The sequence below is a fragment of the Tropicimonas isoalkanivorans genome, assembly GCF_900112335.1.
In the GTDB taxonomy this organism is placed as follows: domain Bacteria; phylum Pseudomonadota; class Alphaproteobacteria; order Rhodobacterales; family Rhodobacteraceae; genus Tropicimonas; species Tropicimonas isoalkanivorans.
In genome coordinates this window covers 57,672-110,925 of sequence record NZ_FOLG01000014.1, presented here as the reverse complement: position 1 = coordinate 110,925, position 53,254 = coordinate 57,672, and the positions used below count along the sequence as shown (strand labels likewise).

Below are 53,254 nucleotides of genomic sequence, written 5' to 3'. Positions count from 1 at the left end.
CGGCACGGGGCGCGTTGGGGGGCAGACAGCCCCCCTGCGCCTTTTCCCGTTCAGCGCGACGGCACGGGCTCTTCGCCGCGATAATCGTAGAAGCCCCGCCCCGCCTTGCGGCCCAGCCACCCGGCTTCAACATACTTCGTCAGCAGCGGGCAAGGCCGGTATTTCGTATCGGCCAGTCCGTCGTGCAACACGTTCATGATGGCCAGACAGGTATCGAGCCCAATGAAATCAGCCAATTCCAAGGGCCCCATCGGGTGTCCGGCCCCCAGCTTCATCGCGGTGTCGATCGAACGTACGTTCCCAACACCTTCATACAGCGTGTAAACCGCCTCGTTGATCATCGGCAGCAGGATCCGGTTGACGATGAACGCCGGGAAATCTTCCGCGCTCGCCGCCGTCTTGCCGAGATTTTCCACCACCTTCAGCATGGTCTGATAGGTCGCGTCGTCGGTCGCGATGCCTCGGATCAGTTCAACCAGCGGCATCACCGGAGCGGGGTTCATGAAGTGCAGCCCCATGAACCGTTCCGGCCGGTCGGTACGGCTCGCCAGACGCGTGATCGAGATCGAGGATGTGTTTGAGGTCAGGATCGTTTCGGCCTTCAGATGCGGCTGCAGATCCTCGAAGATCGCGGACTTGATCGTTTCCCGCTCGGAGGCCGATTCCACGATCAGGTCGGACGATCCCAATTCCTCGAGGCTCAGCGTCGTGCTGATGCGCGCCAGCGCCGCGTCGCGGTCGGCCGCCGAAATCTTCTCACGGGACACCTGCCGTTCCATGTTCTTTCGGATGGTCTTCAGTCCGCGGTCGAGGGCGTCCTGGCTGATGTCGTTGATCGTCACGTCATAGCCAGCCAGAGCGAAGACATGGGCGATGCCATTGCCCATCTGACCCGCCCCGACGATGCCTACGTTTTTTATGTCCATCTGTCCCACCCTCCACGGATGCTGCATCGGTAAATCCCGCCGATCATATTTTGCACCTGCGGATTGATCCAGCACACGAACCCGATGCCGGTACGTGCAAATCGTCTCAATATGTTCATTTAGCCAATTCGAAAGGGACCAGCGCGAGTCTCGCCTCCGGGTGAATCAGATTCGAGGTGGCGGTAATGGCTTTTGAAAATCCGGGCGATGGCGCCCTGAACTACGATCCGTGTCGCTACGGGGCGTCGAAGCTCCTCTTCCGCGGGCCACGGAGGCGGCTGGAGGGCCGATTCGCCGTCTTTTTCGGAAGCTCAGAGACCTACGGAAAATACATCGAACGGCCGTTTCCGGAATTGGTGGGGGACCGGATGGGTATGCGCACCGTGAACATGGGGTGCGTGAATGCCGGTATCGACGCCTACCAGCACGACGCCTTCTTGCAGGATGTGGCCGGAAAGGCGCAGGTCGCGGTAATCCAGGTCATGGGAGCGGCGAACCTGTCGAACCGGTTCTACTCCGTTCATCCGCGCCGGAACGACAGATTCATCAAGCCCTCGGCGCTTATGCGAACCCTGTATCGTGACCTCGATTTCTCGGAGATTACTTTCACGCAGCATCTCCTGAGATCGTTGGAGGAGCATTGCCCACGCAGTTATGCGCTCGTCGTGGACGAGTTGAAAGCCGCCTGGGTCGCGCGCATGCGCTCTTGGCTCGGCAGCCTCGACTGCCACACGGTATTACTATGGCTGGCCGACCATGCTCCCGGGGAGGGCGACGGCTCATCCGATCCCAGGTTCATCGATCGCAAGATGCTGGCCGAGATCACGCCCCTGGTGGATCGCCTGGTGGAGGTGGTCTACCCGGTTCCGGCCGAAGCGGAACCGTCGGACGGATTGGTCTTTTCCGAATTGGAGGCGCCGGCAGCCGTCAGCACGCCTGGCGTTAGCGTCCACGAGGCCGTTGCTGAGGCCCTCGTACCAGCTTTGCAGAGAATAATCGCTTGAGGCGTAATACGAAATCGGAGCCCGCCAACGCGGCAGGCTCCGAAAGCCATGACTCGCCGTCAGACCTTTTCAGTCAGCTCCGGCACGGCCTGGAACAGGTCCGCGACCAGGCCGTAGTCCGCGACCTGGAAGATCGGGGCATCTTCGTCCTTGTTGATCGCGACGATCACCTTGGAATCCTTCATCCCGGCGAGGTGCTGGATCGCGCCTGAAATGCCGATCGCGATGTAAAGCTCGGGCGCCACGACCTTGCCCGTCTGCCCGACTTGCCAGTCGTTGGGTGCGTATCCGGAATCGACCGCCGCACGCGACGCACCCACCGCCGCACCGAGCTTGTCTGCCAACGCCTCGATGAGCTTGAAGTCCTCTTCGGAGCCGACGCCCCGCCCGCCGGAGACGACAACACCGGCCGAGGTCAGTTCCGGCCTGTCGCTGGCAGCGACCTTGTCTTCCACCCATTCGGCGAGCGCAGGCCCGTCCGGAGCGGCAACGGTTTCAACGGGTGCAGACCCACCGTCGCCGGCGGCGTCGAAGGTCGAGGTGCGGATCGTCAGAACCTTTTTGGCATCCTTCGACTTCACCGTCTGAACCGCGTTGCCCGCATAGATTGGCCGCTCGAAGGTGTCGGCGTCCACGATGCCGGACACATCGGAGATCACCATCACGTCGAGCAGCGCCGCCACGCGCGGCATCACGTTCTTGGCGTCAGTAGTCGCCGGGGCGACGATGTGGTCGTACCCGTCGGCGAGCGAAACGATCAGCGCAGCCGTGGCCTCGGCCAGCCGGTGATCCAGGGACGGGTCCTCCGCCACCAGGACCTTCGACACGCCATCGAGCTTGGCCGCGGCCTCGCCCGCCGCCGCAGCGTGGGCACCGGCGCACAGCGCGGTCACTTCACCCAGTTGCGCCGCCGCGGTCACGGCCTTGGCGGTGGCATCCACCGCCAGTTCGCCCTTGTTCACTTCGGCCAGAAGAAGAACCGTCATCAGAGAACCCCCGCCTCGTCCTTGAGTTTCGCCACGAGCTCATCGACCGAGCCCACCATCACCCCGGCCTTGCGTTCCGCCGGCTCGCTCGTCTTCACGACCTCAAGCCGCGGCGACACGTCGACGCCGTAGTCCGCCGGAGACTTCGCATCCAGCGGTTTCTTCTTTGCTTTCATGATGTTGGGAAGCGATGCGTAGCGCGGCTCGTTCAGCCGAAGATCAGCAGTCACGATCGCCGGAAGCTTCACCTTGATGGTCTGCAGGCCACCGTCGACCTCGCGGGTGACGACGGCGTTCTCGCCTTCTACGGCGACTTCGGAGGCGAAGGTTGCCTGCGACCAGCCAAGCAGCGCCGCCAGCATCTGGCCCGTGGCGTTCATATCGTTGTCGATCGCCTGCTTGCCACAAATGACGAGGCCCGGCTCTTCCTCCTCCACGATTGCCTTGAGGATCTTGGCAACCGCCAGCGGCTCTATATCGGCGTGGACGTCTTCGGACGCCTCCACCAGGATCGCCCTGTCGGCCCCCATGGCGAGCGCGGTACGCAGCGTTTCGGTCGCCTGCTTTACCCCGATGGAGACGGCAACGATCTCGGTGGCCACGCCTTTTTCCTTCAGGCGGATTGCTTCCTCGACGGCAATCTCATCGAAGGGGTTCATCGACATCTTTACGTTGGCAAGATCGACGCCGCTCCCGTCCGCCTTCACGCGAACCTTCACATTGTAGTCGATCACGCGCTTGACTGGTACGAGGACCTTCATTCACGTGTCTCCCTGCTGGCCAGCCTCCTCGACCGGCGGTTACATTTCGTATCTGTCGGAACACTTCCTACCGGAGCGATTTACGCTGCAACAGCAAAAAGCGACCTCCGCGCGCCCGTCGGCGACGCGATTTTGTCGCGGCCAAGAAAGATTGTTTCAGAAATAACCCTGTTGCCGCACGGAAACACCCCGCCCGTTAGACGCGTCAAGATCATTGCAGACGCGCCCCGAGGCCGTCAGAGCGGTAACATTCATTAACGCATTTTTAACCCCATGGGGCTACCAGATGCCGAATTGTGCAGACGAAAGACCTGCAGTGATGTTTCCGCACGATGAAATTTCCGAACTCCACGCAGCCCTCACACGGGCGAAGGCGATGGGATTCGAGAAAACGGCGGAGGCTATGATGACCGTTCTGACGGACATGCTCGCAACGAACGGCGAGTCCGACACGACACAGCCGCTCCTCCCCGCCGGCGACCTGGAGAATGGAGTATGAGCGACCGCGAGGTTCACGTCGACATCGGCCAAAGCCTGTGCCGTGTGTGCGGGACCGCGCGCTTCCGCGGCAACCGACGGACGATGCAACTGGCGCAAACGGCGCTCCGGGCGGCATTCGCCGAGATCGGCGGCTTGCCGCAGGAGACCAGTTGCCCGCACGGCGGACCGGACGAACCCGGCTGCCCAATGTTGACGGGATACAGCGGCCGCGATTAACGGTTCGCGCCGGGGACCCAGAGCACATCCGCCGTCCCGTTGTCGTTGGCGGCCCGCGCGGCCACGAAGAACCAGTCCGACAAACGGTTGAGATATTTCACGACAGTGTCATTGACTGCCTCGGCCTCCGCCAGCGCGACCGTGAGCCGTTCCGCTCTGCGAGACACCGTGCGGCAGTGGTGGAGATGGGCCGCAAGAGCGGTGCCGCCCGGCAGGATGAAGCTGCGCAACGGCGAAAGATCGGCGTTCATCGCGTCGATCTCCCGCTCGAGACGCTCCACTTGCGCGGCGACCATACGGAGCGGGGGATAGTCCGCATCGGCGTCCTTTTCCGCATCCGGGCGACACAGGTCAGCCCCAAGGTCGAAAAGATCGTTCTGAATCGCCGAAAGCTGCGTATCGGCGTCGCCCTCTGCATGGAGCCGCGCCAGCCCGATGACCGAATTACACTCGTCCACGGTGCCATAGGCTTCGACCCGCAACGCGTGTTTCGGCACCCGTGCGCCATCGCCGAGGGCTGTCGTTCCGGCGTCTCCTGTGCGTGTATAGATCTTGTTGAGAACGACCATGGTCAGCCTCCCCGGCGTAGATAAACATAAAGCAGGACCACGAGGATCGCGACGAACTGCGCGTAGATCCGGTAGCGCATGATCCGGTTGGCGTGTTTCCGATTGAAATCGCCCCCCTTTGCAAAGCCACCGATGCCGGTCAGCAGAATGAACAGCACGACCAGGACGGCGACGGCGACAAGGATGAACAGCGGATCGGAAATCATTTGGTCCCCCTGGGCTTGCGCAGGACATAGCCCGTGACGCCCAGAATGCGAAGCCCCTTCACCCCCGCCGGATGATGGCGTCCAGCGCCCGGGTCGGCAGGACCCGCCTGAGCGCGCCCATGATGTGCGTCGGCGCGGTCACGTAGTACCGGGGGCGAGGGTTGCGGCTTTCGAGAGCGTGAATCAGTTTTTTCGAGATGGCAGAGGGCGGTAGCTCGAATGGATCGCGTCCGCGGCTTTTATAGAGACGCTTGAGGAGGCTGCTTTCGTACTGCGCGGCCCTGGGCGATGCGCGCCAATCGATCCAGCGCTCGAAGTGCGGAATGGAATTCACACGTATTTTCGACGTCACCGGCCCCGGCTCGATGAGCACCACCTTGATCGGCGTATCCGCCATTTCGAGCCGCAGCACATCGGTCAGTCCTTCGATGGCGAACTTCGTCGACACGTATGCCCCACGCCATTTCATCGGCACCAGACCCAAGACCGAGGAACACTGCACGATCCGCCCTTGCCCTTGCGCCCGCATGATCGGGATCACGTGGCGGATCAGGTCGTGCCAGCCGAAGACGTTGGTTTCGAAGATCGCTCTAAGCCCATCCGTTGGAAGATCTTCCAGTGCTCCGGGAAGGGCGAATGCGCCATTGTTGTAGAGTGCGTCGAGCGTCCCGCCTGTCCGCGCAGTCGCTTCAGCGACTGCCGCTGCAATCGACGCAGCGTCCGCGTAGTCCAAGGAGAAACTTTCCAGACCCTCATCGCATAAGCGCGCACAGTCACTTTCTGACCTGCATGTCGCGAATACGCGCCACCCACGTAACTTGAGGTCGTGCGCCGCCCGGTAGCCAATGCCCGACGAGCAGCCGGTGATGAGGATGGAACGTACCATGAGGGGGCCTGCGTCTGCTGCCCCCTCTTGGCGTGTCTTCAATCTGCGTGCAAGACGTCAGCCGTCGCTCAAGCTGCGGGCAAGGTATCGGCGGGACATGTAGCCCATCTGGTCGCCATCGTTCATGCGAACGCGCGCCCAGTCCGGACCTTCATAGGCGACCAATTCGACCAGATCGCCCTGTTGCACCGCACCCATGACGCGATATGCCGTCGACGGTCCGGACCGAACGTTGACCCGATTGCCCGTCACGTAGAGCATCGTGGACCCGCTCTGGTTCGCTTGCGCATTGCCTTGCACGGTTCCGAAACCCGGATCGGACAGGCCCGCCAGAACAGGCTCGCCGATCGGTTCGTCAACCTGCGGCGCAACACCGGCGCCGGCTGATGCCTCGATCAATACGTCGCCATTCGTCAGGCTTTCACCTTCCGCAACCTGCAGAACCGCCGGCGTCGCGTCGCTCTCTATTGCAGGAACTTCTGACGCGTGCTCCAGCATTGCCGCGGCCGGCTCGCTCAAAGACTGCGGCCGCTCTACAGCAGCTAGACTGGATGGCGCCGCGTCCGCACGCGTCACGACCACACCACTGTTTTGGCCATCAGGCGAAGGGGGGGCCATAATCATGGCCACGAAAAGAATAAAAAGCGTACCGGCCACATAACGTCCCAGCATCAAAATACCTCCGAAAAATACAGCATCGGGAATCACTCCTGACGTCGACAACATACCATGCAACGCGTTGCACTGGCTCGATCAGTTCGCTTTCAGAACCGCTTGTTCGTTCCAACGCGCTTGGCTACACAACGTTCCATGAGCGATGAAGATAACCGCCCGGACCCTCCGTCACTGGAAACATCCGAGCCCCTGAGCCGGGCGATCGGCGAGCGGTATCTGACATATGCGCTGTCCACGATCATGCACCGCGCGCTGCCGGATGCGCGGGACGGGTTGAAACCCGTCCATCGGCGCATCCTTTATGCCATGCGCGAGCTGCGGCTCACCGCGACCGGCGCCTTCCGCAAATCGGCGAAGATCTCGGGCGACGTGATGGGCAACTACCACCCGCACGGGGATGCCGCCATCTACGATGCCATGGCGCGGCTCGCCCAGGATTTCGTGATCCGCTATCCGCTGGTCGACGGCCAAGGCAACTTCGGCAACATCGACGGCGACAATCCCGCCGCCTCCCGCTACACCGAGGCGCGACTGACGGCTGCGGCCGAGGCCCTGATGGAGGGGCTGGCCGAGAACGCAGTCGATTTCCGCGAAAACTACGACGGCACCCTGACCGAGCCCGAAGTCCTGCCGGCCGCCTTCCCCAACCTGCTGGCGAACGGGTCCAGCGGCATCGCGGTGGGTATGGCCACGAATATTCCGCCGCATAACCTCGACGAACTGGTGAAGGCCTGCCTGCACCTGATCGACACACCCGATGCGCGCGACGACACCTTGCTGAACTTTATTCCCGGCCCTGACTTCCCCACTGGCGGCGTTATCGTGGAGCCGCGGGACAGCATCGCCGAGGCCTACCGCACGGGCCGGGGCGCGTTCCGCCTGCGCTGCCGGTGGGAGATCGAGGAGATCGGTCGCGGCCAGTGGCAGATCGTTGTGACCGAGATCCCCTACCAGGTTCAGAAGTCGAAGCTGATCGAAAAACTTGCGGAGCTGATCCAGACCAAGAAGGTCCCGATTCTGGCCGACGTGCGCGACGAGAGCGCCGAGGACATCCGGATTGTGCTGGAGCCGCGCTCCCGCAATGTCGATGCCGATGTCCTGATGAACATGCTGTTCCGCAATTCCGAATTGGAAACACGCTTTTCCCTGAACATGAACGTTCTGATCGACGGCCGCACACCGAAGGTCTGTTCGCTCAAGGAAGTGCTGCGGGCCTTCCTCGACCACCGGCGCGAGGTGCTGATCCGGCGCTCGCAACACCGGATGGAGAAGATCGACCACCGGCTCGAAGTGTTGGAAGGCTTCATCATCGCCTTCCTCAACCTCGACCGCGTGATCGAGATCATCCGTTACGACGAGGCGCCAAAGGATGCGCTGATGCGCGAACGTTGGGGGCAGGAATTCCCGCGCGCCCTCTCCGAGGCCGACTACGTGCCCCCGGCCCCCCTGCGAAAGGGCGAGGACGGATCGCTGAGCGACGTACAGGCCGAGGCAATCCTCAACATGCGTCTGCGCAGCCTGCGCAAGCTTGAGGAGATGGAACTCGTCGCCGAGCAGGAAGCGCTGATGGCTGAGCGCGCCGCGCTGCAGGACCTGTTGGAAGACACCGGCCTGCAATGGGCGCGGATCGGCGAGGAGCTGAAAGAGATCCGCGCGAAATTCGGCAAGAAAGCGCCCGGAGGCGCGCGCCGCACCGGCTTCGCAGAGGCCGGCGTCGTGGCGGAGGTGCCGTTGGAGGCCATGATCGACCGGGAGCCGATCACCGTTGTCTGCTCGCGCATGGGCTGGATTCGCGCGATGCGCGGCCACATCGGGCTGGACTCGGATCTTAAATTCAAGGACGGCGACGAAGGCCGCTTCCTCTTCCATGCGGAAACGACCGACCGTCTGCTGATCTTCGGCACCAACGGACGCTTCTACACGCTCTCCGCCTCCGCACTGCCCGGCGGTCGCGGCATGGGCGAGCCCGTCCGGCTGATGGTGGATCTCCCGAACGAAGCCGAAATCGTGGCGCTGATGATCCATCGAACCGGACAGAAGCTCTTGGTCGCGTCGTCCGCCGGTGACGGCTTTGTCGTGCCCGCCGACGAGGTGCTCGCCCAGACGCGCGCCGGCAAACAGGTCCTGAACGTCAAGGGCGAGGTTTCGGCAACGGTCTGCAAGCCCGTGGCGGGGGACCATGTCGCGGTGATTTCCAAGAACCGCAAATTCCTGATCTTCCCGCTCGCCGACCTGCCCGAGATGACCCGGGGCAAGGGCGTCCGCATCCAGAAATACAACCATACCCGCGGCCGGCAGGGCACGCTGGAACTGGACGGTGGTCTTTCCGACATCACGACCTTCGACATCGGCGAAGGGTTGAAGTGGACCATGCCGAACGGCCAGACCCGGCACGAGAAGGATCTTACTCCCTACATCGGCAAGCGCGCCTCCGTTGGCCGCCAGCCGCCCTACGGGTTCCCGCGGGACAACAGGTTCACCTGACGCCTCCCGATCAGGCGTTGCTGTCCCGGCGTCTTGTGTCCCCAAATATCCCCGCCGGAGGCAAAAAAGTCCGGCCGGCGGCCTGCCTCAGCTCCCCGGCTCCTGGGCTTTTTTCGCGGCGGCCTTCGCAGTCCCGGCCCGAAGCTCCGCCAGGCGTTTCTTGAACATGATCTTGCGCCGGTTCTGATAGGCGGTGATCAGCGGCAGCGTCACGTAATAGGCGATCAGGCCCGCGATGAGGCCCGGCACGATGCCCCCGACGAGGAACGGTAAAAATACCTCGTGATAGAAGATGCCTAGCCGATGCCAGTTGGCGACATCGTCGGTGAAGATCGCCCGGAAGTTCGACCAGAGGTCGGCGAACGCCCCCGAAAACTTGGTCATGAGGCTGAAGTTCATATGTTCGTGAAACGCGCCATCCTCGATGCTCTTGCGCATCTGGTCGTGAATAGGCGCGTTCGGCTCAAGGCCCAGAATCCAGTACCCCAGTTTCAACGCGATCGCTGCGATGAATGGAAAGGTGATCGGGTTGCCGAAGAAGGTCGCCAGTAGAGCCGCAAGGAAGTTTCCCCCGATCACTTTCGCGACGAGGAACGCGGTGACGAAATGCAGACCGTAGAATGGCGTGAACGACACGAACACGCCGGCGAAAATGCCGCGTGCGATACGATGGGGCTTGTCCGGCAGGCGACGGATCCGGTGTTTGACATAGATCGCCGCCCGTCCCCAACCGCCTCGCGGCCAGACACTTTCGGCCGCGATCCGCAGCCAACTCCGTTTCTCCCGCCTCTTGAAGACCACGCCTCAAGAACTCCTGCTGTTGCTATTGCGCGGCGCGCATTTCTTCCGAGCGATCCGCATTTCGCACCCGTGCCACCTCCGCAACGTCGTTGTCGGCCTCCAATGCCGTCATAACCATATGAAGGTGTTCCACGTCGCGCAGATCCACGTCGATTTCGAGGCGATAGAAGTCCGGCTTCCTGTCCACGAAGTGCAGGTCGGAGATATTGGCCTTCTGCTCTCCGATCAATGTGCAAATGCGTCCCAGCACACCTGCGTCATTGCTGATGGTCATCTCCAGGGTGACCGTGTAGGCCGCCGGGTGCAGCCCCGAATGCCAGTGCAGATCCACCCAGCGATCGGGCTGGTTTTCCACCTCGATCAGGCTCGGACAGTCGATCGCATGAACGACGACCCCCTGCCCGCGGTAGGTGATGCCGACAATGCGCTCCCCCGGAACCGGCTGGCAGCACTTGCCCCGGGTTGGCGTTTGGTCCGGGGCGAGGCCGAGGACGGCCCGTTCCCGCGAGACCACCTCGCCCTTGCGCGCGGCAAGTTCGGGATAAAGCGTGCTGACCACATCGCGGGCGGACATCTCCGCGCTGCCCAGCCGCGCCAGCAGTTCCTCCCCGTCCTCCAGACCCATCTGCTTTGCGGCCGTCCGCAACGCCTTGTCGGTCGCCTTCTTGCCGACATGTTCAAAGGCGACCCGCGCGAGTTCCGAACCGAGCTTGATGTAGCGCTCGCGGTTCTCCTCTCGCAGGCTACGGCGGATGGCGGACTTTGCGCGCCCCGTCACGACGATATCGAGCCAGGTCGCCTGCGGTCGCTGCCCCTCGGCGGTGATGATTTCCACCGACTGGCCGTTCTTCAGCCGCGTCCAGAGCGGCACGCGCACGCCGTCGATCTTCGCGCCGACGCAGCTGTCTCCGATCCGGGTGTGAATATTGTAGGCATAGTCGAGCGGTGTGGCGCCCTTGGGCAGCTTGATCACATCGCCCTTGGGCGTGAAGCAGAACACCTGGTCGGAATACATCTCGAGCTTCATGTGCTCGAGGAAATCGGTGTTCGTGCTCTCGTCGAACCGCTCCGACAGGGTGCTGATCCATTTCGCGGGATCGACCGCGAACGGGTTCTCGGCTCGCACGCCGTCCCGGTAGGACCAATGCGCGGCCACGCCGGACTCGGCGACCTCGTGCATCTGGCGGGTGCGGATCTGCACCTCCACCTGCTTGCCGTCCCGCCCCGAAACGGTGGTGTGGATCGAGCGGTAGCCGTTCGACTTCGGCTGCGAAATGTAGTCCTTGAACCGCCCGGGCACGGCCTTCCAGCGCTGGTGGATGGCACCGAGCACCATATAGCAGTCGATCTCGTGTTCGGTGATGACGCGGAACCCGTAGATGTCGGACAGCCGGGAGAACCCTTGCTCTTTTTCCTGCATCTTGCGCCAGATCGAATAGGGCTTCTTGGCCCGGCCGAAGACTTCCGCCTCGATCCCCACGCGGTCCAGCTCCAACCGGATGTCGTGAGTGATCTTGTGGATCACGTCGCCCGTCTCCCGCTGGAGCATGATGAAGCGGCGGATGATGGAGGAGCGCCCCTCGGGGTTCAGAACCCGGAACGACAGGTCCTCCAGTTCCTCGCGCATCCACTGCATGCCCATCCGGCCGGCCAGGGGCGCGTAGATGTCCATCGTCTCGCGGGACTTCTTGATCTGCTTGTCGGGCCGTTGGTACTTGATCGTCCGCATGTTGTGCAGGCGGTCGGCCAGCTTCACCAGGATCACGCGCAGATCCTTCGACATCGCCATGAACAGTTTGCGGAAATTCTCCGCCTGCTTGGTCTCGGTCGACGTCAGTTGCAGGTTGGTCAGCTTGGTGACGCCGTCCACCAGTTCGGCCACCTCGGTGCCGAAACGGCGCTCCACGTCGAGATAGCTCGCGCGGGTATCCTCAACGGTGTCGTGGAGAAGAGCGGTGATGATGGTCGCGTCGTCGAGGCGCTGCTCGGTCAGCAAGGCGGCGACGGCGACGGGATGCGTGAAATACGGCTCGCCGGAGTGACGCATCTGTCCGGCGTGCATATCGGCCCCGAAGGCATAGGCCTCGCGGATCTTGTCGATATTGCTGCGCGGGTTGTAGGCGGTGACCAGCGCGAGGAGATCCTCGACATCAATCATTTCGCGCCGGTCTCAATGTCTCGAACCCGCTCCCGAGCGTCAGCGCTGCTCCTGAGCTTCCATCAGGGCGCGCAGCAGCTTCTCTTCGTCCATGCCGTCGTCGATGGGTTTATCCGGCACTTCGGCGCCCATGAGCAGGGCCATCGAGTCCTCTTCGGGCTCGTCCACCTCGATCTGGGTCTGGTTGGCCTCGATCATCCGCTCACGAAGATCGCCCGCCTGCTGGGTTTCTTCGGCGATCTCACGCAGGGCAACGACTGGGTTCTTGTCGTTGTCGCGGTCGATCGTGAGCTGGCTGCCAGCCGAAATCTCGCGGGCACGATGCGCGGCAAGCATCACCAGTTCGAAACGGTTGGGAACCTTGTCAACGCAATCTTCGACCGTCACGCGGGCCATGGGCTACTCCAGTCCAGCAAATGTGGGAACGCAGTATCTAGCGCCCCTTGGCAGGAAGCGCAAGGGATTCGGCAGAATCGATGGGTACGATCCCTGATATCTCCTTAGCGGGCAGAGCTTCGCACATCTGCGTGACGGATTGTCCGAGGACGGGGTGCACCCAGTCGGGCGCGATCTCTGCCAACGGCACCAGGACGAAGGCCCGCTCGTGCATCCGGGGATGGGGCAGAAGCAGTTCATCGGGCATCTCCCTCTGTTGCGCGTCGAACGGCAGCGCATACCAATGCCGCCAGGTCTCCTTATCGGGCATCACGACGCCTCTGGCATCCAACAGGTCCAGATCCAAGGTCCGGGCGCCCCACCGCCGCTCTCGCCGGCGGCCGAAACGCGCCTCGACCTCGTGCAACCGAGCGAGGAGCTCTGTCGGGGGCAATTGCGTCCGAACTGCCAGCGCTGCATTCACGTAATCGGGGCCGGCTCCGGCGGGAACACAGGGCGTGGCGTACAGTCGACTCGCCGCTTCCACGCTCAACTCGGCGTTGATCAACGCCTCAATCCCGGCAAGCACTAATTCTTTTGGTTCAAGTTCGGCTGTTGCGACATTCGAACCTACCGAAATGAGGCTCTTTGTATCGCATTTGTAACGTGATATCTCTTGCGGCACAGCGAGATTTCCTTATTTTTCCCTTGCTGTTCGGCTCGACCCACTCACCCACTCACATATTGGGCCGGGCAGATATATCGAAAGGAAATTTGATGTTCTACAGGGACGAGCGGCTTGCGCTCTTCATCGACGGCTCCAACTTATACGCCGCCGCCAAATCTCTTGGGTTCGACATCGACTACAAGTTGCTTCGTCAAGAGTTCATGCGCCGCGGCAAGCTGCTTCGGGCCTTCTACTATACCGCACTGCTGGAGAACGACGACTACTCGCCGATCCGTCCCCTGGTCGACTGGCTGCATTACAATGGCTTCACCATGGTGACCAAGCCCGCGAAGGAGTACATCGACAGCCAAGGCCGTAGAAAAGTTAAAGGCAACATGGACATAGAGCTGACTGTCGATGCCATGGAGCTGGCCCCCCACGTGGACCACATCGTGCTGTTCTCCGGCGACGGCGATTTCCGCCCGCTGGTGGAGAGCCTGCAACGATCCGGCGTTCGCGTGTCGGTTGTCTCGACGATCCGCAGCCAGCCGCCGATGATCGCTGACGAGCTGCGCCGCCAAGCCGACAACTTCATCGAACTCGATGATCTGAAGGACGTGATCGGTCGCCCGCCGCGCGAGGCCCGCCACACCGAACCCGTGCATACGGAAGAATTCGCCCGCGACTAAGGCGAACTCGTGATTTCGAAACTGCGCTAATTTCATGGCTCGGCCCATTACGGACCGGGCCATTGTTAATTTGGCTCCCCCCTGGAAGGTACAGCCGCTGGAACGCCAGCGGGCGCGAAATCTATGACACCTGCGTGAGCCGGCACCCCGACCACCGGTTTCGCGTCTGGACGGGCCGCGCCATGCGGCTTAGGTCTTGGGCTGGAGGCCGCGACATGACCAAACCTGCCCTGAAGCTCTTTCTTGCCGCCCCCCGCGGCTTTTGCGCTGGCGTGGACCGTGCGATCAAGATCGTCGAGATGGCGTTGGAGAAATGGGGCGCGCCCGTCTACGTGCGCCACGAGATCGTGCACAACCGATACGTCGTGGATGGTCTCAGGGCGAAAGGCGCTGTGTTCGTCGAGGAACTGGACGAATGCCCAACCGACCGCCCGGTCATTTTCTCCGCCCACGGTGTGCCGCGCGCCGTCCCGGCGGAGGCGGAACGGCGCAACATGATCTATGTCGATGCGACCTGTCCGCTCGTCAGCAAGGTTCACATCGAAGCCGAGCGTCACGCCGAAGAAGGTCTCCAGATCATCATGATCGGCCACGCCGGCCACCCGGAAACCATCGGCACCATGGGGCAATTGCCGGAGGGCGACGTCTTGCTGGTGGAAACCGCGGACGATGTGGGCTCCCTTGAGGTGCGAGATCCAGACAAGCTGGCCTACGTCACCCAGACCACCCTTTCGATCGACGACACCGCCGATGTGGTCGCCGCCCTGCGGGGGCGGTTCCCCACCATCGTCGGGCCACACAAGGAAGACATCTGCTACGCGACCACAAACCGGCAGGAAGCGGTCAAGGCGATGGCTCCCAAGGTCGATGCGATCCTCGTCATAGGTGCGCCGAACTCGTCCAACTCCCGCCGTCTGGTCGAAGTCGGCGCGCGCTCGGGGTGCGACTATGCCCAGCTCGTGCAACGCGCCTCGGACATCGACTGGCGCGCGTTGGACGGGATCTCAGCCCTCGGCATCACGGCGGGGGCGTCCGCGCCTGACGTTCTGGTGCGCGAGGTGATCGAAGCGTTCGAGGCCCGCTACGACGTGACGCTTGAACAAGTGGAAACCGCCGTGGAACGCGTGGAGTTCAAGGTGCCCCGGGTTCTGCGCGAGGTGCCCGCATGATCTCGCTCCAGTTTCTCCTGACGGCCCTCGTGGTGGTGATCGCGCCCGGGACCGGGGTCGTCTACACGCTCGCGACCGGACTGGGACAGGGACGCCGCGCCGCCGTTTGGGCCGCGCTCGGATGCACGATCGGCATCGTGCCCCACCTGGCGGCCGCCGTTCTGGGGCTGGCCGCGGTCCTGCATACCTCCGCGGTGCTGTTTCAGGCTGTGAAGTTCGCCGGGGTTGCCTATCTGCTCTGGCTGGCGTGGCAGGCGCTGAAGTCCGACGGCGCGCTGGCCATCTCTGCCGCCCCGCACCGGCTTGCCCCCTGGCCCATCGCGCGCCGGGCCGCCCTGATCAACATCCTCAATCCCAAGCTCTCGATCTTTTTCCTCGCCCTGCTGCCGCCGTTCCTGTCTGGCACCCCCGCGACAGCCACCTCCGAGATGCTGCTGCTCGGCGCGGTCTTCATGGTCCTGACCTTCGCGGTCTTCGTGCTCTATGGTACGTTCGCAGCATTGGCGCGCGACGCGATCCTGTCGAGCGAGCGGGCAATGCGCTGGCTCAACCGGTCCTTTGCCGCGATCTTTGCCGCCCTCGGCGCGCGCCTCGCTTTGGAACGCGCATGAAAGGCATCCCCCGCACCCCGCTCGTTCTCGGGCTTGCGGGCTTGCTCCCGTTCCTCTGGGGCGTGCTGACGCGGTACATTCCCGCGCTCAATGATCTCACCTTGCAGATTGCTGGCCCACGCTTCGTCGCACCGTACATTCTGCTGTTCTATGGCACGATCATTCTTGCCTTCATGTCCGGTGTCCTTTGGGGCTTCGCTGCCCGTGCGGAGGGTGAGACGGGTGGCCTTGGTTACGCACTGTCCGTGGTGCCCGCGATCTGGGCATTCCTCTTCGCGGGCACAGGGCCCGTCAGCACTGCGATCTACCTGATCTTCGGTTTCCTGGGCGTTCTCGGCATCGACTGGCTGTTCTGGAAAAACGGCCTGACGCCGCGCTGGTGGATGGCCCTCCGAATTCCGCTGACCGCCGTGGTCGTGGCTTGCCTCGCCGTCGTGGCGCTCGACTGATGCCCGACGAAAGGACCATCGCTCTCTACGACGCCGAGGCAGACGTGTACGCCGAACAATCGCATCGCGGCCGGCGGTATCCGAGGCTAGAACGCTTCATCGACGCTCTTCCACCCGGCGCCCGGGTCCTCGACCTCGGCTGCGGACCCGGCACATGGGCGGCCCGCATGGTAGAACGCGGTCTCGACGTCGACGCCCTCGACGCCTCCACCGGAATGGCCGCGGCGGCAAAGTCGGCCTATGGACTCGACGTTCGCGTGGGAACCTTCGACGACGTCACCGGCGAGAACGCCTACGACGGGATCTGGGCGCATTACAGCCTGCTCCACGCCCCGAGGGACGCGCTGCCCCGCCACCTCGCGGCCCTGGCCCGCGCGCTCCGCCGGGACGGGCATTTCCTGATCGTGATGAAACTGGGCGAAGGCGAGGCGCGCGACAGCAAGGACCGCCTTTACACCTATTACACTGAACCCAAGCTGGAGCGCCTCCTAACGGACGCCGGTTTCGCGATCACCGAGCGGGAGCATGGCGACGACGTGGGATTTGACGGATCACCTCATCGGTACATTGTTCTTCATGCCCGCAAGCTTTGAGACCTTGCCGCCCGCCGCCGCCTGACGTATCCGCCGCCCATGCCAGATCTTTTCGCCTATACCGACGGAGCCTGCTCCGGAAACCCCGGCCCCGGCGGCTGGGGCGTGCTGCTCCGGGCCCTTGACGGTGAGACTATCGTCAAGGAACGTGAACTCAACGGCGGAGAAGCGGCCACGACCAACAATCGGATGGAGCTGTTGGCCGCCATTTCCGCGCTTGAGAGCCTGTCCCGCCCCACCGAAATCACCATCGTCACCGACTCCGCCTATGTGAAGAACGGCGTGACCGGATGGATCCACGGCTGGAAGAAGAACGGCTGGAAAACAGCCGCGAAAAAACCGGTAAAGAACGAGGAACTCTGGAAGCGTCTGGACGCGGCGCAGGCGCGCCATCGCGTGACCTGGAAATGGGTAAAAGGTCACGCGGGCCATCCAGAAAACGAACGCGCCGACGAACTGGCTCGCGCCGGAATGGCCCCGTTCAAGCGCTGAATCGCCCTGCGGGCGATGCCTTCGGCGAGGATAATTTTCGACACAAGAAGACACGGGTTGTTAACTCAATTCCGTCACCCTGCAAGAGCGGTACAGGCGGTGACGCCGATGACCGCGACACGAGACGTCGCCCGGCCACCCACGGAACGGCCGGGCGCATACAAGCTTCTTGTGTCTGAAAATATCCCCGCCGGAGGCAAGAAAATTCTCGCGCGCCCTCCGGCTCACTCCAGAACGGCGGGCAGGGTGAGCCCGCGCAGGATCTCTTCGGCTTTCATCGGGCGCTTCCCCTGACGTTGCGCCTCCAGAATTTCGACCGCGCCGGTTCCGCAAGCGACCCGAAAGCCGCCGAGTACCTCCCCCGGGTCGCCCCTGCCCTCCACCAGGCGCGAGCGCAGGAGTTTCACCCGCTCTCCGCCGATGTCGCACCACGCGCCGGGAAATGGGGAGAGGCCGCGGATCTGCCGGTCGACCACCTCCGCCGGGCGCGCCCAGTCGATCCGGGCCTCTGACTTGTCGACCTTGTCGGCGTAGGTGACGCCGTCCTCTGGCTGCACCTCGGGCGTCAGGCTCCCGATCCGCGACAGGGCCTGCACGATCATCTGCCCGCCCATGTCCGCCAGCCGGTCATGCAGGTCCGCTGTCGTATCCTCAGACCCGATAGGCGTGGCCTGGCGCAGCAGGACAGGGCCAGTGTCGAGGCCAGCTTCCATCTGCATGATGCAGATCCCCGTCTCCGCATCGCCCGCCATCACGGCACGGTGGATCGGCGCGGCGCCGCGCCAGCGGGGCAGGAGCGACGCGTGAATGTTCAGGCAGCCATGGGTGGGCGCATCGAGAATTGCGCGCGGCAGGATCAGGCCGTACGCCACCACCACGGCCACGTCCGCGCCGAGGCCCGCAAAGGCGTCCTTCTCCTCCTGCGGCCGAAGCGACACGGGGTGGCGCACTGGCAGGCCGAGTGCTTCTGCCCGCGCCTGCACCGGGCTCGGCCGCGGTTTCTTCCCCCGGCCCGCCGGACGCGGCGGCTGGGTGTAGACGGCAACGATCTGGTGGCCTGCCCCGACCAAGGCGTCGAGCGCCGGGACGGAAAACTCCGGCGTGCCCATGAATACGACTCTCATAGCCTCACCCCCCTGGACTTGCGCGCCTTCTTCAAGAGCATCTCGCGCTTCGTTCGACTGAGCCTGTCGACATACATCCGGCCTTGCAGATGGTCGATCTGGTGCTGGACGGACGTGGCCCATAGCCCCTCAAAAACTCTCTGAACGCGCGTGCCGGTCTCGTCGTTGAACGCCACCTCCACCTGCGCCGGCCGCTCCAGCCGGGCGTGAACCCCGGCAAGGTTGGGGCTCGCCTCGTCATGGCTGCGCAATGTGGAGCTGGCGGAGACGATCTCCGGATCGGCAAGCCGCACCGCCTGGCCCCGCTCTTCGGAGCAGTCCACCACCGCCAGGCGGAGCATCACGCCGATCTGCGGCGCCGCGAGCCCAAGGCCGGGCATCGCCTCCATCGTGTCAACCATGTCGTCCCAGATGCGCCGGATCTCGTCCGTGATCTCGCCCACGGGCTCAGCTGGCGTCCGCAGCCGCGGGTCCGGCCACGGGACGAAGGGGCGCACTGCCATGACGATCAGTCCCGCGCGCGTTCGCGTTTGAGCTTCTGCATCTTCCGGGTAATCAGCTGGCGTTTCAACGGCTTCAGGTAGTCGATGAAAAGCACGCCGTTCAGGTGGTCGATCTCGTGCTGCACACAGGTCGCCCAGAGCCCGTCAAAGGTCTCTTCCCGCTCGTTCCCGTCGCGGTCCATCCAGCGGACGGTCACCTCGGCCGGACGCTCCACTTCGGCATATTGTTCCGGAATGGACAGGCAGCCTTCCTCGTAGACGTTCTTTTCGTCGGATGACGCCAGGACCTCGGGGTTGAACATCGCCAATGGACGTGGCTCGGCCCCCTCCTCCTTCACGCAATCGAGCACGATCAGACGCTTCGCGATACCGATCTGCGGCGCCGCAAGGCCGATGCCCGGCGCGTCGTACATGGTCTGGAGCATGTCGTCGGCCAGACCCCGCAACTCGTCCGAAAGATCGGGCACGGGGTCGCAGACCTTTTTCAGGCGCGGATCAGGATGGATCAGGATGGAACGCAGGGCCATGTCCGGCATTTAGGGCAAGGGTTGAAATTGTGCAACATCCGCCCCTTGTCCTTGGCGTGCGCAGGAGTAGCTTGCGGTCTCAAGGTACGGAAAGGACCCCCATGTCATTCGACGAAATCATCGACCGTAACGGCAGCCGCTGTCTGAAGTGGGATATGATGGAGGAACGCTACGGCGTCCCAGCCGAGGACGGCATCGCGATGTGGGTGGCGGACATGGACTTCCGCCCGCCGCAGTCCGTGCGCGACGCACTGCAGGGAATGGTCGATCACGGCGTGTTCGGATACTACGGCGACGAGCGCGGCTACCGCGCGGCGATCTGCTGGTGGATGAAGGAACGGCATGGATGGGAGGTGGACCCGTCCTGGATCTTTACCACGTCCGGCCTCGTGAACGGGGTCGCGATCTGCCTGGAGGCATTCACGGAACGGGGAGACGGCGTGATTCTGTTCACGCCGGTCTACCACGCCTTTTCTCGGGTGATCCGGGCCTCGGAGCGGCAGGTGGTGGAATGCGAGTTGCCGATCGTGGACGGAGCCTATGCGATGGACTTCGACGCCTGGGACGCGCAGATGACCGGGCAGGAACGCATGCTGATCCTGTGTTCGCCCCACAATCCCGGGGGGCGTGTCTGGACGCGGGAGGAGCTCAACGGCATCGCGGAATTCGCCAAGCGGCATGACCTGCTGATTGTCTCCGACGAAATCCACCACGATCTGGTCTACCCCGGCGCGCACCACATTCCGATGGCCACGCTGCCCGGTATCGCCGACCGGCTCGTTATGCTGACCGCGCCTTCCAAGACCTTTAACATCGCCGGCACGCATACCGGGCAGGTCATCATAGAGGACCCGTCGCTCCGAAAACGTTTCGGCAAGCGGATGGCGGGGCTCGGCAAGTCTCCGAACTCCTTCGGCCTGGTGATGACCGAGGCGGCCTATTCCCCGGCCGGCGCGGCCTGGGTCGACGACCTGGTCACCTACCTCGACGGCAACCGGCAGGTGTTCGACGATGCCGTGAACGCAATTCCCGGCCTGCGGTCGATGCCCCTCGAGGCGACCTACCTGGCCTGGGTGGACTTCGCTGGCACGGGCATGGCGGCGGACGAATTTACCGCCCGTGTGGAAAAGGACGCCCGGATCGCCCCGAACCACGGCCCGACTTTCGGAAAGGGAGGGGAGACCTTCCTTCGCTTCAACTTCGGCACGCCGCGCAGCCGTGTGACGGAGGCCGCGGAACGGCTGACGGCCGCGTTCGCGGACCTGCAGTGATCCCGGGGTTCGCGCATGCCGTTCTGGCGGCAATGATCCTCGGGCCGCCGGGGTCGTTGGGCCTGACGCTCTGGGACCACTACGCGCCGTGGGATATGACGCCGCCCCGGCACCTTGAAGCGAACGTGGACCGTATCGTGATCGACAAGCGGCGCCGGACGATGCGCGTCTACCGCGACGGCGAAATCCGAAAGGTCTATCGCCCGATTGCCCTCGGCTTCGCGCCCGAGGGCGACAAGTTCCAGGAAGGCGACGGGCGCACACCGGAAGGCACATTCCGGATCGACCGGCGCAACGACCGCAGCGCCTACCATCTCTCGCTCGGGATCGACTATCCGCAACCGCACCACCGGAGCCGCGCCCGGGGCGCCGGTGTCTCGCCCGGGGGCGACATCTTCATCCATGGCCAGCCCAATCAGCGGAAGGGCCGGCCCGACCTGCCGGGAGACTGGACCGCGGGATGTGTCGCGATCACGGACGCGGAGATTGAGGAGCTGTTCCGCTACACCCCCATGGGCACGGTCGTGGAGATCCTGCCCTGAAGCTGCGTTCCGTCAGTGCCGGGGAAGCAGACCGGCCGGCTCCGGACGGTCCCTCACGAAATCCGCCGCCGGGGCCGTGTTCTGTGCCGGTGTAGAGCGTTTCACCTCGTACACCCGCTCGCCTTGCTCTTCCGAGGAGGTAACGACAAGCGCCTGGCAGAGATGTTTCGCCCCCGAGTAGACGTCGACCAATCCTCGCAAACCCGGAGCGTCCGCTGCGTCGAGCGCAAACCCGGTGTTCCAGTATCTGAGGATCGTGAATTCCTGCCCGCCGGCACACACCGTCATGTGCGTCCGCTTCCGGTTGGCAGACCGGCGCGCGCGCTCCATGTCGTCCAGTAGGGCTTTCGACAGAAATTCAGACATACCACTCACTCCCTCGACCTGCTTCCATGAAGCGCCGAAAAGGCTGTTTTGTCAAGGAATACGGCGGCTTGCCGGAAGGTTGCGTGAACGTTTCCGACCGGTGGTGGCCAAGGCCCGAGTCAGCGCGCCGGCGCGCCGTAATGCTCCACCATCATCGTCAGGTCCTCCGGCGGTGTGCGCGACTGGAGGTACGCACAGGCATTCGGCGCCAACTGGAAGATGGACCCGTCGGAGAAGAAGGTCGTGTTGGTGACGAAGATTACCTTGATGTCCGGGAAGCGATAGGAGGCGAAGTCCGACACGGCGAACGCGCTCCCCTCCTCCAGCACGACGTCGAGAATGATCACACCCACCACGTTCTGCCGGAGTATCTCGATGGCCTCTTCCTGGCCTTTGACATGAACGACCTGGTGGCCCTGCCGTTCGAGGTGGCGTTTCCACAGCCAGCCCAGGTCTCTGTTACTCTCTACTATCAATACAATCATCTAACCCTCCGCGGCGGAAACAATCCGGTACGGCCCGCACGTACGGTTCTTGCGCCGAATATGCTAAACAAAGGTTAACGGATGCGGCAGATTCATTAACGCTACGTGCTGCCGAGCCATTTCCCGCTGTACCCCGGGTCCGCATCTTCGTTACCAACGCCGCGACGTCGGGTGACGAGGGGACGAGTCTGTTGAGCGAACAAAACTATGGATCGGCACACCCCCGCGACCACGGTGGCGGGATCGACTCCGCCGCCGGCCGCTGGGGCGGGACGCGGGCGGACTGGCTGGACCTGTCCACCGGCATCAATCCCCAACCCTACCCAATGCCCCCCCTGCCCGCCGACGCCTGGACCGCCCTGCCCGATTCCCGCGCCGAGCGGGCGCTCGTGGAGGCGGCCCGCGCCTTCTGGGAGGTGCCGGAAGGGCTGGACATCCTCCCGTGCCCCGGCGCCTCCGCGGCCATCGCGAGGTTGCCCGCTCTCGGCACCTTGGGCCGGGTATGGATTCCCCAACCCACCTACAACGAGCACGCGGCCTCTTTTGGCGCGGCAGGATGGTCCGTTTCCGCGGAGGCCGACCCCGCTCCGGACGCAAGCGTGCTCGTTCACCCCAACAACCCCGATGGCCGACTCTGGACTGGGGACGCGCTGCCGTCCTCCGGGTTGCTGGTGATCGACGAGAGTTTCTGTGACGTCTGCCCCGAGCGTACCCTGATCTCGGTCGCAACCGAACGGCCCGGGACCCTCATCCTCAAGAGCTTCGGAAAGTTCTGGGGACTGGCCGGCGTGCGGCTGGGCTTCGTGATCGCGGCTCCGGACCTGATCGCCCCCCTGCGGGACATGATCGGCCCCTGGGCCGTCTCCGGTCCCGCCCTGACCATCGGAACGGAGGCCCTTCGGGATGTGACCTGGGCCGAGGCGACACGCGCGCGGCTGGAGCGGGACGCGACGCGGCTGGATGCCCTCTTGGAACGCGCCGGGGCAAGGACAGTGGGTGGGACGCCCCTGTTCCGCCTCTACGACACGGCCGATGCCCGCGCCATGCAGGACCGGCTCGCCGCCGCCCGTATCTGGACCCGCATCTTCCCATACTCCGACCGCTGGCTGCGGCTGGGCCTTCCGGGCGGGGAACCGGACTGGCAGCGATTGGAGGCGGTGCTGGCATGATCGGCACGGAGACGATGCTGCTCGGCGCCCTGCTGCTCGACGCGGCGCTTGGCGAGCCCCGTTGGCTCTGGTCCCGGCTGCCGCACCCGGCGGTTCTGATGGGGCGCTGCGTTGGATGGCTCGATGCCCACACGAACGGCGGGGACCATCGCCGCCTGAAGGGTTGCGCGGCGCTGTTCGTCCTCGTGATCGGCGCGTGGGGGCTCGGTTCCCTGCTGGAAGAGATCTCGCCCGGCGGCCTGATCGACACCCTCCTCGCGGCCGTCCTGATCGCGCAGCGCAGCCTCGTCGAACACGTCTCCGCCGTGGCCTCGGCACTGCGGCAGGGGCTGCCGGAGGGGCGGAAGGCGGTGGGGATGATCGTCGGGCGGGACACCGCGGAGATGGACGAGGCTGCCGTCGCGCGGGCGGCGATCGAGAGCGCGGCGGAGAACTTCTCGGACGGCGTGGTTGCCCCGGCGCTGGCGTTCCTGGTTGCGGGGTTGCCGGGCATCCTCGTCTACAAGGTGGTGAACACGGCTGACAGCATGATCGGTCACCGGACTCCGCGGCATGAGGCTTTCGGCTGGGCGGCGGCGCGATTCGACGACCTTCTGAACCTGCTGCCTGCCCGGCTCGCGGCGGCGTTGATCTTGCTGGGGCATGGGCGGCTGACCGGTTGGGGGCTCGTCGCGCGGGACGCGGGCCTGCATCGCTCGCCCAATGCTGGGTGGCCAGAGGCGGCGATGGCGCGTTGCCTGGGCGTCGCGCTCTCCGGGCCGCGGAGCTATGACGGGGAGATGCGGGATTTTCCGTTTATCAATCCCGAGGGCAACCGCTCCGCCGGCGCGGGGGATATTGACCGGGCCAGCCGGGCGCTGTGGCGGAGTTGGCTGGCGCTGCTGCTGGGGGTGGCGGTTCTGGCGCTGATCTGAGGCTCGGCACGCGGCTCCAGCAGGGGGGGCTTGAGGGTGTCTCACGATGGGACGCGATCAAGTCATTGATTCATATCATTATTACTTGCAGGCCCTTCGTCCCGCAGCGCCCGCGTCGCGTCGAGGGACGTTGCGGGCGGTGGGCTCGGGCGGATCGAACGGGAACGCTGATGGGCCCCCGCCCCGATCCGTCACTCGGCAGAGGTTGCGCCGCGGGCCAGCGGCACGGACCGCCCCTGGCCGAACACGCCGGCGAGGACGGAGATCATGATGGCGAGCAGCGCGAGCAGGGCGAACGCGACACGAAGCGACGCGATTTCGGCAATCAGTCCGATGGCCGGCGGGGAGAGCAGCAGTGCGCTGTAGCCCAGCGTGGCGACGCTCGCGATGGCCTGGCCGGGAGGAACCACCGGATCACGGGCGGCCCGGCTGAATGCCAGAGGATAGATGGCGGCATACCCCACACCCATCAGGGCGAAGCCCAGAAGCGCCACGGGCAGCCAGCCGGACAGGACGACCAGCCCAAGCCCGACCGCCGCCGTCAGCCCGCTGATGCGGGCGACGGTCACGGGGCCGATGCGGGTCACGATCCGGTCGATGACCAGGCGCATCCCCACCATGACCACGGAAAAGACGGTCAGCCCGAGGGCCGCGCGTGCCTCCGTCACGCCCAGCTCGCCGGAGAGGAAGACGGCGCTCCAGTCCGCCACGGCCCCCTCCCCCGCGCCGGAACTGAGCGCCATGAGGCCCACCAGCACCAGCGCCCCGCGTGGCAGGGCAAAGGCCGACGCGTCGGGGTTGTGGGGCTGCGTCTCGGACGTCCAGGGCACATGCGCGAACCATTGCAGCACCGCGCCGAAAACGATGGCTGCCAGCACGAAATGCTCGGCAACGGACAGCCCTGCCCAGCTCGCCGCTGCGCCGGAGGCGGCACCGAGCCCGGCGCCGAGGCTCCACATGGCATGAAACGACGACATGACGGAACGGCCCAGATACTTCTCCACCTCCGTCGCCCAGCTGTTCATGGTGACATCCATCGACCCGTGACACATGCCAAAGAACAGCATCGCACCGGAGAGCCAGAGCGGCCCGGGTGCCAGCCCGAGCATCACGACGGACAGCAGATACGCCCATCCGATCACATGCGTCAGCTTCACCGCGCCGTACCGGTCCGCCATCCGGCCGGAAATCGGGAAGGAGATCAGCGCGCCGATCCCCATCACGAGCAGAAGCAGGCCGAAGCGCCCCTCGCTCAACCCGTGGTTCTCCATGACCGTGGGGATTCGGGAGGCCCAGGTGCCGAGCAGCATCCCGTTCAGGGCAAAGGCGGCCGAAACGGCGCGCCGGGGGGTTCTGATGTCACGCACAACGAATCTCCAGTCCAACCTCGTGGAAAGCAGCGGTCTCCTCCGATGAGGCATCCGTGACAAGCACGTCCAGCTTGGCGCAGGGCACAACCCGGTGCCGCGCGCGCCGCCCAAGCTTGCTGCGATCGGTCAGCACCGCCGTCCGGCTGCTGGCGGCCCCCATGGCGGCCTTTACCGCCGCCTCGTCAAGACGGTCGGCCGATAGCCCGAAGGTGGGCTCCAAGCCACATGCACCCAACAGGCAGAGGTCGGCCGCCGTGGCCGACACCGCCTCGCACGCGCGCTGGCCAACGGCCATTCCGCCCAGGGCCGACATCTGCCCACCGATGAGGACCGTCTCGATACCGGCCGCCAGCGTTGCAACCGCCACCGCCGGGGCCGGCGTGATGATGAGCGCGTGCGGCAGCGGGGGCAACTTCGCGGCGAGGCGGGCGATCGTGGTGCCGCCATCGAGCATTACCACCATCCCGTCCTCGATCAGATCCAGCGCCCTTGATGCAATACAGTGGGCGGCCGCGTCGCTCGTCCGCATCCGCGTTACCAGAGGCTCCACCGGTTGCATCACTGGCAAGGCACCGCCGCGCACCCGTTGGATGGCGCCTTCGGCCTCCAACGCCAGCAGGTCGCGCCGAATCGTGTCGACCGAAACGCCGAATTCTTCGGCCAGCGCCGCCATAGGAAGGGGCGCGCCCGCAGCGGCCCGGGCACGGAGGATGGATTGGCGCCCTTCGGGCGAATTCAGAACGGGATCAGATGGCATGTGAGCGTCCTGCAGAATGCAGCATATCTCTGCAACATCCTGCAAGAACTTGCAACATGCCTTGGCTAACCTGCCGTGGGAACGTTGCGTCATGCACCGGCAGACCGGCCTCCCGGCTGCCGGTGCGGGACGGCCTCAGTCCGTCCAGTGCACGCCGGTCAGGTCGTTGGCCTGGGTGGGCGCGTTCTCCCAAAGGCCCTCGATCTTCGCGTTGGCGACCCCGGTCTTGGGAAGCTGGAAGAGGAACGCGTTGACGTAGTCGTCCGCGATCATCTGTTGCGCGGACTTCAGCAGTTCGCTCCGCTTCGCCTCGTCGGTGGTCGTGTTGAGCTCCTCCATCAGCGCCTGGAAGTCCGGGTTGTCGTACTGGAAGTAGTAATCCGGTCGGGCGTAGATGTTGATGTCCGCAGGCTCGGTGTGGCTGACGATGGTCAGGTCGAAATCCTTGCCCTTGAACACCTGCTCCAGCCACTGGGCCCATTCGAGGTTCGTGATCTCGGTGTCGATGCCCACGTCGCGAAGCTGCGCAGCGATCACCTCACCGCCACGACGGGCGTAGTCGGGGGGCGGCAGGGCGAGGCGGAGTTTCAGGTCCGTCTGACCGGCCTCCTCAAGGAGCGCCTTCGACGCCTCCGGATCGAACGCCGACTGACCCGTCAGGTCCACGTAGTCCGGGCTGTGCGGCGGGAAGTGGCTGCCGATGGGCGTGCCATAGCCCTGCATCGCGCCGTCGATGAGCGCCTGCCGGTCGATCGCATGGGCAATCGCCTCGCGCACCCGTTTGTCGTCGAGCGGCGGTTGCTTGTTGTTCATCGCCAGGATCGTCTCCCCTTCTGTGGAGCCGACGATGACGGAGAACATCGGGTTGGCCTGAAACTGCTGCAGCGTCTCCGGGGCCGGGAACCGGGGGAAGGCGTCCACGTCGCCCGCCATCATCGCGGCGAAGGCGGCGTTGGGATCTGAGATGATCTTGAAGGTGGCCTTCGCCAGCGCCGGGGCCTCGCCCCAGTAGGCGCCGTTGCGGACGATCTCCACCCGGTCGCCCTGCACCCAGTCCGAGAACTTGAAGGGGCCGGTGCCGACAGGATTGGTGGCGGCCTCGCCGGCCGTTTCGGGGGCCAGGATCACCGCGTCCCCCCAGGCCATCTTGAACGGAAACGCGCCGTCGGGACCGGAGAGCGTCACCACGACGGTCAGGGGGTCCGGCACCTCCACCGAGTCGATGCCGGTGAAGAGCGCCTTCTGCGCGTTGGTGCTGTCCTCGGCGCGGGCGCGGTCGAGGCTGAACTTCACGTCCTCCCCATCCATGGTGGAGCCGTCGTGGAAGGTGACGCCGTCATGGAGGTGGAAGGTGTAGACGGTGCCGTCCTCGGAGACGTCCCAGCTTTCCGCCAGCCCCGGCACGATGGAGCCATCGTGCGCGAACCGGGTCAGGCCCTCGAAGATGTTCGCATAGACCACCTCGTCGATCGCTGCCGCGGCTCCGGCCGTGGGATCGAGATTGGGCGGTTCCAATCCCATGCCAATGGTGATGTCGTCCCGCGCGGCAAAGGCGCCGGACGCCGCGACCGCAAACGCGACGGCGGGGAGAAGTCTGTGAAACATGAATCGGGCTCCCTGTTGTTTCTTGGCCGAAGGCTACAGGGCGCGGGCCGGGAATGGTAAACGAAATTTCCGGCGTGCTTACTTCAGGGTGGCGAGGAAGGCGGCGATGTCGGCGGCGTCCTTGTCCTTGCGCACTTTCCAGGCCATCCGGGACCGCACCTTTGGATCGCCTGTGACCTCCCTCAGGAAGATGTTGGTGTCCTGCAGGTACGCGACGAGGTGGGGCACCTCCCATACCAGCCCGGCATCGGCCGCTGCCAGCAGGCCGGACCCGTAGCGGAAGCCGTCCACCTGCGCGGCTGGCGCATCCACGATGCCGAACAGATTGGGCCCGGTGCGCGCCTTGCGGCCGGCCAAAATCTCCCCGTCCTCGTTCATGACCACGTGGCATGTGCCGCACTGCTTCTGAAACAACTCGGCACCAGCCTCCACATCCTGGGCCACCGCCGGGAGGGTGAGCGTCGCGGTTGTGGCGGCGGCAATGACAACGGAACGGAACATAGACAGTCCTCTACGGTAGACCTCATGCGGAACAGCGCCGAGCCAAATCCGGAATCGCCGCGCCCGAGGGGGATCATCCTAGCCGCGGGGGCACGGGCTGCAATCCGATCGGGCAAAAAGACGCATGCGGGATATTTGTTGCGCTCATGAAAGGCATTGAATTTGTTTGATATTATCGCAACATATAACACGCATGACGTCGGGACATGGGTGTGTCCCCGCCCTGTGGCACCTTGTCGACGTGAAAGCGCGCCGGATCGAAGCTTAGATCGGAGTTGCATCCACCGGGCTAGCGGGCGGTCGGGTGTTGCCGTTCGATGCCTGCTCTTGCCGCGCGCTCAAGTCTTTTAACCGAACCGTTCCGACTGCTGCCAGATGACCGACGAAATGATTCCTGCCTGGGTCGACGGCACCCTCGAGCCGGTGGCCAAGCTGGAGGTCCACCGTCGTGGACTGCGCCACAAGGCAGTCTCGGTGTTCGTGATGGACGGCGAGAACGTCCTGCTCCAGCGCCGGGCCGCCACCAAGTACCATTCGCCGGGTCTGTGGGCGAATACCTGCTGCACCCATCCGAAGTGGAACGAATCCGCCGCAGATTGCGCCGTGCGCAGATTGCGGGAGGAGCTGGGCATCACCGGGCTTTATCCGGCGTACCGGGACCGGATCGAGTACCGCGCCGACGTGGGCAACGGGATGGTCGAGCACGAAGTCGTCGATGTCTTCATGGCGATGGCCGAGCGCAAGATGAAGGTCTATCCGAACCCGGAGGAAGTGGCGCAGGTCGAATGGGTCGGGTTCTACGACCTGACGGCGGAACTGAAGCGCCGCCCGGAACGATTTACCCCGTGGCTGCGCATCTACCTCGAGCAATACAAGGACAGGATATTCGGCACGCTGATGCGACCGTGAGCTTTTGTTTGCGCGTCACCTGATCCGATAAATCCAGCCTTCCCGGGAGGCGCGGACGCAGTCCCGCCCGTCTCACGACGCGAACTTCGCCGTTTCCTCTTGAGAGAGCTGAAGATGGCTGCCCGGAACGCATTGGCCGCGAGGCCGGGCGCTCAGCGAAGTTGTCAGATGTGCTGTCAATCGCGCGGTTCGCCGACCTTGAATGGCGCGTATGATTGTCGGGAGCAGCGCACGTTCAGATCGGTGCAGAGATACACGCTCAGATCCCGCTTCACCCCGTACCGATGCGTGCCGCCACTTCCGGGCAGCGCACAGACGGCGCCCGCCCGGAATGGCCCGGATAGCTGTCAGTCCTTCCGGTCCGTGTCCTCGTCGTCGTCCTCGTCATCCGAGGTGTCGGGGAGGTTGAAGAAGCTGTCGGCATCGAGGATGGGCTCGTTGCTCTCCTCTTCCTCGTCGCCACGCGGGTCCGAGAGGGTGAAGGTCTCCAATCCCGAAATCGCCGTGGGGATCCGAGGTTCGGGATCGGCGGACAGCGACTGCTCCGTGGAGACGAGCTTGCGGCGCTCGTCGTCGCTCATCACAACGCCTTCCTCGGCCTTTTTCGCGGCCGCCTTCTGGACGGCGGCGTCCAGTTCCGACTGCTTGCAGAGGCCGAGCGCCACCGGGTCGATCGGCTGCATGTTGGCGATGTTCCAGTGCGTACGCTCCCGGATCGACTGGATCGTCGGCTTGGTGGTGCCCACCAGCTTCGAGATTTGGCCATCCGACAGTTCGGGGTGGAACTTCACCAGCCACAGGATGGAGTTCGGCCGGTCCTGCCGTTTGCTGAGGGGCGTGTAGCGCGGGCCACGGCGCTTCTCCTCGCCCACGGCGGCGGCGTTGAACTTAAGCTTCATCTTGTGGAGCGGGTTCTTTTCGGCCCGGTCGATCTCGATCTGGTCGAGCTGGTTGTTGGCGATGGGGTCGAAACCCTTCACGCCGGCGGCGACGTCGCCATCGGCGATTCCCTGCACCTCGAGTTCGTGCAGTCCGCAGAAATCGGCGATCTGCTTGAAGCTGATCGTCGTGTTGTCGACCAGCCAGACGGCGGTGGCCTTTGCCATCAGTGGCTTGTTCATGTCTGCCTCCTTCGCACAATTCTACCGTGGCCGGGCTGCGGCCGCGAGCCCCCGGGGCCGCTTTTCCTCGTTTTCGGGAATTGCTTGGCATATAAGGCCGCGGCAGCGGAAAGGGAAGTCAAAATGCGGTGGATCTTGCTTTGGGTCCTTCTCACCGGATCGGCAGTGGCCGACGGGGAGCGGGCGGGGGACTTCGACTACTACGTCATGGCGCTGTCGTGGACGCCGAGCTACTGCGCAACGGAGGGCGACGCGCGCGAGGCAGAGCAGTGCGACCCCGCGCGGGATCTGGGCTGGGTGCTGCACGGGCTTTGGCCGCAGTACGAAGAGGGGTGGCCGAGCTTTTGCGCCTCCGCCGCCGCCAATCCCTCGCGCCGCCAGACCGCCGCGATGGCCGACATCATGGGGGCCCCCGGGCTGGCCTGGTACCAGTGGAAGAAACACGGGCGGTGTTCGGGGCTGGAGGCGACGGACTACTACGCGCTGGCGCGGCGGGCGTATGAAAGCGTCACGCCGCCGCCGGTCCTGCGGAAGCTGAGCGAGAGCGTGGTTCTGCCGGCCGCCGTGGTGGAGGAGGCCTGGCTGGAGGCGAACCCGGAGCTTTCCGCCGACATGGTGACGGTCACATGCCAGTCCGGGCGAATCATGGAAACGCGGATCTGCCTGACGCGGGATCTGGAGCCGCGGGCGTGCGCGCCCGATGCCCGCCGGGACTGCACCCTGTCGCGGGCCCTGCTGGACCCGGTTCGTTAGCCTCCTGACAGGACGCTGTCAGGAGGGGTATGAGAGAGTTGCGGGAGACACCCCAACCGCAAAGGACTCACGATGACCTTCACACCCGCGAACTTCAACGTCTGGGCGGAAATTCCAGTTCGGGATCTCTCCGCCGGGATGGCCTTTTATGCTGCTGCCACGGGCGGCATCCTCGACAGGAAGGAAATGGGCGGTGAGGCCACAGCCTTTCTACGCACGGCGGAGCCGGGCCAGGGAGTTTCGGCCAATCTCTTCGTCGGCGAACCCGGCCCTGCGGACCGTGGCCCGGTGGTGTTCCTCGTCGTCGAGGGCACGCTCGAGGACGCTGCCGCACGGGCCGAGGCGGCAGGAGGAAAGATCCTGTCCGATACCGTGACCATTCCACCCGGCCGCTTCGTTTACGCCGCCGACCCTGACGGCAACCGGATCGGCCTGTTCGAGCCCAGAATGGCCAGCTGACATGCGCCGGGCCGACCGCCTGTTCCAGATCGTGCAACATCTGAGGGGTGGCCGGCTCGTCACCGCCCGGCGCCTGGCCGAGCGGCTGGAAGTGTCCGAGCGCACGATCTACCGCGACATCGTCGATCTGCAGGCCTCGGGCGTCCCCGTCGAGGGCGAGGCTGGGGTTGGCTATGTGCTGCAGGGCGGATTCGACCTGCCGCCGCTCATGTTCACGCGCGACGAGATCGTGGCGCTGGTGGCCGGCGCGCGGCTGGTCCGGGCGTGGGGCGGCGCAGCGATGGCGCGCGGTGCAGAGGAAGCGCTGGTCAAGATCGGTGCCGTGTTGCCGGACGCCGAGCGGAAACGGGCCGCTGCGGTGCAGGTGCATTCGATAGCCCCGGAAATGACCGAGTCCGTGCGGCAGAGGATCGATTACATCGAGTCCGCAGTGGAACGCCGCGCGGTCTTGCAGATCGACTACGGCGATGCCGGGGGCGCCCGGACCAGTCGTCGTGTCCGCCCGCTCGGCCTGTGGTTCTGGGGCAAAGTCTGGACGCTCGTCGCGTGGTGCGAACTGCGCGAGGACTTTCGCGTCTTCCGACTGGACCGGATCGGTACCCTCAGCGAAACCGATGCGCGTTTCCGCCCCGAGGCGGACAAGAGCCTGGCGGCTTTCTTCCGCCAGATGGAAACCGGCGTGCGAGACTGAAACGGACGGCGGTGCGCCCGATGCCCGCCGGGACTGCGCCCTGTCGCGGGCTATGCTCGACCCGATACGGCAGCGTGGCGCCGGCCAAGGACCGGCGCCAGTCCGATCAGGCGGTGCTGCCCGTATCCGGCACGGCGGGCGCCTCCGCGGCGGTGTAGGCCTCGGGTTCCAGCGTCTTCCAGATGATCGCCCCGAGCGCGCCGCCGAGGAGCGGCGCCACCCAGAAGAGCCACAGTTGCAAGATCGCGGTCCCCCCGCCGAACAGGGCCACGCCCGTGGAGCGGGCGGGGTTGACCGACGTGTTGGTCACCGGGATGGAGATCAGGTGGATCAGCGTCAGGCCCAGCCCGATGGCGATGGGCGCAAAGCCAACCGGAACGCCGCGGGAGGTCGCGCCGAGGATGATGACGAGGAAAATCGCCGTCATCACGATTTCGGTGACCAGCCCGGAGAAAAACCCGTAGCCGCCGGGCGAGGCCGACCCGTAGCCGTTGAGCGCGAAGTTGCCGACGGAGGAGAAGCCCGCCTGCCCGTGCGCGATGATCCAGAGCACGATTGCGGCCACGACTGCGCCGGCGACCTGCGCGCCCCAATAGGGGAACAGATCTTTCCGCTCGAACTTTCCGGCGATCATCAGCCCGAACGAGACCGCCGGATTGAAGTGCCCGCCGGAGATATTGCCGACCGCATAGGCCATGGTCATGACGGTCAGACCGAACGCGAGGGCGACCCCCAGAAAGCCGATGCCGACGTCGGGCACGCCCGCGGCGAGAACCGCCGCGCCGCACCCGCCGAGGACCAGCCAGAATGTACCGATAAATTCCGCGATGAGTTTCTTTGACATGTCGTAGTAATCCGCTTGCATGAAATGCGCCCGTGCCGACATGGCCGGGCCAGCGCGAGAAACCTACGCGCGGCCCGTGACAATCGCGAAATGAAAAATGCGACCGCTATCAGGAGATCCGCAGCACGATCTTTCCAACATGACCGGAGCTTTCCATGCGCGCGTGAGCCTTGGCCGCATCTTCGAGGGCAAATTCCGAATCCATGACCGGCGCGATTTCCCCGTTCGAGAGCAGCGGCCAGACCCTGTCGCGCAGGCTGTCGGCGATCCGGGCCTTGGCGAAGTCGGATTGCGGGCGCAGGGTCGAACCGGTGATCGTGAGCCGGCGGAGCATGACTTGGGCGAAGTTCAACTCCACCTTCGGCCCCTGAAGGAACGCGATCATCACCAGCCGGCCGTCGTCCGCCAGGGACTTCACGTTGCGCGTAATATAGTCGCCGCCGACCATGTCGAGGATCAGGTTGGCCCCGCCCTCGCCGCGCAGGATCTCCACGAAATCCTCCTCGCGGTAATTGATCGCGCGCTTGGCCCCCAGCTTGGCGCAGGCAGCGCATTTCTCGGCCGTGCCCGCCGTGGCGAAGACCCGCGCGCCGAAGTGGGACGCAAGCTGGATCGCAGTGGTTCCAATGCCGGAGCTGCCGCCGTGAACGAGGAATGTTTCGCCAGCCTTCAGACCGCCGCGCTGGAACACGTTCGACCAGACGGTGAAGAAGGTTTCGGGCAGGCAGGCGGCCTCCCGCAGGTCCATGCCGTCCGGCACCGGCAGAGCGTGGGCCGCGGGCGTGACCGCGAATTCGGCGTAGCCCCCGCCCGGAAGGAGCGCGCAGACGGCATCCCCCACGGACCAGCCGGAGACCTCCGGGCCGACGGCCGCGACCTCGCCAGAGGCCTCCAACCCGGGCAGGTCGCTTGCCTGCGGCGGCGCCTTGTAGCTGCCGGCCCGCTGGAGCGCGTCGGGACGGTTCACCCCGGCCCACCGCACGCGGATGAGGATCTCACCGGGGCCCGGCTGAGGCACCGGGCGGTGCGTCGGTTTGAGCACCTCCGGTCCGCCGGGCTCGCTGATTTCTACGGCGCGCATCATTTCGGGCAGGGTCATCGCGGGGCTCCTTTGTGTCTCGCGATGCTTTTGAACCTGCGTCAGCGGAGATTCAATCGCCCCTTAGCGATGACGAAAGGCGGCACCGCGGGCGGGACGGTCCTCTGCCCAGCTTCCGGGGACCTCGTTGGGGGCACCGGGCGCCCGCACCTTTCCCAGAATCCAGTTCGGCCCCGCGAAGAGCCGTTTGAGCACTGGGTTTCCGGTCATCTGCGCCCGCACCTTCTCGAGCTGCATCACGTTGCCGACCCGCCGGTCGAGAAAGGCCCATGTCGCCTCGTTGCCGGCGCTGTCGTCGCCCAGCCAGTAGAGAACGGTGCTGGAATACACGCCAGAGAGGGAGGCGCGCTTGGTGTACCAGTTGAGGTCGTCGGAGTCGTCCCCAAGGGCATTCCAGATCCGGTCGGCCGTGGACCAGATCGCCTGCGCACCATCGCCGGCGTATTGCGGCAAGGTGAGCAGCGTGGAGCCGCGCCGCACCGCCTCCTTGTCGTCGATCACCTCGATCCGGGTCCGCACGGCGCGAACGATCCGGTCCCGCAGGCGCATCGTGGGCAGGTCCTCCCGCTCCAGCCGCTCCTGCATCAGCCGGTCGCCGCGTTCGTGGTAGGCCAGCGCCAGGTCCACCCCGCCGCGGGGGCAGACCATGCGCGCGACCGACGCATCCACACCGGCATCGCGGCAGGCCGCGCGGAACGTTGCCTCGCTCCAGCCGTCGAAAGCCACATGCACCATGGCCGCGTCCAGAAGCCGCTCCCGGATCTTGTCTTGCGGCTCCGTGGCGGTCGCGGTTTCGGTCTCGTTCATCGGTCTTCCCCTGCTGGCGATTGGCTCAATGTCAATATGGACATGGCCGTTTGCCTTTGCTATACGGCCACTTCCTGCAATCAGATGCAACTCTAACAGGAAAGGTGGTGACAACCACATGCAGGTCAGTGTTCGCGACAACAATGTCGATCAGGCGCTCCGCGCACTGAAGAAGAAGCTGCAGCGCGAAGGCGTCTTCCGCGAGATGAAACTCAAGCAGCACTTCGAGAAGCCTTCCGAGAAGAAGGCGCGCGAGAAAGCCGAGGCTATTCGCCGTGCACGCAAGCTGGCGCGTAAGAAAGCGCAGCGCGAAGGGCTCCTCTGAGGACAGGGTGAGACCCACGGCGCCGCCAAGGCGCGACTGAGACGACGCGGCGAACGCCAGTCGTGAAACCCCCGGCCCGGTCGGGGGTTTTTTCTTTGCGGGATGCAGGCCGATGCACCGGCCCCCGTGCATCCGCGCACAGACCCCGGGCTTTCATTCCGCGTCGTGCCGCCTAAATCGGGTTGGTACCCCAAGGAGCCGACATGACCGAGCACAGCCTACCCCGCGCCACCGACCTGTCGCAGTTTCCGATCACGCAGCGGTGGCCGGCGCAGCACCCGGACCGCATTCAGCTTTACTCCTTCCCCACGCCGAACGGCGTGAAGATCTCCATCGCTCTGGAGGAGTTGGGCCTGCCCTACGAGGCACACAAGGTGACGCTTGCGGAGTCCGACGTGAAAAGCCCGGAGTTCGAATCGCTGAACCCGAACGGCAAGATCCCGGCGATCATCGACCCGGGCGGGCCGGACGGCGCACCGATCGGGCTGTTCGAGTCCGGGGCGATCCTGCTCTACCTCGCCGACAAGACCGGACAGCTGATCGGCACGACGGCGCGGGACCGGGCGGTGGTCACCCAGTGGCTGATGTTCCAGATGGGCGGGGTCGGGCCGATGTTCGGGCAGTTCGGCTATTTCTATGCGTTCGGCGGCAAAGCCATCGAAGACGCCCGCCCCCTTGAGCGCTATCTCGGCGAGGTCCGGCGGCTGCTCGGCGTTCTGGATGGCCAACTGGCCGACCGGGACTGGATCGCGGGCGACTTCTCCATTGCCGACATCGCCATTGGCCCCTGGATCCGAAGCCTGGAGACCGGCTACGGCGCCTTGAAGGACATCGGGTGGAGCGACTTCCCGGCCGTCGAGGCGTATCGCGACAGGTTCGTGGCGCGGCCCGCGGTCCAGAGGGGGTTGAACGTGCCGGCGCGGGACTGACGCGCGCTGGCGTCGCTACCGGAGCGCGCCCCGGGGGAGACGAATGTCATGGGAACAATCGGAGCGCCCCTGAAATCTCAGGGACGCTCACTTGCGGAGCCCCACCCATCGATACAGTGAGATACACACCCCCGAGGTAGCTCCCACGTCGACGGTAGCGACCGGGTGCACCGCGCGCCATGAGCTAAATCAACGCGGCACGCGGCCCCCGTTTACTCAGCCACGCAGCACGCCGCCGGTGGCCTTTCCGACCTTCTCGATCACCTTGCGGCTCACGGCTTCGATCTCGTCCTCGGTCAGCGTCTTTTCCTTCGGCTGCAGGCGCACGGTGATGGCGACGGACTTCTTGCCCTCCCCCATCTGCGCCTCGGCCTTCGGCCCGTGGAACTCGTCGAAGACGCGCACCTCCTCGATCAGCGCCTTGTCGGCCCCGGCGGCGGCGTTCACCAGATCCAGAGCCTCCACCCGCGTATCCAGCACGAAGGCGAAGTCCCGTTCGACCGCCTGCAGGTCCGCCAGTTCCAGCGCGCCGCGATTGGCGCCTTTCGCCTTGGGGAAGGGAATGGCGGCAAGATCGACCGAAAACGCCACCGCCGGCCCTTTCACGTCGAGCGCGTCGAGCACCTTCGGATGCAGCTCGCCGAACACCCCGAGGACCTTCTTCGGGCCCAGGCAGATCACGCCGGAGCGGCCGGGGTGGAACCAGCCGGGCACGTCGCGGCGGACTTGCACCTTGGCCGGCGCGCCGGCGGCGGCAAGGACGGCCTCGATGTCGGCCTTCGCGTCGAAGGTGTCCACAGCGCGCCGGGCGCCGTGCACGTCGCGCGGGCCGGTGTAACCCACCAGCAGCCCGACGGCGGCCTGGGTCTGCTCCCCCGGCTCACCACCGTGGAAGGCGGGGCCGACCTCGAATAGCGCCAGATCCGCGAACCCGCGCGCCTGGTTGCGAGCCGCAGCCTGCAACAGGCCCGGAAGCGGCGAGGGCCGCATGTGGCTCATCTCCGAGGAGATCGGATTTTCCAGCCGCGTCGCCTCTCCGCCACCGCCGAAGAGCGACGCCGCCGCCTCGTCGACGAAGGAATAGGTCACGCATTCGTTGTAGCCCAGCGCCGCGATCGTCCGCCGCGCCATGCTCTCCCGGCGCTGCATGGGCGTCAGCACCGGCTCGGGCACGCCCGGCTGCGCGCGGCCCATCGGTTTGCCCTGAAGACCGGTGAGCGAGGCGATGCGGGCCACTTCCTCCACAAGGTCGGCCTCCCCCTGCACGTCTGGCCGCCAGCTCGGTACGTGCGCCATGTCGCCCTCCAGCCGGAAGCCGAGCGCGGTAAGCGTGGCGCGTTGCGTCTCCGCAGGGATCTCCATGCCGACGAGGCTCTCGACCCGCTTGCTGTCCAGCCGGTAGGCGCGGTCGGTGTCGGGCACCGCCCCGGCGATCACCACCTCGCTGGCCTCCCCGCCCGCGTGGTCGACGATCATCCGCACCGCGTGCTCCAGCCCGACGGGGGTGAAGGCCGGGTCCACCCCGCGCTCGAAGCGGTAACGCGCATCGGAATTGATCTTCAGCGCGCGGCCCGTGTAGGCGATCTGGATCGGGTCCCAGTAGGCGCTTTCGACGAAGACGTTGACCGTCTCCTCGGTGCAGCCGGTGGCAAGCCCACCCATGATGCCGGCGATGCTCTCGGGGCCGGTGTCGTCGGAGATGACAATCTGGCCCGGCTGGAGTGTGTACGTCCTTTCGTCCAGCGCCTGCAGGGTCTCGCCCCCGGTTGCCCGGTGCACCCGCAGGTTGCCCGTCACCTTGTCGGCATCGAACACGTGCAGCGGCCGGTTGCGGTCGTAGGTGAAGAAGTTGGTCACATCGACCAGGAAGCTGATCGGACGGAGCCCGATGGCGCGCAGCGCGTCTTGCAGCCACTGCGGCGAGGGTCCGTTCTTCACGCCCCGGATCAGACGGCCGCAGAACAGCGGGCAGCCGTCGGCCGTGTCCGCGTCGATCGTGACGTCGAGCGGAGAGACGAAGGACGCCGGCACCGGCTCCACCTCGTGCGGGATCAGCCGCCCCAGCCCGCGCGCGGCCAGGTCGCGCGCCACGCCCTCGACACCGAGCGCGTCGGGGCGGTTGGGCGTGATGGCGATTTCGATTACCGGGTCCACCTTTTCCGGCTGGTTCTCGGCCAGCCAGTCGGTGAAGCTCTGGCCGACTTCGCCCGAGGGCAGCTCGATGATACCGGAATGCTCGTCGCTGAGTTCCATCTCACGCTCCGAGCACATCATGCCGTAGCTCTCGATACCGCGGATCTTGCCCACGCCGATGGTGGTGTCGATGCCCGGCACGTAGGTGCCCGGCTTGGCCACGACGACGGTGATCCCGGCCCGCGCGTTGGACGCTCCGCAGATGATCTGCAAGACGCCCTCGTCGGTTTCCACCTGGCACACGCGCAGCTTGTCCGCGTCGGGGTGCTTCTCCGCCGTCTTCACCTTGCCGATGGTAAAGTCCGCAAGCCGCTCGGCGGGGTTCTCCACCCCCTCCACCTCGAGCCCGAGGTCGGTCAGCGCATAGACGATCTCGTCCACCGTCGCCTCGGTTTCCAGGTGATGCTTCAGCCAGGACAGCGTGAATTTCATGGGTCGAGCCCCCGCAAGGTTCAGAAGTCGCGTGTCCTTAGCCCATCCGGGCGGTCGGGTGAAGGGGCGGGTGTGCCGGCGCGGCCGGTGCCGAAGCGCAAACAATCGGCCGGCATTGTCGCCACGTTTGCGCCACGTTTGCCACTTTTTCGCCACATTTCCGCCGCAAGAGGATCACGTTCGGTGGGGGCCGTAACGAGTGAAGAAAGGTGAGCGCCATGTCGGCAATCGCCAGTTATGTGGGCAACGTGGCCAAGCCCTTGGCCCTGGGGCTTCTGATCCTGACGGCAATGGGGTTTCTGACCACAGAACCGAAATCAGGGCTCCAGACCGCCGGCAGGTTCGACTGTCGCGCGTTTTTCGATGATCCGGCTCTGAACCGCGCTCTGTGCCAGCTTAATCCGGCGCGGTACTGGAACACGCCGATCGGCGACCTCGTGCCGTGGCTGTCGCCTGCTTCGAAAGAACCTGACCACTGAGTTGTGCAGCGGTGTTCGGCCGCGCGCCGAGAGCGCGCGGCCGAACTTTTATGGAGTACCAGAATGGGCCCGGAAAAAAATGAGAACATTTAGCGAATTTTCAACGATCGTTTGCGAAATGCTATCGGTATCGGAAGTACGGGAGAGTTGTTTTGTTCGGTGTGGTCAATAGTTCCAGTGAGCATTTGTTGATGGCCCTTTTGGCCGTGATCGCGGCGGCCACGCTCACGGGCGCCTGGTCGGCGGATCTGTCACCTAATAGCGCCGACCGCCCGACGCCCATCGTCACCCTGACAGAAGCCCTGGAACGATGCGACCACCGAGGATTTCGGGTTGGCCCGCAACGGAGCGGTTGTGGCGAAGTCCGGCGGGGCGAACGGCGTGGGGGCGGCGTTTTCATGAGTGTTCCGGCGCGGTAACCGCCGTCGCCGGGCCGGCCGTGCACGCGGTCCAGCCTCGCTGTCCGGCTCCCGGCGGGTTTCGCTCCGGGACGCCGGTGTCGGTGGCCGACACGTGCCAATGGCGAGCAAGGGCGGACCTCTCACCGCCCTTGCGCTGCTTTAGCGGCTCAGACCGCCGTGCACGGTGGGCACGTCCAGCGCCGCGAAGCCGTAGTGGCGGAGCCAGCGCAGGTCGCTGTCGAAGAAGGCGCGCAGGTCCGGGATGCCGTATTTCAGCATCGCCAGCCGGTCGATCCCGATGCCAAAGGCAAATCCCTGCCAGGCCACCGGGTCGATGTTGCCCGCCGTGAGCACCTTGGGGTGGATCATGCCGGAGCCCAGCACCTCCAACCAGTCGTCGCCCTCGCCCACCTTGACGGTGCCGCCCTCCCACGAGCACTGGATGTCCACCTCCGCCGAGGGTTCGGTGAAGGGGAAGTGGGAGGCGCGGAAACGGGTGCGCACCTCGGTGCCGAAGAAAGCGGTGAAGAACTCCTCCAGCACCCATTTCAGGTTGGCCATGGAGATGTCCTTGCCGATCGCCAGCCCTTCGACCTGATGGAACATCGGGGTGTGCGTCTGGTCGTAGTCGCAGCGATAGACCCGGCCCGGGCAGACGATCCGGATCGGCGCGCCGTGCTTCATCATGGACCGGATCTGCACTGGCGAGGTGTGGGTTCTCAGCACATGCGGCGGGCGTGTGTCGCCCTCGGCGCGGGCCATGTAGAACGTGTCCATCTCCGCGCGTGCGGGGTGGTGGCCGGGGATGTTCAGGGCGTCGAAGTTGTGCCAGTCGTCCTCGACCTGCGGGCCTTCGGCGACGGCGAAACCCATGTCCGCGAAGATTGCCGTGACTTCGTCCGTCACCTGGCTGATGGGGTGGATCGTACCGCGCCGCACCGGCCGGGCGGGAAGCGTCACATCGAGCCATTCGTCCCGGAGCCGCGCCTCCAGCGCCACGTCGGCGAGCGCGGTCTTCTTCGCGGCCAGGGCGGAATTGATCTCGTCCTTCAGCGCATTGAGCGCGGGGCCGGCGACCTGGCGTTCCTCCGGGCTCATCTTGCCCAGTTCGCGCATCTTCAGGCTGACTTCGCCCTTCTTGCCCACGGCCTGAACCCGAAGCGCCTCCAGCGCGCCTTCGTCGGCGGCTTCGGCAATCGCCGCGATGTATTTCTGCCTCAGCTCTTCCATGGCTGGCTCCCGTCCGTCAGAACGCCCCGCCGAACACATGCGGCGCCGCAATTGATGCGCGCGTGGGTATCACATGCGCGCCCGATGGCAAGTGGCGGGCGCAGGGCACGGGGACGGAATGCCGCTTGTCCATTCCCGGAGCGAGCCGATAGAGCGTGCCCATGAAGCCCAAGATTCTCACGACACTCCGGGAGTACAGCCGCGCGCTGTTCCTCGCAGACCTGCTGGCAGGACTGACCGTGGCGATGGTCGCCATTCCGCTCAGCCTCGCAATCGCCATCGCCTCCGGGGCGGAGCCGGCCGTCGGGCTGGTGACGGCCGTAGTGGGCGGGTTCATCATTTCCCTGCTCGGCGGAAGCCGGGTGCAGATCGGTGGGCCGACCGGCGCGTTCATCGTGGTCGTCTACGGGGTCATCGCGCAGCACGGTTACGACGGACTGGTGCTGGCGACGTTCATGGCAGGGCTGATCCTGCTCGGCGCCGGGGCGTTGCGGGCGGGCAATCTCATTGCCTTCGTGCCGGAGCCGGTGATCGACGGCTTTACCATCGGCATTGCCATCATCATCGGGGCCAGCCAGCTCAAGGACCTGTTCGGCCTGTCGATGGACGCGGTTCCTGCAGACTTCGTGGAGAAGATCCCGGCGCTCTGGGCGGCGCGGGACACCTTCGCCCCGTGGAGCTTCGGCATTGGGCTTGCGACCATGGCGCTCGTCATCGGGTTGCGGAACCTCTTTCCCCGGTTTCCCGGACTCATTCTCGCGGTGGCGGCCACGTCTGCCGCAGTGGCGTGGTTCAACCTTCCGGTGGACACGATCGGCGACAGGTTCGGGGCGCTGCCCGACCGCCTGCCGATGCCGCATTTGCCGCCACTGGATGTGTCGCGAATCCGGGAACTCCTGCCGTCGGCCTTCGTCATCGCCTTCCTGGCAGGCGTGGAATCCCTGCTGTCAGCGATGGTCGCAGACAGAATGGTCGGCAGCCGGCACCGCTCCCACGCGGAGATCTTTGCACAGGGGTGGGCGAATATCGGCTCGGCGCTGTTCGGCGGCCTGCCCGCGACCGGCGCCATCGCCCGCACGGCCACGAACGTCCGCGCAGGCGGGCGCACGCCGGTGGCGGGCCTCGTGCACGCCCTGACGATCCTGGCGATCATGATGGTCGCGGCGCCGCTTGCCGGGTATCTCGCGATGCCCGCGCTGGCCGGTCTGCTGTGCCTGACCGCCTGGAACATGACCGAGCCGCACAAGTGGCGCAGTCATCTCAACCAGCGCACCGCCGACAAGGTTCTGCTGATCCTGACGCTCGTTCTGACGGTTCTCACCGATCTTACGGTGGCCATCGGCGTGGGGATCGCCGCGGGGCTGGCCGTGCGCCTGCGTCGTCGCAATGTGCCCGAGGCGGAGTGGACCACGCCGGAGCACTGACCCCGTGAAGCAGAACGGGCGGCCGCCGTCCCGATGACAGCTCTGGCCGGCCTACTGGGATGCGCAGGTCCTGAGGTTCATCACTCACCGAGAGTACGAACGAGCATCCGCCTGGGGCGAGTGGCTTCGCGGCTTCAGGCGGGCAGAAAAAATGCCCCGCGCGGCGATAGCCGGCGGGGCGTCGATTTTCGATCGTGAGAGAGGTCAGGCCAGCGCGGCCTTCGCCTTCTCCACGATGGTGCCGAACGCTTCGGGTTCGTGCACGGCGAGGTCGGCGAGGACCTTGCGGTCCACTTCGATGCCGGCTTTGCCGAGGCCATTGATGAAACGCGAATAGGTCAGCGCCTCGTCATGCTCCCGCACGGCCGCGTTGATTCGCTGGATCCAAAGCGCACGGAACTGGCGCTTGCGGGCCTTGCGGTCGCGGGTTGCGTACTGGTTGGCCTTGTCGACCGCCTGCGTCGCGGTCTTGAAGTTCGTGGACCGGCGGCCATAGTAGCCTTTCGCGGCCTTGATGACCTTCTTGTGCCGGGCGTGGGTGACGGTTCCGCCTTTGACTCGGGACATTTCTCAAGCCTCCTTCAGCGCGCGTAGGGCATGTATTTCTTGACGATCTTGGTATCGGCCTCGGAGAGGACCATGGTACCGCGAGCGTCGCGAATGAACTTGTTGGAACGCTTGATCATTCCGTGGCGCTTGCCGGCCTGGGCGGATTTGATCTTGCCGGTGGCGGTTACCTTGAACCGTTTCTTCGCACCGGATTTCGTCTTCATCTTGGGCATTTGACAGCTCCCTTACTGGATCGGTCGCGTCGCTGGGGCAGGCATGCCACATCTGGCCCGCCGCAACGGTTGAAGCCGCGCGTATAGGCACAGTTGCCACGACTGGCAAGGGAAAAACGGCGCCCGGAGGGGCGCCGCTGGCGGTCAGTTCACCGTGTGGGTCAAGACGCGTTTGAAGACGCCCGGCAGCTCCGCGACAGCGTAACCGGACGGACGTTGGACGACAGAGTAGGTAATCATCGAGAACGACGCCAAGAAAAGCAGCGCCGTCACCTTGGGTGCTCGCCCGTGAGTAAAGGAATTGAGAAGGGCTGGAAATGCAGCGGCACCCAGGATGATCCCGACGACGAATACGAGATCTGGGTCGATGTTCACAAAAGTTGCCTCCGCGATACGCCCCTCGTTCGATTATTCCGGATCTGTATTAAAAATCAACCTTTCATCGCAGGGCGCCACACGAAGGATGTTGGTTGATCCCGGAATGTTGAAAGGAACACCCGCAACCACCACGACCGTGTCGTTGGAATCCGCGAACTGTCCTTGGCGAGCGGCGCGGGCGGCGGAGACCACGGCCATCTTGAACCGGCTCACATCACCGTGGGTCATGAAGCAGTTCACGCCCCAGGACAGGCACAGCCTGCGGGCGGTCGCCGTGAAAGGTGTCAGGGCGAGAATCGGCACTCGAGGCCGTTCGCGTGCGGTCTTGAGCGCGGTGGTGCCGGAGTGGGTGAAGCAGCAGATTGCGCGAACGCCCATGTTTTCCGCGATTTCGCGGGCCGAGGCGACGATGCTGTCAGCTGTCGTCTTGCGTTCCACGTCACGGGCGGATTCGATGATGCTGCGATACATCTCGCCCTTTTCCACCTCCTCGGCGACCGCGTTCATCGTGCGGACTGCTTCGAGCGGATAGGCGCCAGCCGCCGATTCCGCGCTCAGCATCACGGCGTCGGCGCCCTCGTAGATAGCGTTCGCGACGTCGGAGACCTCCGCGCGGGTGGGCATCGGGCTTTCGATCATCGATTCCAGCATCTGCGTGGCGACGATCACCGGCTTGGCCGCGGCACGCGCCCCGCGAATCAGGCGCTTCTGGATCGGGGGCACCGCTTGCACGGGCAGTTCCACGCCCAGGTCGCCCCGAGCCACCATGATCCCGTCGGAAACAGCGAGGATTTCGTCGAACGCCTCGACCGCGGCAGGCTTTTCGATCTTGGAGAGAACAGCCGCCCGACCGGCCACCAGTTCCTTCGTCTGGAGCACGTCCTCGGGACGCTGGACAAAAGACAACGCCACCCAGTCGACGCCAAGCTCGCAGACGAACTCCAGGTCGGACTTGTCCTTGCCCGACAGCGCGGCCAGCGGGAGGACGACATCGGGCACGTTGACGCCCTTGCGGTTGGAGATGGTGCCGCCGGTCACGACGATGCAGTCGGCGAAGTCCTCGCCGCATTTCTCGACACGGAGACGAATCTTGCCGTCGTTGACGAGCAGCGTGGCGCCCGGTTGCAGGGCGGCAAAAATCTCCGGGTGCGGCAGGCGGACCCGGCTGGCATCGCCTTCGGCTTCGTCCAGGTCCATCCGGAAGGTCGCCCCTTCGACCAGTTCCTCGGAATCGCCTGCGAACACCCCCACGCGAAGTTTCGGCCCCTGAAGGTCGGCCAGGATCGCGATCGGCCGGCCCAGTTCCTGCTCGATCTGTCGAATGATCGTGTGGCGCTCGCGAATCTCTTCCTGGCTGCCGTGGCTCATGTTGAGCCGAAAGACGTCCACGCCGATCTCGAACAACCGCCGGATCGTATCGTAATCGTCCGAAGAGGGGCCAAGGGTGGCCACGATCTTCACATTGCGCATCCGTCTCATGGGGCAACCTTTCTGTATGATGCGAGGTCCTGGCCGAGCGTTAGCGATAAACTTGTGAAAACGCCACCCCGCCGGGCTCTGGCCCTTTGTCTTCTGACGCCTTACACCCAGGCGAACGAAACTTCACGCCCCTATGACATATCACGCCTTTCATACCGCCGGAGAGGATCGCGACAGCCGCTGGCTCGTCACCTGCGATCATGCAACCAATACCGTCCCGCCGCAAATCAACGGCGGCACGCTCGGCCTGCCGCAATCCGAGATGTCGCGGCACATCGCCTACGACCCCGGCGCCGCGGGCGTGGCCCATACGATCGCGGACGCGCTGTCGGCGCCGCTCATCACGTCGAACTTTTCGCGGCTGGTGATCGACCCCAACCGGGGCGAAGACGACCCGACGCTGCTGATGAAACTTTACGACGGGACGATCATTCCGGGGAACCGGCATGCGGATTGCGCCGAAATCGAACGGCGCAAGGAGCTGTGCTACCGCCCCTACCATGCCGAACTCGGGCGCATCGCAGCCGGCCGGAGCGACCGGGTGATTCTGGCGGTGCACTCCTTCACGCCGCAACTGCGCGGGCGCCCGCCCCGCCCGTGGCACGTCGCGATTCTGCATTCGCCGCCGCAGAACGCGCTCTCGCTGGCGCTGATTGCGCGGCTGGAGGGGGAGCCGGACATCTGCGTCGGCGACAACGAGCCCTATGCCGGCCATCAGCCCGGTGATTCGATCGACCGTCATGCGCTCGGGCACGATCGGCCCCATGTCCTGCTGGAAGTCCGGCAGGACCTGATCGAAACTGTCGAGCAACAGAAAGCGTGGGGCCGGCGCATCGCACCGCTGCTGCAAGGCGCGCTCACCGACTGCAACGCCTGACAGTCCACACAAAGGGAGAGAGTGACGATGGATGACCAGACCCGGACGGAAATCGAGGCCGCCACGTTCCGCCGCCTGCGTGAACACCTGCTGACGGATCGCCCGGACGTACAGAACATCGACCTGATGACGCTCGCCGGATTCTGCCGGAACTGCCTGTCCCGCTGGTACCAGGAAGCCGCGGCCGAACGCGGCATCGAGATGGACAAGGCCGAGAGCCGGGAGGTTTTCTACGGAATGCCCTATGACGCGTGGAAGGACCGCTATCAGGGGGAAAGCAGCGCCGAGAAACAGGCCGAGTTCGAGAAGGCATTTCGCGAAAACGTCGGCCCGCGCGACACCGTCTGACCCCGGCACCGGGGGTTGCGGTGCGGCGTGCCGTGCCTATCTAGCGGCATGATAACACTGGGGAGGCGGCAAGGTGCGCGCATCGGACCAGCTTTCCGAATTCGTCGGAACGGCCCTGGCCTCGGGGCATGACAGGCAGACCATCGCAGCCGAACTCCGCACGGCGGGCTGGAGCGAAAGCGAGATCGACACGGCCCTTCACGCCTGGGCCGACAGCGCTTTCGTGCCGCCCGTCCCCCGACCGCGCACGGTTGTTTCCGCGCGGGAGGCCTTCGTCTACGGCCTGCTGTTTGCCGCACTCCTCGTCGTTTGCGTCAACGTCACGATCCTTGGCTTCGACCTCATCGACCGTTGGCTCCCTGACGTGACGGATGGCGACGGCACTCGAAGCCTGACCTCGATGCGCTGGTCCATCGCATATCTCGTCGTGTTCTTCCCGGTCTTTCTCGTCATAAGCCAGCGGGTCGAGACCGGCGCGCAGGCCGACCGCAGCCGCCGCCGCTCCGCGGTGCGCAAGTGGTTCGGCTACATCACGTTGTTCCTCGCCGTGATCGTGCTGCTGGGGGACACCGTGGCACTGATCTTCGCGCTATTGAACGGAGACCTGACGAGCCGCTTCGTGGCCAAGACCGCCCTTGTCGCCGCGACGGCCGGGCTCGTGCTGCTGTATCTGCGGGGCGTCACGTCGGAGACCGAGGATGCGCCCTGACACCCTCGCCCGCCTCTCCCTCGCGCTGCTCGTCGTTCTGCTGATCGTGCTCGGGGTGCGCATCACCGGCGGTCCCGAAACCGGCCGCATGGAGGAGCGCGACCGAACGCGGCTCTCGGATCTGCGGGATGTGGCGACCACGGTCCGCGCGGCTGCAAATGCCGAATCGGGCACCCTGCCGGAGGCGCTCGACAGCATGATCGGCGCGCCGAGCGACCTGCGCCTGGCGGACCCGTTTACCGGCGCGCCCTACAGATACGAGCGCCTGTCCGACCGCGCTTTTCGCGTCTGTGCCGACTTCGAGTTGCCCGACCGGATCCGCCGCCCGCAGGTCACCGATTTTGACGGCGGAAGCGGCTGCCTGACCTACACCTACCAGCCCTGAGGCGAGCGTCAGCTCGCGGTCTTGCGGCTCTCGTCGAGATAGATTTCCCGCAGGCGCTTGGTCAGCTGTCCGGGCGTGCCGTCTCCCAGCATGACACCGTCGATGCTCACAACCGGCATGACGAAGGCCGAGGCCGAGGTGAAGAACGCTTCGTCGGCCCCCTTCGCTTCCTCGATGGTGAAGGGGCGTTCCTCCACCTCCATCTGCGCTTCGCGAGCGAACCGGAGCACGGCGGCGCGGGTTATCCCGTGCAGGATCTCGTTGCCGAGGTTCCGGGTGATGATCTTTTTGCCTTTGACGATATAGGCGTTGTTCGACGTCCCCTCAGTCACGAACCCATCCTCGACCATCCAGGCATCGTCTGCGCCCGCCTTCTTGGCCATCATCTTGCCCATGGAGGGATAGAGGAGTTGCACCGTCTTGATGTCCCGCCGGCCCCAGCGAATGTCGTCGATGGAAATCACCTTGATCCCCGCCCGCGCGGCCGGACTGTCGGCCAGACCGGGCTTGGACTGGGTGAAAAGCACCAGCGTGGGCGCAACGTCTTCGCCGGGATAGGCGAAATCGCGGTCCGCCGGCGCCCCGCGCGTGACCTGCAGGTAGACCAGCCCGTCCTCGATCTCGTTGCGCGCCACCAGCTCGCGGTGGATCTCCAAGAGGTCGTCCATGGCCGCCGGCGCCGGCATGTCGAGCTCGGCCAGCGAGCGCTTCAGCCGCTGGAAGTGCCCGTCGAAGTCGATGAGCTTGCCACCCAGAACCGATGTCACTTCGTACACACCGTCCGCGAACAGAAACCCGCGGTCAAAGACCGAAACCGTCGCCTCCTCCTCCGGGAGGTACTCTCCGTTCACATAGACGATCCGGCTCATGGTCTTGTCTCCTGTCGTGTGTTGCCCGCTTTTAAGGGCTGCGGCGAATGAAAGGTCAAGCAGGCAGGGCGAAATCGTCCGCGCCCAGGTGGCCCTGCCGAAGCAGATGTGGCAGTGCCAGTGCCGTTCCGGTGGCGTCGGATAACGCGTCATGGGCGCGCGCCTCGGGCTGATCGATGCCGAAATAGTCGCAGAGCGTGTTCGACCGCAGTTTGTGGATGTCCTCCACCGGAATCCCCGCGGTCTTGAACAGCGTCGGCGCGTTGCCGAAGCGCGTGGCGGGGATCGGCGCGGCGATGCCGGACAGGTAACAGCTGACCGCGACGGCGTTCAGTTCGTCGGTCCCCCAGGCCCAGATCGGTGCACCCTGGGTGAAGGCATCGAACCGCGACAGAGCCTCTGGCAGCTCCAGGCCCTCTTCGGCGACCCGGTCGGAGGTGATTCCCGTCAGCCGGGTGAAGAACTCACTGAGTGCGTACGGCGCGCCGTGCCGGTCACGCGGGATCACGACGCATTGGAATGTCTCTGCCGGGCCGATGGTCCCGGTGAGGTTCAGCGCCACCGCTCCGATCTGGACCAGTACGGGGTCGGGATCGTCCGGTCCGCACCAGAACCGCTGTGGCGCGCCCGGTGCGGTGAGGAATTCCGCGTCCCAGATGATCGCCGTTTCCACCATGTCACCCCCAGAGCGCTGGCGCGGGCGGATGAACACCCTGCGCGTCGTAGACCAGTGGCGTGTCGCGATCTTCGGCCAACAGCAGCGGCCCATCGAGATCCACTATGGCTGCCCCCTGCGCCACCAGCACCGCCGGCGCCATGGCGAGCGAGCTGCCCACCATGCAGCCCACCATGATGCCGAAGCCTGCGGCCTCCGCCTCCGCTTTCAGGGCCAGCGCCTCCGTCAGCCCGCCGGTCTTGTCGAGCTTGATATTGATCATGTCGTACCTTCCCTTGAGCGCCGGCAGGCTGGCCCGGTCGTGCACGCTCTCGTCGGCGCAAAGCGGCACCGGCCGTTCCAGCCCTTCGAGACCCGCGTCGTCGCCGGCCGGCAAGGGTTGCTCCACCATCGCCACGCCCAACCGCAACAGATGCGGGGCGAGATCGGCATAGACATCCACCGTCCAGCCCTCGTTGGCATCGACGATGATGCGGGAGGTCGGCGCGCCTGCCCGGACGGCCTGCAGCCGGGGCATGTCGTCGGGCGTTCCGAGCTTGATCTTCAGCAGCGGCCGGTGCGCATTGGCCTTCGCCTGGGCCCGCATCGCATCGGGGCTGTCGAGCGACAACGTGTAGGCCGTCACCATCGGACCCGGTTGGGCAAGCCCCGCTAGCGTCCACGCCGGAACGCCTGCGGCCTTCGCTTCCAGATCCCAAAGAGCACAGTCCACCGCGTTTCGCGCCGCCCCGGGCGGCAGAAGGGTCTGCAGGGACTGACGCGACAGCGTGTCCGGCAATCCCTCGACCTGAGCCCGAACACTATCGAGGCTTTCGTCGTAGCGCGCATAGGGCACGCATTCGCCCCACCCCCTCGCGTCGCCGTCCCGCGCTGTCACCGTCAGGACCTGCGCCTCCGTCTTCGACCCGCGTGCGATCGTGAATGTCTGTGCGAGGCGAAACACATCCGCCGTTACGTCCAATTGCATCGTCCGCTCCCTGCCTGCGGCTTCTTGTGTCCGAAAATATCCCCGCCGGAGGCAAGAAGACTCTTGCCCCCGCACAGCCCTGCGCCCCTACGTCAGTCGAGGACGGCCAGCGCATCCACAAGGCGCCCGGCCCCGTGGCGGAACGGGTCCACCGCCGGAAGCCCCATGCGCGCCTCGACGTCGGAGAGGTAGCTCTCGGCCTCCTGCTCGCTCATGTGCTGCGTGTTGACCGAAATGCCCACCACCTGCACGGCCGGATTCACCCGCTGCGCCAGCACCAGGGACAGGTCCCGCACCTCCTCCAGCGACGGCAAGCCATAGTCCGGCAGCCCCCGCATATGCGACCGCGTCGGCTCGTGGCACAGGATCAGCGCATCCGGTTGCCCGCCGTGCACCAGCGCCATCGTCACACCGGAATAGGAGGCGTGGAACAGGCTCCCCTGCCCCTCGATCAGGTCCCAGTGGTCGTCGTCGTTGTCCGGCGTCAGCCATTCGATGGCTCCAGCCATGAAATCCGCCACGACCGCGTCCAGCGGCACGCCGTCGCCGGTGATCAGGATGCCGGTCTGCCCCGTGGCCCGGAACGTGGCCTTCATGCCGCGCGCCTGCATCTCCGCATCCATTGCCAGCGCGGTGTACATCTTGCCCACCGAGCAATCCGTTCCCACGGCGAGACACCGCTTGCCGCTGCGCTTCACGCCGTTGGCGATCGGGTATTTCACCGACGGCACGCGCACATCGTGCAGCACCCGGCCCTCGGCCTTGGCAATCTCTGCCAGTTCCGGTTCATCCCGCAGCAGGTTGTGCAGCCCCGACGCCAGGTCGAACCCGGCCAGAAGAGCCTCTGCCAACACGTGCCGCCACTCAGGCGAGATCACGCCGCCGCGGTTGGCCACGCCGATCACCAGCGTCTTGGCCCCGGCCTCCAGAGCCTCAGAAAGCGTCATGTCCGGCAGGCCCATGTCGGCCTTGCAGCCGTTCATCCGGAACTGGCCGATGGCGAACTCGGGGCGCCAGTCCTTGATGCCCTGCGCGACCTTCGCGGCCAGTTGGTCCGGCGCGTCGCCGAGGAAAAGAAGATAGGGGGTCTGGATCATCGTGGCCTCATTCCTGTTCCGGCGCACGCTAGCACGCAGGCCGCCGGGATGAATTACGAAAATTCTATTGCGGCAAGGCAGGAGCAGTACATTTTCCCACCAGACAGCCGGAGAACAGGATGGGATACGAATGCACTCCAATTAGGCAGAATGAAAACTCACGCCGCCTGCGCTGCTCGAACGTGTCCGATCAGGCCGCGATTCCCGCGGTTCCCATGTCCAGGAACTTCCGCCGGCGCTGCGAGATCAGTGCGGCACGGTCCAGGCCCTGAAGGTCAGCGAGCATCGTCTCGATCGCCTTGCCGACATTGGTGCAGGCCGTCAGCTTGTCCCGATGCGCACCGCCCCGGGGCTCCGGAACAACCAGATCGGTCACGCCCAGTTCCAGCAGGTCCTGCGCGGTCAGCCGCAGGGCTTCGGCCGCCTCGCGCATCTTCTCGGCGTCCTTCCACAGGATGGAGGCACAGCCCTCCGGCGAGATCACCGAGTAGATGGAATGCTCCAGCATCGCCAGCTTGTTTGCCGTGGCAAAGGCCACCGCACCGCCCGAGCCGCCTTCGCCGATGATGACGGAAACGAGCGGCACGCCGATGGTCAGGCAGGCTTGGGTGGAGCGCGCAATCGCTTCGGACTGGCCGCGTTCTTCCGCCCCCTTGCCCGGGTAGGCGCCCGGCGTGTCCACGAGGCTCACGACCGGCAGGCTGAACTTGTCGGCCATCTGCATCAGGCGGATCGCCTTGCGGTAGCCTTCGGGTCGGGCCATGCCGAAGTTGCGCTCGATCCGGCTGTTGGTGTCATGGCCCTTCTCGTGGCCGATCACCACCACCGGCCGGTCCCGGAACCGCGCAAGGCCGCCCATCACCGCGTGATCGTCGGCAAAGTTCCTGTCACCCGCGAGCGGCGTGTACTCGTCGAACAGCGCGTCGATATAGTCGCGGCAGTGCGGACGGTCCGCGTGCCGGGCGACCTGACACTTCTGCCAGCGCGTGAGCTTGCCGTAGATGTTGGCCAGCATCGCGTCTGCCTTCGCGTCGAGCGCGGCGGCTTCCGCCTCCACGTCCATCTCGTCGTTCGACCGGGCCATCGCCCGAAGCTCCTCGGCCTTGCCCTCGATCTCGGCCAGAGGTTTTTCGAATTCGAGGTAATTCATGCCGCCGCTCCCGTACTGATCGGCCTCCATATGCGCGTACGGATGGCGATTTGCAACGGCCCGGCGGTTTTCCGGCCGCGGGATGGATCCACCTGACGAGCGCAAAAGGCGGCACCGCCGGATTGGCGGAGCGTAACGTTCGCGCGTTGTAACGGCACCCGGGCGGTCAGCCCTCGACGTAGATCGCCATCGTGTCCGGGTGGACGCCGTCGAACTTCATCGCCTCCGCGCCGGCCTCACTGTTTATTACCGCTTCGACCGCTGCCATGTCGGTGATAGTCATCGTCAGGGCGACCTCGTTCGAGCCGCCCGGTTTGACGTAGGTTTGAATATCCTCCGCGACCCCGGCGAACACCTCCTCGCGTTTGGGAGAGGCAAGCCAGTGGGCGACATCATCCACCTTGTGGGTCACGACAAGCTTCGGCATCGCGGAATCCTCCTGTTTCGCGCAATGGGCGATGATCGCATGGTCCCGCCCTCGCACAAAACCGAATCTCCCGCGCCGGCGGCCTACCCTGCGATCAGTTCGGACTGCTTCACGATCACCTCGGCCTGCTTGATGGAGGCGATGTCCACCAGCCGGCCCTTGTAGACGGTCGCGCCCGCCCCCTCGGCCTTTGCCTTTTCCATCGCGGCGAGGATCTCCCGCGCCTCCGCAACGGCCTCTTCGGACGGGGTGAACACCTCGTTTGCGAGCGCCACCTGCTTGGGGTGGATGGCCCACTTGCCGACCATCCCGAGCGTCGCCGAACGCCGCGCCTGGGCGATGTAGCCGTCGTCGTCGGAGAAGTCGCCGAACGGCCCGTCCACCGGCAACACGCCGTGCGTCCGGCAGGCGGCGACGATGGCGGCCTGCGCCCAGTGCCACGGGTCGGGCCAGTATTTCTGGCCGTCACGGACCATGTAGTAGTTTTCCTGCGTGCCGCCGATCCCGGTGGTCTGCATCCCCATGGAGGCCGCGAAGTCCGCCGCGCCGAGACTCATCGCCTGCAACCGCGGAGAGGCGGCGGCGATGGCTTCCACATGGGCAATTCCGGCGGCGGTCTCGATGATGACCTCGAAGCTGATGGGCTTCGTGCGCCCTTTGGC

63 protein-coding genes (1 of these 63 running past the window's edge) are annotated in these 53,254 nt (G+C 65.2%); 26 read left to right on the top strand and 37 right to left on the bottom strand.

What is annotated here, in order from left to right; translation table 11 throughout:
• Positions 1-50: 50 nt before the first annotated feature.
• Positions 51-926, bottom strand: a complete 876-nt coding sequence (locus BM075_RS19265; protein ID WP_093362321.1) for a 3-hydroxybutyryl-CoA dehydrogenase — start codon at positions 924-926, stop codon at positions 51-53.
• A 185-nt stretch (positions 927-1,111) separates the two neighbouring features.
• On the opposite strand from BM075_RS19265, the gene BM075_RS19260 reads away from it, so the two are divergent.
• Positions 1,112-1,930 carry a DUF6473 family protein gene (locus BM075_RS19260; RefSeq protein WP_245758916.1) on the top strand — a complete coding sequence of 273 codons (819 nt, stop codon included), beginning with the start codon at positions 1,112-1,114 and terminating at the stop codon, positions 1,928-1,930.
• A gap of 59 nt (positions 1,931-1,989) precedes the next feature.
• On the opposite strand, the gene BM075_RS19255 is transcribed toward BM075_RS19260, so the two are convergent.
• Both BM075_RS19255 and BM075_RS19250 read right to left on the bottom strand, forming a co-directional pair.
• Complete coding sequence (locus BM075_RS19255; RefSeq protein ID WP_093362319.1) at positions 1,990-2,916, bottom strand: electron transfer flavoprotein subunit alpha/FixB family protein; 927 nt, start codon at positions 2,914-2,916, stop codon at positions 1,990-1,992.
• Positions 2,916-3,677, bottom strand: a complete 762-nt coding sequence (locus tag BM075_RS19250; RefSeq protein WP_093362318.1) for an electron transfer flavoprotein subunit beta/FixA family protein — start codon at positions 3,675-3,677, stop codon at positions 2,916-2,918. The genes BM075_RS19255 and BM075_RS19250 overlap by 1 nt, the downstream gene beginning before the upstream one ends.
• A gap of 319 nt (positions 3,678-3,996) precedes the next feature.
• Between BM075_RS19250 and BM075_RS19245 the strand changes: the two genes are divergently transcribed.
• Both BM075_RS19245 and BM075_RS19240 read left to right on the top strand, forming a co-directional pair.
• Positions 3,997-4,176 (top strand): hypothetical protein, encoded by a 180-nt coding sequence (locus BM075_RS19245; RefSeq protein WP_093362317.1) that lies wholly within the window; start codon positions 3,997-3,999, stop codon positions 4,174-4,176.
• Positions 4,173-4,394, top strand: coding sequence for a hypothetical protein (locus BM075_RS19240; protein ID WP_093362316.1), 222 nt, complete (start codon positions 4,173-4,175; stop codon positions 4,392-4,394). Before BM075_RS19245 ends, BM075_RS19240 begins: the two co-directional genes overlap by 4 nt.
• On the opposite strand, the gene BM075_RS19235 is transcribed toward BM075_RS19240, so the two are convergent.
• The 4 genes from BM075_RS19235 to BM075_RS19220 are packed head-to-tail and all read right to left on the bottom strand — an operon-like array spanning position 4,391 to position 6,763.
• Entirely contained in the window at positions 4,391-4,963 is a 573-nt protein-coding gene (locus tag BM075_RS19235; RefSeq protein WP_093362315.1) for a cob(I)yrinic acid a,c-diamide adenosyltransferase, read from the bottom strand. The genes BM075_RS19240 and BM075_RS19235 overlap by 4 nt on opposite strands.
• Before the next feature lie 2 nt (positions 4,964-4,965).
• Positions 4,966-5,169, bottom strand: a complete 204-nt coding sequence (locus BM075_RS19230; protein ID WP_093362314.1) for a twin transmembrane helix small protein — start codon at positions 5,167-5,169, stop codon at positions 4,966-4,968.
• A gap of 58 nt (positions 5,170-5,227) precedes the next feature.
• Positions 5,228-6,055: an SDR family oxidoreductase gene (locus BM075_RS19225; protein WP_093362313.1), complete on the bottom strand. Its 828-nt coding sequence runs from the start codon at positions 6,053-6,055 to the stop codon at positions 5,228-5,230.
• A 57-nt stretch (positions 6,056-6,112) separates the two neighbouring features.
• Positions 6,113-6,763, bottom strand: coding sequence for an SH3 domain-containing protein (locus tag BM075_RS19220; protein WP_177208418.1), 651 nt, complete (start codon positions 6,761-6,763; stop codon positions 6,113-6,115).
• Between the two features lie 102 nt (positions 6,764-6,865).
• On the opposite strand from BM075_RS19220, the gene BM075_RS19215 reads away from it, so the two are divergent.
• Positions 6,866-9,214 (top strand): DNA topoisomerase IV subunit A, encoded by a 2,349-nt coding sequence (locus BM075_RS19215; RefSeq protein ID WP_093362311.1) that lies wholly within the window; start codon positions 6,866-6,868, stop codon positions 9,212-9,214.
• Positions 9,215-9,301: 87 nt separating this feature from the next.
• On the opposite strand, the gene BM075_RS19210 is transcribed toward BM075_RS19215, so the two are convergent.
• Genes BM075_RS19210 through folK form a run of 4 tightly spaced genes read right to left on the bottom strand, consistent with a single transcriptional unit; the run spans position 9,302 to position 13,233 of the window.
• The gene (locus BM075_RS19210) at positions 9,302-10,015 is read right to left on the bottom strand and encodes a DUF2062 domain-containing protein (protein ID WP_093362310.1); all 714 of its coding nucleotides are present in this window, start codon (positions 10,013-10,015) and stop codon (positions 9,302-9,304) included.
• A gap of 22 nt (positions 10,016-10,037) precedes the next feature.
• Positions 10,038-12,173: a RelA/SpoT family protein gene (locus BM075_RS19205; RefSeq protein ID WP_093362309.1), complete on the bottom strand. Its 2,136-nt coding sequence runs from the start codon at positions 12,171-12,173 to the stop codon at positions 10,038-10,040.
• Between the two features lie 39 nt (positions 12,174-12,212).
• The gene (gene rpoZ, locus BM075_RS19200) at positions 12,213-12,569 is read right to left on the bottom strand and encodes a DNA-directed RNA polymerase subunit omega (RefSeq protein WP_093362308.1); all 357 of its coding nucleotides are present in this window, start codon (positions 12,567-12,569) and stop codon (positions 12,213-12,215) included.
• 37 nt (positions 12,570-12,606) lie between these two features.
• Entirely contained in the window at positions 12,607-13,233 is a 627-nt protein-coding gene (gene folK / locus BM075_RS19195) for a 2-amino-4-hydroxy-6-hydroxymethyldihydropteridine diphosphokinase (protein WP_281244963.1), read from the bottom strand.
• Positions 13,234-13,325: 92 nt separating this feature from the next.
• On the opposite strand from folK, the gene BM075_RS19190 reads away from it, so the two are divergent.
• From BM075_RS19190 to rnhA, 6 genes are all read left to right on the top strand, one after another.
• The gene (locus BM075_RS19190; protein WP_093362307.1) at positions 13,326-13,904 is read left to right on the top strand and encodes a LabA-like NYN domain-containing protein; all 579 of its coding nucleotides are present in this window, start codon (positions 13,326-13,328) and stop codon (positions 13,902-13,904) included.
• Positions 13,905-14,119: 215 nt separating this feature from the next.
• On the top strand, positions 14,120-15,073 hold the full coding sequence (ispH, locus tag BM075_RS19185; RefSeq protein WP_093362306.1) for a 4-hydroxy-3-methylbut-2-enyl diphosphate reductase: 954 nt from the start codon (positions 14,120-14,122) through the stop codon (positions 15,071-15,073).
• Positions 15,070-15,684: a LysE family translocator gene (locus BM075_RS19180; RefSeq protein ID WP_093362305.1), complete on the top strand. Its 615-nt coding sequence runs from the start codon at positions 15,070-15,072 to the stop codon at positions 15,682-15,684. Before ispH ends, BM075_RS19180 begins: the two co-directional genes overlap by 4 nt.
• Positions 15,681-16,133, top strand: a complete 453-nt coding sequence (locus BM075_RS19175; protein ID WP_093362304.1) for a DUF3429 domain-containing protein — start codon at positions 15,681-15,683, stop codon at positions 16,131-16,133. The genes BM075_RS19180 and BM075_RS19175 overlap by 4 nt, the downstream gene beginning before the upstream one ends.
• Positions 16,133-16,726, top strand: a complete 594-nt coding sequence (locus BM075_RS19170) for a class I SAM-dependent methyltransferase (RefSeq protein WP_093362303.1) — start codon at positions 16,133-16,135, stop codon at positions 16,724-16,726. The genes BM075_RS19175 and BM075_RS19170 overlap by 1 nt, the downstream gene beginning before the upstream one ends.
• A 39-nt stretch (positions 16,727-16,765) precedes the next feature.
• Complete coding sequence (gene rnhA, locus BM075_RS19165; RefSeq protein ID WP_093362302.1) at positions 16,766-17,218, top strand: ribonuclease HI; 453 nt, start codon at positions 16,766-16,768, stop codon at positions 17,216-17,218.
• A 224-nt stretch (positions 17,219-17,442) separates the two neighbouring features.
• Here the strand turns inward: rnhA and fmt are convergent, their stop codons facing one another.
• From fmt to def (BM075_RS19150), 3 genes are read right to left on the bottom strand one after another with little or no spacing between them, the layout of a single operon-like run.
• Entirely contained in the window at positions 17,443-18,342 is a 900-nt protein-coding gene (fmt, locus tag BM075_RS19160; protein ID WP_093362301.1) for a methionyl-tRNA formyltransferase, read from the bottom strand.
• Positions 18,339-18,845, bottom strand: coding sequence for a peptide deformylase (gene def, locus BM075_RS19155; RefSeq protein ID WP_093362300.1), 507 nt, complete (start codon positions 18,843-18,845; stop codon positions 18,339-18,341). The genes fmt and def (BM075_RS19155) overlap by 4 nt, the downstream gene beginning before the upstream one ends.
• A gap of 5 nt (positions 18,846-18,850) precedes the next feature.
• Positions 18,851-19,372 (bottom strand): peptide deformylase, encoded by a 522-nt coding sequence (gene def, locus BM075_RS19150; protein WP_093362352.1) that lies wholly within the window; start codon positions 19,370-19,372, stop codon positions 18,851-18,853.
• Between the two features lie 101 nt (positions 19,373-19,473).
• On the opposite strand from def (BM075_RS19150), the gene BM075_RS19145 reads away from it, so the two are divergent.
• Entirely contained in the window at positions 19,474-20,643 is a 1,170-nt protein-coding gene (locus BM075_RS19145) for a MalY/PatB family protein (RefSeq protein WP_093362299.1), read from the top strand.
• A complete protein-coding gene (locus tag BM075_RS19140) occupies positions 20,640-21,185 on the top strand; it encodes a L,D-transpeptidase family protein (RefSeq protein WP_245758914.1) in 546 nt (181 codons plus the stop codon). Before BM075_RS19145 ends, BM075_RS19140 begins: the two co-directional genes overlap by 4 nt.
• A 12-nt stretch (positions 21,186-21,197) precedes the next feature.
• Here BM075_RS19140 and BM075_RS19135 read toward each other — a convergent pair whose 3' ends face one another.
• Together BM075_RS19135 and BM075_RS19130 are read right to left on the bottom strand one after the other, a co-directional pair.
• Positions 21,198-21,551, bottom strand: a complete 354-nt coding sequence (locus BM075_RS19135; protein WP_093362298.1) for a hypothetical protein — start codon at positions 21,549-21,551, stop codon at positions 21,198-21,200.
• Positions 21,552-21,670: 119 nt separating this feature from the next.
• Complete coding sequence (locus BM075_RS19130) at positions 21,671-22,036, bottom strand: response regulator transcription factor (protein WP_093362297.1); 366 nt, start codon at positions 22,034-22,036, stop codon at positions 21,671-21,673.
• A gap of 191 nt (positions 22,037-22,227) precedes the next feature.
• On the opposite strand from BM075_RS19130, the gene cobD reads away from it, so the two are divergent.
• Both cobD and cbiB read left to right on the top strand, forming a co-directional pair.
• Positions 22,228-23,205 (top strand): threonine-phosphate decarboxylase CobD, encoded by a 978-nt coding sequence (cobD, locus tag BM075_RS19125; protein ID WP_093362296.1) that lies wholly within the window; start codon positions 22,228-22,230, stop codon positions 23,203-23,205.
• Entirely contained in the window at positions 23,202-24,119 is a 918-nt protein-coding gene (cbiB, locus tag BM075_RS19120) for an adenosylcobinamide-phosphate synthase CbiB (RefSeq protein WP_093362295.1), read from the top strand. The genes cobD and cbiB overlap by 4 nt, the downstream gene beginning before the upstream one ends.
• 191 nt (positions 24,120-24,310) lie before the next feature.
• On the opposite strand, the gene BM075_RS19115 is transcribed toward cbiB, so the two are convergent.
• The 4 genes from BM075_RS19115 to BM075_RS19100 all read right to left on the bottom strand — a co-directional run bounded on the left by BM075_RS19115 (position 24,311) and on the right by BM075_RS19100 (position 28,352).
• Positions 24,311-25,486: an MFS transporter gene (locus tag BM075_RS19115; RefSeq protein WP_245758913.1), complete on the bottom strand. Its 1,176-nt coding sequence runs from the start codon at positions 25,484-25,486 to the stop codon at positions 24,311-24,313.
• A complete protein-coding gene (locus BM075_RS19110; RefSeq protein ID WP_177208417.1) occupies positions 25,479-26,246 on the bottom strand; it encodes a DeoR/GlpR family DNA-binding transcription regulator in 768 nt (255 codons plus the stop codon). Before BM075_RS19110 ends, BM075_RS19115 begins: the two co-directional genes overlap by 8 nt.
• Positions 26,247-26,381: 135 nt before the next feature.
• The gene (locus BM075_RS19105; RefSeq protein WP_093362292.1) at positions 26,382-27,851 is read right to left on the bottom strand and encodes an ABC transporter substrate-binding protein; all 1,470 of its coding nucleotides are present in this window, start codon (positions 27,849-27,851) and stop codon (positions 26,382-26,384) included.
• Positions 27,852-27,929: 78 nt separating this feature from the next.
• The gene (locus BM075_RS19100) at positions 27,930-28,352 is read right to left on the bottom strand and encodes a c-type cytochrome (protein ID WP_093362291.1); all 423 of its coding nucleotides are present in this window, start codon (positions 28,350-28,352) and stop codon (positions 27,930-27,932) included.
• A gap of 375 nt (positions 28,353-28,727) precedes the next feature.
• Between BM075_RS19100 and idi the strand changes: the two genes are divergently transcribed.
• Positions 28,728-29,261: an isopentenyl-diphosphate Delta-isomerase gene (gene idi / locus BM075_RS19095; protein WP_093362290.1), complete on the top strand. Its 534-nt coding sequence runs from the start codon at positions 28,728-28,730 to the stop codon at positions 29,259-29,261.
• 347 nt (positions 29,262-29,608) lie between these two features.
• Here the strand turns inward: idi and BM075_RS19090 are convergent, their stop codons facing one another.
• Positions 29,609-30,382, bottom strand: coding sequence for a DUF1013 domain-containing protein (locus BM075_RS19090; protein ID WP_093362289.1), 774 nt, complete (start codon positions 30,380-30,382; stop codon positions 29,609-29,611).
• Between the two features lie 123 nt (positions 30,383-30,505).
• Between BM075_RS19090 and BM075_RS19085 the strand changes: the two genes are divergently transcribed.
• From BM075_RS19085 to BM075_RS19075, 3 genes are all read left to right on the top strand, one after another.
• Complete coding sequence (locus tag BM075_RS19085; RefSeq protein ID WP_093362288.1) at positions 30,506-31,135, top strand: ribonuclease T2 family protein; 630 nt, start codon at positions 30,506-30,508, stop codon at positions 31,133-31,135.
• 72 nt (positions 31,136-31,207) lie between these two features.
• On the top strand, positions 31,208-31,594 hold the full coding sequence (locus BM075_RS19080; protein ID WP_093362287.1) for a VOC family protein: 387 nt from the start codon (positions 31,208-31,210) through the stop codon (positions 31,592-31,594).
• Between the two features lies 1 nt (position 31,595).
• A complete protein-coding gene (locus BM075_RS19075) occupies positions 31,596-32,285 on the top strand; it encodes a helix-turn-helix transcriptional regulator (protein WP_093362286.1) in 690 nt (229 codons plus the stop codon).
• Positions 32,286-32,391: 106 nt separating this feature from the next.
• Here the strand turns inward: BM075_RS19075 and aqpZ are convergent, their stop codons facing one another.
• From aqpZ to BM075_RS19060, 3 genes are all read right to left on the bottom strand, one after another.
• A complete protein-coding gene (gene aqpZ, locus BM075_RS19070) occupies positions 32,392-33,129 on the bottom strand; it encodes an aquaporin Z (protein ID WP_093362350.1) in 738 nt (245 codons plus the stop codon).
• A 109-nt stretch (positions 33,130-33,238) separates the two neighbouring features.
• Entirely contained in the window at positions 33,239-34,222 is a 984-nt protein-coding gene (locus BM075_RS19065; protein WP_093362349.1) for an NAD(P)H-quinone oxidoreductase, read from the bottom strand.
• A gap of 69 nt (positions 34,223-34,291) precedes the next feature.
• Positions 34,292-35,035: a COQ9 family protein gene (locus BM075_RS19060; protein WP_093362285.1), complete on the bottom strand. Its 744-nt coding sequence runs from the start codon at positions 35,033-35,035 to the stop codon at positions 34,292-34,294.
• Between the two features lie 118 nt (positions 35,036-35,153).
• Between BM075_RS19060 and rpsU the strand changes: the two genes are divergently transcribed.
• Together rpsU and BM075_RS19050 are read left to right on the top strand one after the other, a co-directional pair.
• Positions 35,154-35,360 carry a 30S ribosomal protein S21 gene (gene rpsU / locus BM075_RS19055; protein WP_005614280.1) on the top strand — a complete coding sequence of 69 codons (207 nt, stop codon included), beginning with the start codon at positions 35,154-35,156 and terminating at the stop codon, positions 35,358-35,360.
• A 203-nt stretch (positions 35,361-35,563) separates the two neighbouring features.
• Positions 35,564-36,289, top strand: coding sequence for a glutathione S-transferase family protein (locus BM075_RS19050; protein WP_093362284.1), 726 nt, complete (start codon positions 35,564-35,566; stop codon positions 36,287-36,289).
• 216 nt (positions 36,290-36,505) lie between these two features.
• On the opposite strand, the gene pheT is transcribed toward BM075_RS19050, so the two are convergent.
• Positions 36,506-38,914, bottom strand: coding sequence for a phenylalanine--tRNA ligase subunit beta (pheT, locus tag BM075_RS19045; RefSeq protein WP_093362283.1), 2,409 nt, complete (start codon positions 38,912-38,914; stop codon positions 36,506-36,508).
• Positions 38,915-39,132: 218 nt separating this feature from the next.
• Between pheT and BM075_RS19040 the strand changes: the two genes are divergently transcribed.
• Positions 39,133-39,393 (top strand): hypothetical protein, encoded by a 261-nt coding sequence (locus tag BM075_RS19040; protein WP_093362282.1) that lies wholly within the window; start codon positions 39,133-39,135, stop codon positions 39,391-39,393.
• A 560-nt stretch (positions 39,394-39,953) separates the two neighbouring features.
• On the opposite strand, the gene pheS is transcribed toward BM075_RS19040, so the two are convergent.
• Positions 39,954-41,024 carry a phenylalanine--tRNA ligase subunit alpha gene (gene pheS / locus BM075_RS19035; protein WP_093362281.1) on the bottom strand — a complete coding sequence of 357 codons (1,071 nt, stop codon included), beginning with the start codon at positions 41,022-41,024 and terminating at the stop codon, positions 39,954-39,956.
• 161 nt (positions 41,025-41,185) lie between these two features.
• On the opposite strand from pheS, the gene BM075_RS19030 reads away from it, so the two are divergent.
• Complete coding sequence (locus BM075_RS19030) at positions 41,186-42,448, top strand: SulP family inorganic anion transporter (protein WP_093362280.1); 1,263 nt, start codon at positions 41,186-41,188, stop codon at positions 42,446-42,448.
• A 204-nt stretch (positions 42,449-42,652) separates the two neighbouring features.
• Here the strand turns inward: BM075_RS19030 and rplT are convergent, their stop codons facing one another.
• The 4 genes from rplT to pyk form a co-directional block, all read right to left on the bottom strand.
• Positions 42,653-43,015 carry a 50S ribosomal protein L20 gene (gene rplT, locus BM075_RS19025; protein WP_093362279.1) on the bottom strand — a complete coding sequence of 121 codons (363 nt, stop codon included), beginning with the start codon at positions 43,013-43,015 and terminating at the stop codon, positions 42,653-42,655.
• A gap of 14 nt (positions 43,016-43,029) precedes the next feature.
• Positions 43,030-43,230: a 50S ribosomal protein L35 gene (gene rpmI, locus BM075_RS19020; RefSeq protein ID WP_093362278.1), complete on the bottom strand. Its 201-nt coding sequence runs from the start codon at positions 43,228-43,230 to the stop codon at positions 43,030-43,032.
• Between the two features lie 144 nt (positions 43,231-43,374).
• Positions 43,375-43,605 carry a hypothetical protein gene (locus BM075_RS19015; protein WP_093362277.1) on the bottom strand — a complete coding sequence of 77 codons (231 nt, stop codon included), beginning with the start codon at positions 43,603-43,605 and terminating at the stop codon, positions 43,375-43,377.
• A 33-nt stretch (positions 43,606-43,638) separates the two neighbouring features.
• The gene (gene pyk / locus BM075_RS19010) at positions 43,639-45,087 is read right to left on the bottom strand and encodes a pyruvate kinase (protein WP_093362276.1); all 1,449 of its coding nucleotides are present in this window, start codon (positions 45,085-45,087) and stop codon (positions 43,639-43,641) included.
• A gap of 133 nt (positions 45,088-45,220) precedes the next feature.
• Between pyk and BM075_RS19005 the strand changes: the two genes are divergently transcribed.
• The 4 genes from BM075_RS19005 to BM075_RS18990 all read left to right on the top strand — a co-directional run bounded on the left by BM075_RS19005 (position 45,221) and on the right by BM075_RS18990 (position 47,406).
• Positions 45,221-45,964, top strand: a complete 744-nt coding sequence (locus BM075_RS19005; protein WP_093362275.1) for an N-formylglutamate amidohydrolase — start codon at positions 45,221-45,223, stop codon at positions 45,962-45,964.
• Between the two features lie 27 nt (positions 45,965-45,991).
• A complete protein-coding gene (locus BM075_RS19000; protein WP_093362274.1) occupies positions 45,992-46,312 on the top strand; it encodes a DUF1244 domain-containing protein in 321 nt (106 codons plus the stop codon).
• A 73-nt stretch (positions 46,313-46,385) separates the two neighbouring features.
• Entirely contained in the window at positions 46,386-47,021 is a 636-nt protein-coding gene (locus BM075_RS18995; RefSeq protein ID WP_093362273.1) for a DUF5671 domain-containing protein, read from the top strand.
• On the top strand, positions 47,011-47,406 hold the full coding sequence (locus BM075_RS18990) for a hypothetical protein (RefSeq protein ID WP_093362272.1): 396 nt from the start codon (positions 47,011-47,013) through the stop codon (positions 47,404-47,406). Before BM075_RS18995 ends, BM075_RS18990 begins: the two co-directional genes overlap by 11 nt.
• An 8-nt stretch (positions 47,407-47,414) precedes the next feature.
• Here the strand turns inward: BM075_RS18990 and BM075_RS18985 are convergent, their stop codons facing one another.
• The 7 genes from BM075_RS18985 to BM075_RS18955 all read right to left on the bottom strand — a co-directional run.
• Positions 47,415-48,275, bottom strand: a complete 861-nt coding sequence (locus BM075_RS18985; protein ID WP_093362271.1) for a D-amino-acid transaminase — start codon at positions 48,273-48,275, stop codon at positions 47,415-47,417.
• Between the two features lie 55 nt (positions 48,276-48,330).
• Complete coding sequence (locus tag BM075_RS18980) at positions 48,331-48,951, bottom strand: 3'-5' exonuclease family protein (RefSeq protein WP_218152879.1); 621 nt, start codon at positions 48,949-48,951, stop codon at positions 48,331-48,333.
• 1 nt (position 48,952) lies between these two features.
• Entirely contained in the window at positions 48,953-49,918 is a 966-nt protein-coding gene (gene dgcA, locus BM075_RS18975) for an N-acetyl-D-Glu racemase DgcA (protein ID WP_093362270.1), read from the bottom strand.
• Between the two features lie 92 nt (positions 49,919-50,010).
• Positions 50,011-51,015 carry an N-acetyltransferase DgcN gene (dgcN, locus tag BM075_RS18970; RefSeq protein ID WP_093362269.1) on the bottom strand — a complete coding sequence of 335 codons (1,005 nt, stop codon included), beginning with the start codon at positions 51,013-51,015 and terminating at the stop codon, positions 50,011-50,013.
• 190 nt (positions 51,016-51,205) lie between these two features.
• Complete coding sequence (locus BM075_RS18965; protein WP_093362347.1) at positions 51,206-52,165, bottom strand: acetyl-CoA carboxylase carboxyltransferase subunit alpha; 960 nt, start codon at positions 52,163-52,165, stop codon at positions 51,206-51,208.
• A 166-nt stretch (positions 52,166-52,331) separates the two neighbouring features.
• Complete coding sequence (locus BM075_RS18960; protein WP_143089913.1) at positions 52,332-52,592, bottom strand: hypothetical protein; 261 nt, start codon at positions 52,590-52,592, stop codon at positions 52,332-52,334.
• An 83-nt stretch (positions 52,593-52,675) separates the two neighbouring features.
• A protein-coding gene (locus tag BM075_RS18955) for an L-malyl-CoA/beta-methylmalyl-CoA lyase (RefSeq protein WP_093362267.1) crosses the window boundary here: on the bottom strand, positions 52,676-53,254 show its 3' portion. The gene runs 378 nt beyond the window's last position; 579 of the gene's 957 nt are visible here — the last part of the coding sequence; the start codon falls outside the window, past its right edge — the gene reads right to left on this strand; the stop codon is at positions 52,676-52,678.

What these genes read in the sequence shown, in the direction of transcription:
- BM075_RS19205 (WP_093362309.1), bottom strand. Translation starts at nt 12,173, where the DNA reads ATGATTGATGTCGAGGATCTCCTCGCGCTGGTCACCGCCTACAACCCG.
- BM075_RS19215 (WP_093362311.1), top strand. Translation starts at nt 6,866, where the DNA reads ATGAGCGATGAAGATAACCGCCCGGACCCTCCGTCACTGGAAACATCC.
- rpmI (WP_093362278.1), bottom strand. Translation starts at nt 43,230, where the DNA reads ATGCCCAAGATGAAGACGAAATCCGGTGCGAAGAAACGGTTCAAGGTA.
- rplT (WP_093362279.1), bottom strand. Translation starts at nt 43,015, where the DNA reads ATGTCCCGAGTCAAAGGCGGAACCGTCACCCACGCCCGGCACAAGAAG.
- BM075_RS19260 (WP_245758916.1), top strand. Translation starts at nt 1,112, where the DNA reads ATGGCTTTTGAAAATCCGGGCGATGGCGCCCTGAACTACGATCCGTGT.
- BM075_RS18965 (WP_093362347.1), bottom strand. Translation starts at nt 52,165, where the DNA reads ATGAATTACCTCGAATTCGAAAAACCTCTGGCCGAGATCGAGGGCAAG.
- BM075_RS19235 (WP_093362315.1), bottom strand. Translation starts at nt 4,963, where the DNA reads ATGGTCGTTCTCAACAAGATCTATACACGCACAGGAGACGCCGGAACG.
- BM075_RS19255 (WP_093362319.1), bottom strand. Translation starts at nt 2,916, where the DNA reads ATGACGGTTCTTCTTCTGGCCGAAGTGAACAAGGGCGAACTGGCGGTG.
- BM075_RS19040 (WP_093362282.1), top strand. Translation starts at nt 39,133, where the DNA reads ATGTCGGCAATCGCCAGTTATGTGGGCAACGTGGCCAAGCCCTTGGCC.
- BM075_RS19085 (WP_093362288.1), top strand. Translation starts at nt 30,506, where the DNA reads ATGCGGTGGATCTTGCTTTGGGTCCTTCTCACCGGATCGGCAGTGGCC.
- BM075_RS19170 (WP_093362303.1), top strand. Translation starts at nt 16,133, where the DNA reads ATGCCCGACGAAAGGACCATCGCTCTCTACGACGCCGAGGCAGACGTG.
- rpoZ (WP_093362308.1), bottom strand. Translation starts at nt 12,569, where the DNA reads ATGGCCCGCGTGACGGTCGAAGATTGCGTTGACAAGGTTCCCAACCGT.
- dgcN (WP_093362269.1), bottom strand. Translation starts at nt 51,015, where the DNA reads ATGATCCAGACCCCCTATCTTCTTTTCCTCGGCGACGCGCCGGACCAA.
- BM075_RS19180 (WP_093362305.1), top strand. Translation starts at nt 15,070, where the DNA reads ATGATCTCGCTCCAGTTTCTCCTGACGGCCCTCGTGGTGGTGATCGCG.
- BM075_RS19060 (WP_093362285.1), bottom strand. Translation starts at nt 35,035, where the DNA reads ATGAACGAGACCGAAACCGCGACCGCCACGGAGCCGCAAGACAAGATC.
- rnhA (WP_093362302.1), top strand. Translation starts at nt 16,766, where the DNA reads ATGCCAGATCTTTTCGCCTATACCGACGGAGCCTGCTCCGGAAACCCC.
- BM075_RS19265 (WP_093362321.1), bottom strand. Translation starts at nt 926, where the DNA reads ATGGACATAAAAAACGTAGGCATCGTCGGGGCGGGTCAGATGGGCAAT.
- BM075_RS19230 (WP_093362314.1), bottom strand. Translation starts at nt 5,169, where the DNA reads ATGATTTCCGATCCGCTGTTCATCCTTGTCGCCGTCGCCGTCCTGGTC.
- BM075_RS19130 (WP_093362297.1), bottom strand. Translation starts at nt 22,036, where the DNA reads ATGATTGTATTGATAGTAGAGAGTAACAGAGACCTGGGCTGGCTGTGG.
- dgcA (WP_093362270.1), bottom strand. Translation starts at nt 49,918, where the DNA reads ATGCAATTGGACGTAACGGCGGATGTGTTTCGCCTCGCACAGACATTC.
- BM075_RS18990 (WP_093362272.1), top strand. Translation starts at nt 47,011, where the DNA reads ATGCGCCCTGACACCCTCGCCCGCCTCTCCCTCGCGCTGCTCGTCGTT.
- BM075_RS19105 (WP_093362292.1), bottom strand. Translation starts at nt 27,851, where the DNA reads ATGTTTCACAGACTTCTCCCCGCCGTCGCGTTTGCGGTCGCGGCGTCC.
- idi (WP_093362290.1), top strand. Translation starts at nt 28,728, where the DNA reads ATGACCGACGAAATGATTCCTGCCTGGGTCGACGGCACCCTCGAGCCG.
- BM075_RS19135 (WP_093362298.1), bottom strand. Translation starts at nt 21,551, where the DNA reads ATGTCTGAATTTCTGTCGAAAGCCCTACTGGACGACATGGAGCGCGCG.
- BM075_RS19075 (WP_093362286.1), top strand. Translation starts at nt 31,596, where the DNA reads ATGCGCCGGGCCGACCGCCTGTTCCAGATCGTGCAACATCTGAGGGGT.
- BM075_RS19225 (WP_093362313.1), bottom strand. Translation starts at nt 6,055, where the DNA reads ATGGTACGTTCCATCCTCATCACCGGCTGCTCGTCGGGCATTGGCTAC.
- pheS (WP_093362281.1), bottom strand. Translation starts at nt 41,024, where the DNA reads ATGGAAGAGCTGAGGCAGAAATACATCGCGGCGATTGCCGAAGCCGCC.
- BM075_RS19005 (WP_093362275.1), top strand. Translation starts at nt 45,221, where the DNA reads ATGACATATCACGCCTTTCATACCGCCGGAGAGGATCGCGACAGCCGC.
- BM075_RS19000 (WP_093362274.1), top strand. Translation starts at nt 45,992, where the DNA reads ATGGATGACCAGACCCGGACGGAAATCGAGGCCGCCACGTTCCGCCGC.
- BM075_RS18980 (WP_218152879.1), bottom strand. Translation starts at nt 48,951, where the DNA reads ATGGTGGAAACGGCGATCATCTGGGACGCGGAATTCCTCACCGCACCG.
- BM075_RS18985 (WP_093362271.1), bottom strand. Translation starts at nt 48,275, where the DNA reads ATGAGCCGGATCGTCTATGTGAACGGAGAGTACCTCCCGGAGGAGGAG.
- ispH (WP_093362306.1), top strand. Translation starts at nt 14,120, where the DNA reads ATGACCAAACCTGCCCTGAAGCTCTTTCTTGCCGCCCCCCGCGGCTTT.
- BM075_RS19110 (WP_177208417.1), bottom strand. Translation starts at nt 26,246, where the DNA reads ATGCCATCTGATCCCGTTCTGAATTCGCCCGAAGGGCGCCAATCCATC.
- BM075_RS19240 (WP_093362316.1), top strand. Translation starts at nt 4,173, where the DNA reads ATGAGCGACCGCGAGGTTCACGTCGACATCGGCCAAAGCCTGTGCCGT.
- cbiB (WP_093362295.1), top strand. Translation starts at nt 23,202, where the DNA reads ATGATCGGCACGGAGACGATGCTGCTCGGCGCCCTGCTGCTCGACGCG.
- BM075_RS19030 (WP_093362280.1), top strand. Translation starts at nt 41,186, where the DNA reads ATGAAGCCCAAGATTCTCACGACACTCCGGGAGTACAGCCGCGCGCTG.
- fmt (WP_093362301.1), bottom strand. Translation starts at nt 18,342, where the DNA reads ATGAGAGTCGTATTCATGGGCACGCCGGAGTTTTCCGTCCCGGCGCTC.
- rpsU (WP_005614280.1), top strand. Translation starts at nt 35,154, where the DNA reads ATGCAGGTCAGTGTTCGCGACAACAATGTCGATCAGGCGCTCCGCGCA.
- BM075_RS19050 (WP_093362284.1), top strand. Translation starts at nt 35,564, where the DNA reads ATGACCGAGCACAGCCTACCCCGCGCCACCGACCTGTCGCAGTTTCCG.
- BM075_RS19190 (WP_093362307.1), top strand. Translation starts at nt 13,326, where the DNA reads ATGTTCTACAGGGACGAGCGGCTTGCGCTCTTCATCGACGGCTCCAAC.
- BM075_RS19145 (WP_093362299.1), top strand. Translation starts at nt 19,474, where the DNA reads ATGTCATTCGACGAAATCATCGACCGTAACGGCAGCCGCTGTCTGAAG.
- BM075_RS19090 (WP_093362289.1), bottom strand. Translation starts at nt 30,382, where the DNA reads ATGAACAAGCCACTGATGGCAAAGGCCACCGCCGTCTGGCTGGTCGAC.
- BM075_RS18960 (WP_143089913.1), bottom strand. Translation starts at nt 52,592, where the DNA reads ATGCCGAAGCTTGTCGTGACCCACAAGGTGGATGATGTCGCCCACTGG.
- pyk (WP_093362276.1), bottom strand. Translation starts at nt 45,087, where the DNA reads ATGAGACGGATGCGCAATGTGAAGATCGTGGCCACCCTTGGCCCCTCT.
- BM075_RS19250 (WP_093362318.1), bottom strand. Translation starts at nt 3,677, where the DNA reads ATGAAGGTCCTCGTACCAGTCAAGCGCGTGATCGACTACAATGTGAAG.
- BM075_RS19100 (WP_093362291.1), bottom strand. Translation starts at nt 28,352, where the DNA reads ATGTTCCGTTCCGTTGTCATTGCCGCCGCCACAACCGCGACGCTCACC.
- pheT (WP_093362283.1), bottom strand. Translation starts at nt 38,914, where the DNA reads ATGAAATTCACGCTGTCCTGGCTGAAGCATCACCTGGAAACCGAGGCG.
- def (WP_093362352.1), bottom strand. Translation starts at nt 19,372, where the DNA reads ATGGCCCTGCGTTCCATCCTGATCCATCCTGATCCGCGCCTGAAAAAG.
- BM075_RS19175 (WP_093362304.1), top strand. Translation starts at nt 15,681, where the DNA reads ATGAAAGGCATCCCCCGCACCCCGCTCGTTCTCGGGCTTGCGGGCTTG.
- BM075_RS19245 (WP_093362317.1), top strand. Translation starts at nt 3,997, where the DNA reads ATGTTTCCGCACGATGAAATTTCCGAACTCCACGCAGCCCTCACACGG.
- aqpZ (WP_093362350.1), bottom strand. Translation starts at nt 33,129, where the DNA reads ATGTCAAAGAAACTCATCGCGGAATTTATCGGTACATTCTGGCTGGTC.
- def (WP_093362300.1), bottom strand. Translation starts at nt 18,845, where the DNA reads ATGGCAGTGCGCCCCTTCGTCCCGTGGCCGGACCCGCGGCTGCGGACG.
- BM075_RS19080 (WP_093362287.1), top strand. Translation starts at nt 31,208, where the DNA reads ATGACCTTCACACCCGCGAACTTCAACGTCTGGGCGGAAATTCCAGTT.